Origin of the sequence: Paenibacillus xanthanilyticus, from assembly GCF_042682185.1 — a bacterium.
GTDB classification, from domain to species: domain Bacteria; phylum Bacillota; class Bacilli; order Paenibacillales; family Paenibacillaceae; genus Paenibacillus_Z; species Paenibacillus_Z xanthanilyticus.
On sequence record NZ_JBHUHA010000001.1, the window covers coordinates 3,835,344 to 3,893,014 of the forward strand.

Here is a 57,671-nt window from a genome sequence, read left to right on the forward strand (position 1 = left end):
TGATCGTGTCCTCGATGAACGTGCTCATGCTCCAGTCGCCTTCGCAGCCGCAGATGTTGTACAGGAAGTTGCGGAGCATCTCGTTGCCGTAGACGGAGTGGCGCACTTCCGGGTGGAATTGAACCGCGTACAGCTTGCGTTCCGCGTGCGACATCGCCGCGATCGGCGCGTGCTCCGTGCTCGCGTCCACGCGGAAGCCGGCCGGCGGCTCGACGACGAGGTCGCTGTGGCTCATCCAGACCGTCTGGCGGCTTTCCAGCCCTTGCACCAGGTGGCAGTCCGCGATGAAGTCCACTTCCGCTTTGCCGTATTCGCGTTTGCCCGCGCGCTCTACCTTGCCGTTAAGCTGGTGGGACATCATCTGCATGCCGTAGCAAATACCGAAGATCGGCAGGCCGAGCTCGTACACGCCCGGATCGACGAGCGGCGAGTTCTCTTCGTACACGCTTGCCGGTCCGCCCGAGAAGACGATGCCTTTCGGCTGCAGCTCGCGAATTTTCTCTGCCGACGTGTTGTACGGCAGCAGCTCGCTGTAGACGCCCAAATCCCGAATCCGACGCGCAATCAACTGGTTGTATTGTCCGCCGAAATCGAGGACAACGATCATTTCATTTGGCTTATTCATTCGCTCACCCGAGCCTCCCTCAAATCATTGGGACAATTATACCTTTGCGATTCCGACACAGTCAAGGAAGAAAGGCGGCTAGTGTCGAACGAAGAAAACGGCTCCGGCCCGGGGTTGGAATTCGTCGGCCGGATCACATACAGGGGCATGAAAACTCAGCAACGGCGCGGGTTTAAAGCGAATACGCTGCCCACGACACGCTGATGCGCCAGAACGCAGCGGCGCAAATTACGCGAACGAACGGCGCGGCGGCGGATCGTGAACAATCTGTTACGCGAAGCGTGATGCGGCATGGGGGAGCGTTAAAATGACGAAGAGGCGGCGGCCCCAACTTGGGCCGCCGCCTCGATCTTATCGCCGGCCGATCGCCTGGATCGCGGCGACGAGCCGGCCAAGCTCGTCCGCCGCCGGAAGCCGCGTCCAATCGGCGGCGTACCGCGCCTGCTCGTCGAGCCGGACGAACTCGGCGAGCAGGCCGGCGTCCTCCGGCGGCAGGCGAAGCGCCGCCGCGTACTCGCGCGCGGTCCCCGTAGTTGGCCGGGGGCCGCAGCGCTCGGCCAGCTCGCGCCAGAGCCGGTCCGCAAGCGCGAGGAAGTGCCCGCGGGCCGCGACGTGCCGGCCCGCGCCGAGCGCGCTGCCGTACCGGCGCAGCGCCCCCGCGAACGCCGCGCGTTCGCGGCCGCGCCATGCCGCCGCTGCCGCAACCGCGGCGGCGAGGGCGCCCGCGGCCAGCCCGGCCGCGGCCCATGGCCGCGCCGCGGCTGCGCCGGCGGCTTCCCGCGCGAGCGTGCCCGCCTCGCGCGCCAGCCCTCGGGCGGCGGCCGCCATCGCCGCCCCCCACTGCTCCGCGCGCGCGGCGATGCCCGCGACGCGCGCAGCCCCCTGCGCGGCGGCGCCATCGCCGGCCGCCGCGTCAGGCCCGCGCAGCGCGGCGGCCGTGGCCTCGCCGGCTTCGGCGCGGGCGTCCGCGGCGGCTTCGATGCCCGCCGCCGTAATGCCCGGCGTCGGGTCGAACGCCACCCAGCCGACGCCAGCAAAATAAACCTCCACCCATGCGTGCGCGTCGCTCGCTCGCACGGTGTACAGCCGTCCCGCGGCGCCAAGTCCCGCCGCTTCCGCCGCGCTCTGCGCCTCCGCCGAAGCCGGCTGGCCCGGCGCGAAGCCTTTCACATAGCGGGCCGGTATCCCCTCGGCCCGCAGCAGCACCGTCATCGCGGTGGCGAAATGTACGCAGTACCCCTGTTTTTGGTTGAACAGGAAGTCGTCCACGAAATCGGCGCCGGCCGGCGGCACGTCCGTTTCACGGCGGGTATAGATGTACGTGCTCTTCAAGAACGATTCGATCGCCTTCACCGTGTCGTAGCGGACGCCTCCGCCGCCGCTCGCCGCGTAATCCGCAAGCTCCGTGACCCGCTTCGGGAGCGTCGCCGGCAGCGCCGTGTACACCCGGCGGAGCGCCTCCGGATCGTCGGCCCCGACCTGCGACTCCCGCAGCAATTGCGCATCTTCCTTAGGCACGCGGGATTCGATCGTATACGACGCAATCGCCGCGTCTCCGGCCGGGAACAGCGCGCCAGACTCCGGATCGGCCCGATACGTCCGGGCTTCTTCGCCCGCGCCGTCCGGCGCCATCGCGATGACGGTCGACGACGGCCCTGCGCTCAGCAGCGGCCACCCCGGCTCCGGCCGCAGGGCGCGCACCGCGATTTCCACCATGTCGGCGGCCGCCGCTCCGGAAGTCCTCGCCCCCGTTCCCCCGCCCGCAAGAGCCGAGGCCGCCTCGCTTTCGCCGTCCAACTGTCCGATAACTCTGGTCTCCAGCCGGTCCGGCTCCGCCAGCCAGCCTCGCCCGTCGTAACGGCTCTTGCTCTCGCCGCGCAGATAGAGCGCTTCCTCCGCCCGAACCGTGAATAACGGCTCCTGCTTCGTCCGGATCGGCGCGCCCAGCTCGCCGTCGTCGAAGCCGTAACCCGTCCAGCCGTTCGCCCCGCCTTTGGGCGACGTCAGGAACGCTTCGAGGCTTCGCTCCCGAATCGCGGCCGCGATCGCCTCTTCCGTCAGATGCGTCTGTCCCCACGCGATCGTCTCCTGTGCCCAAGGCGCGGCGACGTTCTCGGACGGACGGCCGTAGGCCGCCGCTCCGCCCGCGGCCAGCAGCAGGACGGTCATCCCGCATGCCCCCAGCCACCAACGGGCGGACCAGCCAAGTACGCCGCCGTGGTCACCCCGGACAGGCGTCGGCGCGCCCATCAGCCGCTCGAGTCGAGGCGCGAGCAGCAGGCCATGCAGCAGCAAGCCTTCTGCCAGCGTGCGGACGACGGCGGCTAGCACGTCCAATCCAAGGAAGCTGTGCAGCAGCATCAGATAGACGAGCGTAATCCCAGTTAAACCAAGGCCCCACTGACGGAGCCAGACCAGCGACTGGATCGCCGCGGCCATCATGCCGAGTCCGCTGACAAGCAGCAGCGTGCGCGTCTCCCCGCTGAACGCGAGCGAGCCTTGCGCAAGCAGCTGCGCGTCCGCCCGCACCGCATCGGCCATGTGCAGCAGCGCGGCAGCCGGCGAACCTGCGTGCTCTGCGTAGATCAGACTGACCGATAGGACCACGACCAGCGCATTAGCCGCGAACGATATCACGACGGGCGGCATGAACAGGCCGACCGCCAGGAAGCCTGCGATCACGGCGGCGACCGGGCCGATCCGGTACAGCTCCGTATAGTTGCTCAGCTGCGCGAGCGGCAGAAGCCATTCCAGGAACAGCCCGAACAGCAGCGCCGTCGTGAGCAAACGACGCGTCACTGGGCCGAAAAATGCGAGCAGCTCGAGCTTCTCTGCGCGAGCGTACGAACGTCTGCCGCGCCCGCTGCCTGAAGCTCTCGAATTCCGCGCATTACGCTCGTCCATTCCCCACCGCTCCTTTCTCGTAACCCGCCGTGATGACGGGTTCGGCCAAATACGAGGCCGTCAGCTTCAGCGGCACGACCTGAATGCCTGCCTCACTCCCGCGCACGATCCACGAATCCGAAGGCCCCGCGGCGCTGCCGATTCCTATCCAGAGGTGGAACGTGCCGCCTCGCGACTGCACCCACTTGGCGGAAGCCGCCACCCGCTCCACACCATCGATAAAGGCGGCAGCAGCCTTCGCATCCCGTCGGCGGTTCGCTTTTCGCCCGGCACGGCTTGCCGAGACCTGTCCGAATTCGCGGCCTTCGCCGCGCGCGAACCTCCCGCCCTGGTTCAACTTGGCCGCCGTCTCGCCCGCGGCTCCCGAGCGTTCGTCCGCTTGCCGCTCCGAGCTGCCGTCTCGCCCCGATGCCAAGCCTGTAATGATGTCCCCGTCACCCGCAAGCCCAGCTCCCCCGTTCGCTTTCGCATCGCGATCAACCGCGTGCCCGCCTCCAGGGTCCGCCTTCGCATCCGCGTCGCTTTCAAGCCCCGCAGCATTCCCCGCCATCGCCGGGTTCCCGTCCGACGCATCATCGCCAGCTCCATCGCTCACCGCTTTCCCGGCCGCTTTCCTGGCCGCTCGCCCGGCCCGCGCGCCATATCCCGCTGCCGGGTTGATCGAGCGCGGGTCGGCGGTCACGCAGACGACGTCCGCCCCGCGCGGCAGACCGGCCAACGCGGCCGGCAGCCACTCGTCCAAGCGGGTCTCTTCGCTTACGCGCAGCTGTCCCAGCGCTTCCTCGGCGGCCAGCAAGGCCGCCCCGTCTCCGGCGCGCACCCGCCACCGCCGGCCGCCGGCCAGCAGCGTCGCGCTGCGCCCCGCGTCGACCGCCTCCCGCAGCGCGGCCGCGGCCCGCCCGGCGGCGGCATCGAACTGACGGTCGCTCCCCGCATAGGACGCCGCCGAAATATCAAGCAGCAGCGCGATCTCGCCTGGCGGCTCGGGGCTGCCCACTCGCGTCTGCATGCCGAGTCCCCGGGCCATCGCCCGCCAGCTGACCAGCCGCAGCGGATCGCCCGGTCGGTACGTGCGCGTCTGCGGGCTCGCGCCCGGCTGAAGCCGCATGCGGCTGTCCCGCTGCCAGGCGGCCGCGCCGGCTGCAGCCCCGGCGCCCCCGGCATCGACGCCGCCAGGCATCGCGCCGCCCGGCGGATTCGCCGCCTCGCCCCGGGGCGGTCGGGGACGGACCGTTACGCTGCCCGCGCAAGACGGGTAGAAGGTTCTCGCCGTCATGCCGAGCAGGTCGCCGCAGGCCACGATCGGCCCGTCGAACGTCAATTCCCCGCGCCGCAAGCCGCTGATCGTATACGTCAACGTCCGGGTACGGCGGAACCAGGGCATATAGACGAATCGGGCTTCCAGGCCGCTCTCGCCGGAAGCCGACACATTCCGAATCTCCTCGCCGACCGCCACCCACATGAGCGGCATCGGCAGGCTGGCGCGTATCGTCAAGCGAACCGTCAGCTGGCCGCCATCCTCCAGCCGGCCCGCTTCCACGCGGCGTTCCGCCGTTAGCCGTCCCACACCCAGGTAAGGAACGATCCAGGCGACAGCCGAAGCGGCGGCAGCGGCCGCGAACAACAGCCATTCCGCCGCGCCTCCCCGCGCCTGCGCCGCCCAGCCGGCGACGGCCGCGAACGCGAGCAGCATGAGCCGCGCGCCGTGCCTGGTGCGCACCGGCCGCTCCCGCCGCCGGTCGCGTCGTCCCTCGGCCGTTATCCGCGCCTCGATTTTATTCCGTGCTCTGCCGCTGCCTGGCGCGCGCCGACCGGCTTCGGCCCCCGCGATGCCCCCGTCTCCGGCACGAAGTGGGGCCGAACCTCGAGCGCCGCCCTTCACCGATCGCCCGCTCATCGGCGCCTTCCGCCTTCCGCGCCGGGCGCCGGCACCGGCACTGCGGCAAGCAGGCGTCCGAGCGTCTCGCCCGCGCTCATCCCGGACGCTGCGGCCTCGTCGCGCAGCACGAGCCGGTGCGCCAGCACCGCTTCGGCCGTCCGCTTGAAATCATCCGGCAGCGCGAACCGCCGTCCCTCCATATAGGCGGTCGCCTGCGCGGCGCGCACCCAATCCCGCGACGCGCGCGGACTCGCGCCAAGCGCCAGCTCCTTGGCGCTTCTCGTCGCGTTCGCGATTTGCACCGCATACCCGAGCAGCGCCGGATGGACGTGCACCGACTGCGCGTCCCGCTGCATGCGCACCCATTCCTGCGGCACAATGACCGGACGCAGCTGCTCGGGCGCAGGACGCGGCGGCGCATTCTCCAGCATTTGCACCTCGTGCTCCGGCGACGGGTAGCCGATCGAGAGGCGCATGAGGAAGCGGTCCAGCTGCGCCTCCGGCAGCGGGTACGTACCGTCGTCGCGCAGCGGATTTTGCGTAGCGATCAGCATGAACGGGTCCGGCAGCGGCATCGTCTCCCCGTCGGCTGTAATGCTGCGCTCCTCCATCGCCTCCAGCAGCGCCGATTGCGTCCGCGGCGGCGTCCGGTTGATTTCGTCGGCCAGCACGATGTTTGCCATGAGCGGGCCTTGGCGGAACACGAGCTCCCCGCGCTTGCCGTCCCAGATCAGTCCGCCGACGACGTCCGCCGGCAGCAAGTCCGCCGTAAACTGAATGCGCCGGAAATCTCCGCCCATCACGCGCGCGATCGCGCGGGCGAGCATCGTTTTGCCGACGCCGGGCACGTCCTCCAGCAGCACGTGGCCGCCGGCCAGCAGCGCCGCGAACGTCTGCGCGACGACCTCGCTTTTGCCCAGCAGCACCGTGTTCACCCGGGCCATCATCAGCCGCAGCAGCTGCCCCGACGCCTCCGGCCAATTGTCCGTCCCCCGTCCGTCATCGACCTGCTGAACTTCCGTCTCGTTCTTCCATGGCTGCGGTATCATCTCTACCCACATCCCTTTCCCTAGTTTCCTTTTCTACCAGTCTCGCCACATCCAGCGCGGTTTACACCTGCTAGAAAGGTAGATTAGGAGGAAAGGCGCCCGCCCTCTCGGCGGCAGCCTATTAACGATAGAATATTCCCGCTTCCGTCCGCGTCACCGTCCTTATCCGCACACGACAAAAAGAGCCGCCTCCCCAGAGACGGCCCTTCCCATTTGAACCTTGTATCTATTCCCCGCGCACCGCCTGCAGGACGTTGTCCACGTGGCCTTTCACGCGCAGGTTGCGCCACTCGCGGACGAGCTTGCCCTTCTCGTCGATCAGGAACGTCGAGCGCACGAGGCCCATATACTCGCGCCCGTACAGCTTCTTCAGCTGCCAGACGCCGTACAGCTCGCACGCCTTATGATCCGTATCGGCCAGCAGCTCGTACGGCAAATCGTATTTGGCGATAAAACGCTCATGCGTCGCGACGTCGTCGATGCTGATGCCGAGCAGCACCGCGCCCTGCTCCGTGAAATCCGGCATCGCGTCGCGGAAGTCGCACGCTTCCGTCGTGCACGCCGTCGTCAAATCCTTCGGGTAGAAGAACAGCACCACCTTCCGCCCGAGGTAATCGCTAAGCGACACGCTCTTGCCGCTTGCGGCCGGCAGCGTGAAATTCGGCGCTTTTTTGCCGAGCACCGCTTTCGCCTTTGTAGCTCCCATACACTCCCAACCTCTTTCTCCTCTTGCCTTTGAAGCCTCGCCCGTTCCTACGAACCCGCGCCCCGGTACCGCTTGATTCCCCGGTTCCAGATGCCAAGGCCGATCAGCAGCACGATCGCCCCGACGAGCGGCGTGTACAGCGCCAGCGTCGCCAAGCCGTCCTCGTTGCGGCCCAGGAAATACGACGCCGGAATGACGCCGACGAACGCGAACGGCAGCAGCCATGTGAGCAGGAAGCGGATCGCTTTATTATAAATATTGATCGGGTACCGCCCGTACCCTTGAATGTTGTACATGAGCGGCAGGATGCCCGTCGGCGCGTCCGAGTAGAACGAGATCGCCGTCAGCGCCGTGTACAGCCCCGCATAGATCATGACCGCGCCGATGATGAACACGAGCATCATGACCAGATCGAGCAGCTCGAATGGAAGGCCCAGCTGCGACCAGCTCAGCCCCATGATGACGAGGCCGACCGCCGAGCCGATCAAGGACGGCGGGTCGATATTTTCGAGCAGGATCTGGTACAAATTGTGCGCCGGGCGCGTCAGCACCCGATCCATCTCGCCCTTGACGATGTACCGCTCGCTGAAGTTCCACAAGTTGAAGAACGTCGTGAAGATGCCGTACGGCACCATGAAGAACCCGTACACGAACACGACCTCGGCCTCCGACCAGCCGCCGAGCGTCGGCGTATGCTGGAACACGATCAGGATGAAAATCAAATTAAGCCCTTGGAACATCAAGTCCGACAACACCTCGAGCCAGAAATCCGCCCGGTAGGTGAGCCGCGTCTTCGCGTAATTCTTCATATATTCCCATAACAGGGTCACATAGAACATAAGCTTCGCTTAACCTCCTTGCACGAACAACCGCGTCCGCGCCTTCCGCCATACCCACAGAATCGGGACGATCAGCACGAGGAACCACACCGCCTGCAGCAGCAGCACGTGCCAGGCGTCCGCGCCGGTCGTCCGACCGGTGAAGACGGAGCTCGGCAAATACGTGATCGCCTGGAACGGCAGCCATTTCATGAGCACCTCCAGCCAGCCCGGGAACAGCGAGATCGGAATGACGACGCCGGTGAACAAGTCGACGAGCACCCGCTTCATCCGCAGCATCCCCTCGTTGTTCTCGACGAAGAACGCGAACAGCCCGGTCAGCATGTTGATCTGCGAGTTGATGAGGAAGCTGAACACCAGCATGACCAGATAAAGCACCCATACGCCCGGATCGGTCGGCAGACTGACCGGGAACAGCAGACACGCGAGCACCATGCCCGGCGCCATGAACAGCAGCAGACGGAAAATCCCTTCGCCGAAGCCTTGCATCATTTTGACCATCAAGTACGAATACGGCCGGATGAACTGGATCGCCACGCTGCCGTCGCGGATTTCGTTCGCGATCTCCCGGTCGAGGTTATTGAAATAGAACGCCCGCGCCATCCACGATACCGCGACGTACGTCGTCATCTGGGCCAGCGAGAACCCGCCGAGCTCGGTCTGGTTATTATAGATCGCCTGCCAGAGGAAATAATACGCCCCGATGTTCAGCGTATAGATAAGAATGCCGCTATAGTAATTGACCCGGTACGCCAGCATCATGATGAACCGGATGCGAATCAGGTCGATGTAGGCGCTAAGCATGGTTCACCGGCTCCTTCTCGCCCTCCGCCGCCTGATCGTCCGGCTTGCCGCCGTTCGAAGCGCCTTCGTCCGAAGCCTGCGCCAGCTTCTCGGTCGCCTCCTTCGACGCGGAGCCCGATTGGTAGATCTCGCGCACGATTTCGTCCGTGTTCGTCTCGACGATCTTAATATCGCGGATGTCCGAGCCTCCGCCGACGACGCGCGCCAGCGCATCCGACACGTTGACCGCGTGCGGCAGCCACATTTTGGCCGTCAGCTCGTTGTCGATCGACCAGACGATGCCGTCCAGATCGTTCGTCCGCTCGCGCAGCTTGGCCAGCTCCGGCTGGTTGCCGAATTGGAAGTGGATCTCCCGTCCTTTGCTCCAGCGCGCCTTCAGCTCGTCGAGCCCGCCGTCGTAGATGATCCGTCCGTCGTCGAGCATGATGACCCGCGAGCAGAGCGCTTCGATATCCTGCAGATCGTGGGTCGTCAGCAAAATAGTCGTGCCGTGCTCCTTGTTCATCTGCTTGAGGAAATCCCGAATCTCCGTCTTCACGACAATGTCGAGGCCGATCGTCGGCTCGTCGAGGAACAGAATCGACGGGTTGTGCAGCAGCGAAGCGACCAGCTCGCAGCGCATCCGCTGGCCAAGGCTCAGCTTGCGCACCGGGCGGTTCAGCAGCTCGGCCAGCTGCAGCCTTTCGACCAGTTCATCCAGCCGCTTGCGGTAATCGGCTTCCGACACGCGGTACACTTTGCGCAGCAGCTGGAACGACTCGATCACGCCGATGTCCCACCACAGCTGGCTGCGCTGTCCGAAGACGACGCCGATGCCGCGCACGAATTTCTCCCGCTCTTTATACGGAACGAAGCCGTTAACCTGAATGCGGCCCGACGTCGGCACCAGAATGCCGGTCAACATTTTAATCGTCGTCGACTTGCCTGCCCCGTTCTCGCCGATATAGCCGCAAATTTCGCCCTGCGGGATTTGGAACGAAATATCTTTGACCGCGCGAATCTGGTTATACTCCCGCTTGAACAAATCCTTGAGCGCCCCGCCGAGACCTTCGCGGTTGCGCTGCACGTTGAACTCCTTGCGTAAATCCTGAACGTCAATCGCAAGCATATGGACTTCATCCCTCTTTTCGCTTTCGACATTTCCTGGGAAATATCTACCGTTTTCGTTGTTAATATATAAAACTTGATTCCATCCGATAAGGCCATCTATAATTTTATGATATGTAATACTACAATAGTTTGGATAGAAGGTAAATGCAGCCGATATCATCCTATCATGATCTATAAGAAACGAATGGAGTGGGAGATACCCTTATGTCTCGCGTTGAAGCTATGAAAGAAAAGAAGGCGAAGGCCAAAAAGAAACGGCCTTGGAAATGGCCTCTTCTGACGATCGGCCTCTTGATTCTCGTGTTCGCCGGCTATATGGGCTACCAAGCTTTCGGCGCTTACCGCGGACTGGACAGCCTCAATAACGACAAGCCGCAAATTCCGATCGGCGACCATATCGAAGACGAAACGCTCAAGCCCGACGAATGGGAAGGCACCGAGCGCGTCAACATTCTGCTCATGGGCGGCGACAATCGCGGCTTGAAGGAGAACGACCAAGCGCGTTCCGACTCCATGCTCGTCGCCTCCATCGATCCGGTCACGAAGAAAGGCCATCTGTTCTCGGTGTTGCGCGACACCTACGTAGAGATCGAAGGCCATGGCGAAGGCCGCATCAATACGGCGCTCGCGCTCGGCGGACCGAACCTGGCGATGAAGACGATCGGCGATCTGCTCGGCCTTAATATTCAATATTATGTCTATACCGATTTCGAAGGATTCAAATCGCTTATCGACGCGATCGACGGCATCGACTTCTACGTTGAGAAGAACATGAACTACGTCGACAACGCGGACGGCAACCGGTACGATATCCACTTGAAGAAAGGCCAGCAGCATCTCGACGGCGACAAAGCGCTGCAGTACGTCCGCTTCCGCCACGACGCGATGAGCGACTTTACCCGTACCGAACGCCAGCGCAATCTGCTCTCGGCCGTAGCCGACAAGCTGAAATCCGGCTGGAGCCTGCTCAAGATGAAGGAGATCGTCGACAGCGTGTCGCCTTACATCAAGTCCAACCTCGGCGTATCCGACATGATCAAGCTCGGCCAGCTCGGCATCGGCATCTCGATGGAAGGCTCCGCTCAGGTGCCGCCGATGGACTTGATCGGCGACCGCAAAGTGAGCGGCGCTTCGGTTCTCTCCGTGCGCGACGAGGACGCCCTGCACCAGTTCATCCAAGATGAGCTGGCGAAGACGAAGACGCCGGCCGTCCCGACTGAGGGCGCGGACGGCGCCGCGGCGACGAGCGGCACGGAAGAGCCGGCCGCGACAGAGGACGCCGCGACCAACTAATCCATTGCGGATACGACACGACAATATTAACAGGTTAAGGGACGGTCCGCCAACGCGGGCCGTCTTCTTTCGTGCGTTAACGGGGTGCGCTTTCCGTTCGGCTTGCGAATGAGGTACACTGATAGATGCCGAAATGTCCCACGGCCACGCGCTTGTCTACCTTCCGTGAGGCGCGGACGTGCTTCCATACTTAACTGGCACGATCGGCGATTCGCCTCGTGATCCGCCCTCACCGTTATTCCGGGTAAGTCTGTACAGGTTAGCTCCGCATCCGGGCGAGGAGCCTCGCAGAGAATGAACTGCGCGCTCAGCTGCGCCAGCCCGAATTGATGGCTAGCTTGTCCCGGCCGGTACCCTACATATATCCAAGGAGGTCACCCAACCTATGACTACTTCACGACCACATTCCGAACAACTGTACGCCGAGGCGCTGCAGCATATCGTCGGCGGCGTTAACAGCCCGTCCCGCTCGTTCAAGGCGGTCGGCGGCGGCGCGCCCGTCTTCATGAAGCGCGCGCAAGGCGCTTACTTCTACGACGTCGACGATAACCGCTACATCGACTACCTGTGCGCGTACGGCCCGATCATTACCGGACATGCCCACCCGCACATCACGGCGGCCATTACGCGCGCGGCCGAGAACGGCGTGCTGTACGGCACGCCGACCGAGCTTGAAATTACGCTCGCCAAGAAGCTGAAGGCGGCAATCCCGTCGCTCGACAAAGTTCGCTTCGTCAACTCCGGCACGGAGGCGGTCATGACGACGATCCGCGTCGCCCGCGCCTACACGAAGCGCAACAAGATCATCAAGTTCGCCGGCTGCTACCACGGCCACTCCGATCTCGTGCTCGTCGCGGCGGGCTCCGGCCCTTCCACGCTCGGCATTCCGGACAGCGCCGGCATCCCGACGAGCATCGCGCACGAAGTCATCACCGTGCCGTTCAACGATCTAGAAGGCTTGAAGCAGGCGCTCGAGCGCTGGGGCGACGACGTCGCGGCCGTCATGGTCGAGCCGATCGTCGGCAACTTCGGCATGGTTATGCCGAAGCCGGGCTTCCTCGAAGGCCTGTGCGCCATGACCCGCGAAGCCGGCGCGCTCGTCATCTACGACGAGGTCATTACGGGCTTCCGCTTCCACTACGGCACATCTCAGACGTTCGACGCGTTCCCGGACCACGCCGCGATCGAGCCGGATCTGACCGCCCTCGGCAAAATCATCGGCGGCGGCCTGCCGATCGGGGCATACGGCGGACGCAGGGAAGTCATGGAGCAGGTGGCGCCGCTCGGACCGGCGTACCAGGCGGGCACGATGGCCGGGAACCCGGCTTCGATCTCCTCGGGCATCGCCTGTCTCGACGTGCTGGAGCAACCCGGCGTCTACGAACGAATGGACGCGCTTGCCGCTAAGCTGGCGAATGCGATCAAGGATTCGGCCGACCGCCACGGCGTACCGCTGACGGTCAATCGCATCCGCGGTTCGTTCTCGACGCACTTCTGCGCGCATCCGGTTACGAACTACGACGAAGCCCAGGATACGGACGGCGAAGCGTTCGCGCAATTCTTCCGGCTCATGCTGGAGCAGGGCATCTGCCTCGCGCCGTCCAAATACGAGGCATGGTTCTTGACGACCGCGCACACGGAAGCCGATATCGCGTTAACGATCGAAGCGGCCGACAACGCGCTGCGTCAGATGGCGCGTTAATCGCTGCCATCGCTTCGTTCGCACGGCGCCAATGCTGTCAGGTTAAGAGGGCTGCGCCCCGTTGACCCCACTTTTGGTGCTCCCTCCTCCCACCTCCTCCGCCGAGGAGGCCCCAAAGGGCTTTGCCCTCTGGACTCCCGTTTTCGTGCTGGCGAGTTGGATCGCGGTTGGCGGGGCGGTTAGTGGTTGGCACGCTTTTGTCCTCTCGGACAAAGCTTCAGTAGGTGTTGAAGTCCGTCCTAACACTAGCGCCTGTAAACTTTAGTCCTGAGTGGCTTTCCTTAACCAGACAGCATTGCCCCCTCCGCTGAGGGGAACCATAGGGCTTCGCCCTATGGACTCCCCTCTTCGTGCGGGCACGTTTGTTCGCTGGCGGCGGGTTGCTTCGAGCGGGGCACGCTTTTGTCCTCTCGGACAAAGCTTCAGTGGGTTTTCAAGGCAGACCTAAGACATAAGCCTGTCAACTGCAAGCCACAAGTGGCTTCATCCGACGTTATTCCTTAACTGACAGCATCTCCCACGGGGATGGGGGAGACTGTCCACCCTCCTAAGAGACGAAAGAGCGCCTGCACCGCCATTATGGGGTGCAGACGCTCTTTTTCTTTTAACCCGCCGCGTCCGCCTTGGCCAAGAGCCCGAGGAACTCCTCGTGAATGTGCCCGTTGGAAGCCACGACGTGGCGCACGCCCAGGTCGTACGCATTGCCCTTCGTATCCGTCACTTGTCCGCCGGATTCGGTCACCAGCAGTGAGCCGGCCGCCAAATCCCAGGCGTTCAGGCCGATTTCCCAGAACCCGCTCAGCCGGCCGGCCGCCACGTAAGCCATATGCAGCGCGGCCGAGCCACCGGAACGGATATTGCGCACTTCCGGCGCCAGCGCCGTAAGTCCGCGCATATTGAGCGGCAGCGCGAACGAAGGGTCGGCCGGGAAGCCGGTTGCGATTAAGCTCTGCTTCATCGTCTCTTCGTTGGCTACCGTCATCCGTTTGCCGTGCACGTACGCCCCTTTGCCCTTCTCAGCGACGAACAGCTCGTCGCGCATCGGATCGTAGACGACGCCGACGATCACTTCACCTTTGTGGGCGAGCGCAATGGACACCGAGAAGAACGGGAAGCCGTGCACGAAATTCGTCGTGCCGTCCACCGGATCGACGATCCATAAGTATTCGGCGTCCCTCACGCTCTGCAGCGCCTTCGCGGACGCTTCCGGCCCCGGCTCGACGCCCTCTTCGCCCAGGAACGAATGCTCCGGGAAATGCGTCTGAATGAGGCTGCGGATCATTCTCTCCGAGCCCTTGTCGACTTCCGTCACCAGATCCTGCGCGGAATATTTCAACGATAAGCTTGTATGATTACCGAGTTTCGTCTTGATCCATTCGCCCGCTTTCGCGGCGCAATTGATAGCCACGGCGGTAAAGCTTTTGCTTCCCACTGCGGGCTGCTGCTGCTGATCACTCACGGGCCTACACCACTTTCCTCAAGGTTCGGCGCTGCTCTCGCAGGCCTGATATGCTTGCAAAGCTTTTACTACTATACGCCCCCCATGGCGCAAAGTTTCGTCCTACCCGGCGGACAACCAGTCCCCCAATCACATCCATAACGGGGCACGATTACAGTTGGACGATTCTTTCGACGAGAAGCGCGATTGCCAGCATCGCTTCCCTTCGCCTCCTTCCTGTTACTTCTGATTTTACTCCAACCGCCTGCCGGTTCGCTACCCCGCGATACGCATGAAAAAAGACATTGCCGCCGCCGGACGTCATCGTCCGGCGATTCGCAATGTCCATCGGCGTCCTTCACACAATCTCGATCGTCGCGCCGTCGAGAATGCGAATGCCTTGGCCCGCCGCCGAGAGCCGCTTCATATCTTCCATGATGGCGATCACCGCGCCATCCTTGTTCTTCGCTTCGAGCATGCAGTCCAGCTGGTCGACCGAGCCTGCCACCTCCTGCAGGAAGCGCAGCACCGGCCCGGCATCGACGTTGTCCGCATGTCCGCGGGGATCGCGCTCGCTCTTGGGGCTCGACAGATGCAGCTTCGGCGCCAAACGTCCTTCGAAGCTGACGGGCGCGCCGCCGGTCTCCCCGGCGGCTGTACGACCCGCGTCTCCGCCGTCTCCGGCTCGGGATGCTCCCGCGGCGACCAGCTCGGGCTCTGGCTGCGACGTCCCGCCCTGCCAATCCCACGAGCGGAGTATGCGAGGCCACAGGTCGCCATACAAAGCCGCCTCGCTCTCGCCGCCGTCGTTAACGGCGTGATGATGCAGGTCGAGCACGACCGGCGTGCGCACCGCTTCACCCGCTTCCAGCGTCTCGCGAAGCGTGAACGTCTTGTCGTCGTTCTCAAGCGTGATCCGGTTGCGAAGACGGTCCGGCAGCGCGCCGAACTGCTCAATGAATCTCGCCTGCGATTTCGCCTTGTCGCCATAGGCGCCGCCAACGTGGATGTTGCATTTGGCCGACTCGTCGAGCCCCATCTCTTCCAGCATCCGCACATGGTACGCCATGTCTTCCTTCGACTTGGCCAGCACCTCGGGCCGCGGCGTGCTGAACACGCAGAAGTGGTCCGGATGGAACGAGACGCGCATTCCCTTCTCCTTCGCGAAGGCGCCGATCGCTTGGAACGACGGGCGCAGATCCGGCCAAGGCGACCAATCCGCGAATTCGTCATGCGTGACGAGCGGAATGAGCTTGGACGAGAAACGGTACATCTTGATATCGTGCGCCACGGCGTGCCGCATGACCTTCAGCGTGTTGTGCAAATTCTCTTCGGCGATCCGCGTAAGCTTGCGGAGGCCGGCCTCCCTATCGGCCAGTTTCGTGAAATTGGCGTACGTCATCGTCTTGGACGGCGACTTGTTCGGCAGCAGCGTGGTCATGGCGACGAAGCCGAAGCGGACGATCATGCGCCCTGTTCTCCGAAGAACATCTCGTAGGCGAGCGCCGTCTGCACGCGCGCTTCCTCCTCCGTCAGCTTGCGGACGAGCTCCATCTCCACTTGAGTGACTTCCTCGCCTTGAAAGTTAATCTCCGCGATGGAGGCCAGAATACGGACGATCGCGATCGCCTCGTTCTCCGGCGTGTAGGCGATGACTTTCTGCCCGGCCGGGAAGACGCGGAAGCCGCTTTTCATCATTTTGCCCTTGCCGTATTCGAGCAGCTCGTACAGCTCCTGTGCGGACTTGAATTTGCAGACCGAATTAAACTCCGTTTGGAATCCCATCGTCCAACCTCCATGTGATCGATTTTGCCATGCCGCCGTCCCTTCCTCCGCCAAGTTAAACCTGGCGAGGCCGGACGGCTTGTCCCGTTGATGCCGTTATGTACAAGGATGCCCCGAAGAGGGACGCATAATGAAACGGCGGCGGAGATTCCGCCGCCTGCATGGTGTACGTAGTATAAGTGCAAATGCCTTAATTGCCGCCGCCGTAATCGATGCGCTGCTTCTCCGCATGGCGGGCGATGGCGAGCTCGATCAACGTGTCGAGCAGCTCCTGGTAGGAGACGCCGGTTTCCTTCCACATCAGCGGGTACATGCTGTACGGCGTAAAGCCCGGCATCGTGTTCACCTCATTAATGAACAGCGCGCCGTCGTCCTTGCGCATGAAGAAGTCGACGCGGGACAACCCGGAGCCGTCGATCGCCTGGAACGCGCGGATCGCCATGTCGCGCACCGCCTGGGCGGTCTCGGCCGGAATGTTGGCCGGAATATGCATCTGCGACTTGCCGTCGATGTACTTCGCCTTGTAATCGTAGAATTCGTTGGAGGACGCGATCTCCCCCGGCACGGACGCCCGCGGCTCGTCGTTGCCGAGCACGCTGACCTCGATCTCGCGGGCGTCGACGAATTCCTCCACGATGACCTTGCGGTCGAAGCGGAACGCGTAATTGACGGCCTCAATCAGCTCTTCGCGGTTGCGCGCCTTCGAGATGCCGACGCTCGACCCGAGGTTGGCCGGCTTGATGAAGCATGGATAACCGAGCGCCACTTCGATCTCCATAATGAAGAATGCGCGGTCCTTCTCCCACTGGGTCCGGTTGAAATACCGGAACACGCATTGCGGCAGTCCTTCCTGCGCGAATACCTTCTTCATGAGAATCTTGTCCATGCCGACGGCCGAAGCCAGAACGCCGGCGCCCACATACGGAATATTAGCCATCTCGAACAGCCCTTGAATCGTGCCGTCTTCTCCGAACGTGCCGTGCAGCAGCGGGAAGACGACGTCCAGCGGCTTCGCGTCCGCGCCGTCCACCACCGCCGGAGCGCTGTCGAATACCGGCATGAGCGCTTCCGTGCCCGATGTGGAGTCTCCGCCCGCGAGGCGAAGGAGTTCAAGATCGGTCGGCGCCGCCAGCAGCGTCTGTCCGGAGCGCCATTCCCCGTTCTTCCCAATATAGAAAGGTTTGATTTCGTACTTGTCGTAGTTAAAGGCTTTCATGACCGCGAGCGCGGTTTGCAGCGAAACTTCATGTTCGCCCGAGCGTCCCCCGTAAACGAGTCCAACGCGCACTTTCTCCCCCATGTGCTAATCCTCCGGTTACGTATAATTTCCCTCTTTCACTGGCTCCATGCAGATCGGCTTATTCCAAGCGCATGCGCATTAAAACTCATCGGCTATATGAAAGAATCGGTACCGCGTCTGTTCTGTCCACGCGTAGGAATCCTTGTAGTCCCAATAGCGGTGCCGGCTTGGAACCGTGTTCGCGTTCACCAGCGGCATGCCGCTCGCGTCGAATGCCGTCACGATCGTCGAATGCTGGAACCGGCCGTCGCCGCTCCAGTCGTACATAATGACGTCGCCGAGCGCCAGCTCCGAAGCCGATTCGACGGCCATCGCCCGCAGGCCGACACGTCTAGGCGCCCCCAAATAGATCTGCAGCGCGTTCGACACCGCCCAGCTGTAGCTCCACGATTCGCGGCCTCCGACGCGGCCCTTGTACCACCAGCCGGAATCCCTTTTACCAGTATAGTTCATCGGCGCTTGGCCTGCAAAGAGGCACTGGGATACATAATTCGTGCAATTCACCTCGAAATTTTCGTACGCGGGATTCGCTTCGTTCCACCACCGGTCGGCATATTCCGCGGCGAGATCACGGCGGTATCGAATGCCGCGCGAGGGTTTGAAGCCCGATAAGACATCATAATTTATGAACGGTTTTGACCCCGTTGCAAATGCCGCTCCGTCGACGTCCTCTTCGAAGAACCCGTCCGCTTCGGTGCCGGACGGGCTGCGCAGCGCGTACCGGGGACGCCGCTCGGACAAGCTCGGCTCGATGCGCGTAATGCGGTATTCACCGCCGTCGCGGGAGAGCCAGATTCGTTCGCGTTCGGCGCGGTATTCGGCATAGGTCCGGCCCAGCTGCTCGACCGTGCGGGAGATGTGCAGCTTGAGCAGCACGACCACTTCCCGCCCGGAGGCCGATTCGCTGACCCGCTCGATCTCCACCTTCGTCTCGCTTTTGCCGGGAATCGCGCCCCGCAGCAGCTCCGCTTCCTTCAATCTGGCCAGCTTGGCGCCATAGCGGGCCATATGGTCGGGATCCTGGAGCAGCGTTTCGAAAGCCGGTGCGTAGCGGTCGATCTCGGCCTGATTATACAGCCGGACGTACTGGCGCAGCGCGCCCTTCCACCCTTCCGGCTCGATGGCCGCCGCGGCTGCGCGGCGGTCCGTCGAACCGATGGACGCTTGCGGCTTGGGTGATGCGGGGCGTTTGACCGTTCTTTTCGTTTTATTTCCTGCGCGCGGCATAACGTCAACCTCCCTGCGACCATTTTTTCTGGCGGGCAAAGTTGGTTCATTATATGAGCTTTCGGGCAAAATCATGAGGAATGGTTGCGGGGGCCCTCATTCTGTCTAGCAAACGGCGGAAATCGGCGGAAATCCAAGGAATCTTCTTTACGAAACGTACGGATTCGCGGTATACTAAGAGCAAGGAAATTTTGAAATCATGTTTCGCGCAGTGAAACTTACTGGATGAAATTGCTGTTGCCTTTCATAGGGTGCACGGCGGTTGTCCGGTTATTCGCGCGCATATCCCCATGCCGCCCATGCTTCCGCCGCCCTAGGGCGCGCGCTTCGGAAGTTGGCCATAGAAGCACTTACATTATTATATTTAGGAGGTCTCACCCAACCATGTCCCAACAAAACGAGTACTCCGTTCGTTCCACGCTGGAAGTTGGCGGCAAGTCGTACGCTTACTATCAGCTGCCCGAGCTTGAGAAGCAAGGTCTCGGCGACATCTCGAAGCTGCCTTTCTCCATTAAAGTCCTGCTCGAGGCTGCCGTTCGCCAGTTCGACGGCCGCGCGATCACGAAGGAACACGTCAAACAACTGGCAACTTGGGCCGATGGCCGCGAAGACAAGGAAATTCCGTTCATTCCTGCCCGCATCGTCCTGCAGGACTTCACCGGCGTACCGGTCGTCGTGGACTTGGCGGCTATGCGCGACACGGTGAAGAAATCGGGCGGCGACCCGAAACAAATCAACCCGCTCGTGCCGGTCGACCTCGTAATCGACCACTCGGTTATGGTTGACGCGTTCGGCAGCCCGGAAGCGCTCGAGTACAACATGAACGTCGAGTTCCAACGCAACGAAGAACGCTACCGTTTCCTGCGCTGGGCGCAAACGGCGTTCGACAACTTCCGCGCGGTTCCACCGGGCACGGGTATCGTTCACCAAGTTAACTTGGAGTACCTGGCTTCCGTAGCGGCAACGAAAACCATCGGCGGCGAGACGGTCGTATATCCGGACTCCCTCGTCGGTACGGACTCCCACACCACGATGATCAACGGTCTTGGCGTTGTAGGCTGGGGCGTAGGCGGCATCGAGGCGGAAGCCGGCATGCTCGGCCAACCGCTGTACTTCGTTATGCCGGAAGTTATCGGCTTCCGTCTGACGGGCAACCTGGCGGAAGGCGCGACGGCAACCGACCTGGCGCTGACGGTTACCCAAATCCTTCGTAAGAAGGGCGTTGTCGGCAAATTCGTCGAGTTCTTCGGCCCTGGTCTCGGAAGCATCGGCCTCGAAGACCGCGCGACGGTTGCCAACATGGCTCCGGAATACGGCGCAACGATCGGTTTCTTCCCGGTCGACGACGAAGCGCTTCGCTTCCTGCGCAACACGGGCCGCACCGAAGAGCAAATCGCGCTCGTTGAAGCGTACTATAAAGCACAAGGCATGTACCGTACGGACGAGACGCCGGATCCGGTCTTCACCGACGTGCTCGAGCTTGACCTGTCGACGGTCGTACCGTCCCTGGCCGGCCCTAAGCGTCCGCAAGACCGCGTCGAGCTGACGAGCATGAAAGATGCGTTCAACGACATCATCCGTACGCCGATCGACAAAGGCGGCTACGGCCTCTCCGACAACAAGATCGAAGAAGTCGTCGAAGTGAAGCACCCGAACGGCGCGCTGAGCAAAATGGGCACGGGCGCGGTCGTCATCGCGGCGATCACGTCTTGCACGAACACGTCCAACCCGAGCGTTATGCTGGGCGCGGGTCTCGTGGCGAAGAAAGCGGTCGAGCGCGGTCTGAAGAAACCGGCTTACGTGAAGAGCTCCCTGACGCCAGGCTCCCTGGTCGTTACGGATTACCTCGAGAAAGCCGGCCTGCTCGATTCGCTCGAAGCACTCGGCTTCCACGTTGCAGGCTACGGCTGCGCGACGTGCATCGGTAACTCCGGTCCATTGCCGGACGAAGTAAGCAAAGCGATTGCCGACAACGACATGACGGTCGCTGCCGTCCTGTCGGGTAACCGTAACTTCGAAGGCCGCGTTCATGCTCAGGTGAAGGCGAACTACCTCGCTTCCCCGCCGCTCGTCGTCGCTTACGCGCTGGCCGGCACCGTGAACATCGACCTGACCAAAGATCCGATCGGCTACGACGCGGACAACGTTCCGGTCTACCTGAAGGACATCTGGCCGACGAACAAAGAAATCGCGGACGCGATCGGCGTCGCGATGAGCCCGGATACATTCCGCGCGAAATACGCGAACGTATTCACGCAGAACGAGCGTTGGAACGCGATCGACGTGCCGCAAGGCGAAAGCTACGAGTGGGACGCGAAATCGACGTACATCCAGAACCCGCCGTTCTTCGAGAACCTGGGTCAAGGCATCAGCGACATGGCCGATATCAAAGGCGCAAGCGTGCTTGCCCTGCTCGGCGATTCCGTAACGACGGACCACATCTCGCCAGCTGGTAACATCAAAGGCGACAGCCCTGCAGGCGAATACCTGCAAGCGAACGGCGTAGCCAAAGTCGACTTCAACTCGTACGGTTCCCGTCGCGGTAACCACGAGGTCATGATGCGCGGTACGTTCGCGAACATCCGTATCCGCAACCAAGTGGCTCCGGGCACGGAAGGCGGCGTTACGACTTACCTGCCGACTGGCGAAGTGATGTCGATCTACGATGCATCGATGAAGTACCAAGCCGAAGGCCAGAACCTCGTCGTGCTCGCAGGCAAAGAATACGGTACAGGCAGCTCCCGCGACTGGGCGGCAAAAGGCACGTACCTGCTCGGCGTCAAAGCGGTTATCGCCGAGAGCTTCGAGCGGATTCACCGTTCCAACCTCGTGGGCATGGGCGTTCTGCCGCTCCAGTTCCAAGAGGGTAACGGCTGGAAGACGCTGAACATCACCGGCCGCGAGAAATTCGACATCGTCGGTCTGACGAACGATGTACAGCCAGGCCAAGCGGTTCAAGTCATCGCCACGCGCGAAGACGGCACGACGTTCGAATTCCCGGTACGCGTTCGCCTCGACTCTATGGTCGACGTCGACTACTACCGGAACGGCGGTATCCTCCAAACGGTACTTCGCCAAATGATCGCGAACAACAACGCGTAATAGCAATTAAGCATAGCAGTGATTAGCGGGATGAACCTTCATCCCGCTAATTTTTTATGCGCTTAAGTCGAAGGCGATTCAGGGAAACCGATTCGACTTGGCTCGCTCAAAAGCAAAGGCTCTCCTACGTCATGGATAGACGACGGGAGAGCCTTCTTTGCATAGGTAGCCAACAGACACCTAAGCAGTGGCCTCAGCGTCGGGCAAAGCCCTTGTTCGAGCTTCGTTCATGACATTTTGCCGAGGTGGTGACTCGTTTGTTCGAGCATTATCCGCCTCCATGCCGACCCTCGCTTATGCCCGCTCCCGCGGACACGCTTTACGTTTTTAGCAATAATAAAAAAACGGCATGCGCTCCTTCCCGCGCATGCCGCTTCCCCTACACCTTAATACCCGTAAACCTCGAAGTTCCAGAGCGAGTAGCCATACTGCGTGGCGCGCTCCGTGCCGAGCATCCGGATGTAACGTCCCGTACCGCTCACCGTCAGATCCTGCTGTCCGCCCGCGCCTGTCGTCGTGCTGTAGACGTCCGTCCAGTTCGTGCCGTCCGCCGACACCTGCAGCTTGAACGACTTGGCATAAGCAGCTTCCCAGTTCAATTTCACGCTCGTAATCGTGCGCGATTGGCCGAGGTCGACGGAGATCCACTGCGGATCGACGCCGGTCGCCGAGCCCCAGCGCGTGCCATTATCGCCGTCGACCGCCGCCGCAGCTGCGAACGCATCCTGTACCGAGGATGCCGCCGCCGGCTTATTCAAGGACAGCAGCGTCGAATTCTGGGCTGCCGCCGGCTTGCCGTATACTTCGGCTTCGAACAGCGAGTAGCCGTAGACCGTGCCGCGCTCCGTGCCGTAGATGCGCAGGTAGCGTCCCGTGCCTGCCGCCGTAATCTCGTCGATGCCGCCGTCTCCGGTCGTCGTGCTGAAGATATCCGTCCAAGCCGTGCTATTGTCGGACACTTGGATTTTGTACGATTTGCCGTACGCCGCTTCCCAATTCAGCTTCACGCGGCTAATTTGCTGCGGGGAACCGAAGTCGATCGCCAGCCACTGCGGGTCTGCTCCGCTTGCCGATGCCCAGCGCGTCTGCGCGTTGCCGTCGACCGCGTTCGCGCCCGCGAACGGCGTCTCGCTTGAAGAGACAGTCACGGTCTTACCCAGCGCGATATTCGTCGTGTCGCCCGTGCCTCCCCCGTTGTTGCCGCCACCCGGATTCGTCCAGTTGTCGCCGGCGTTCGAGTTCGTCATCGGGTTCACCTTAACGAGCGACTTCGCCGCGATGACCGCCGTGCCCGTCGTAGCCCCTGCCGCGTTCTTGAACGTTACGGTTACCGGCGCGGAGGTCGGATTCCACACCAGTGCCGAGTATGTGCTCCCTTTCTTATAGACCGTAGCGCTGCTCCAGCCCGTCGCGTATACGTCTTTCGTGCGCGTGCCGAGCGTCGCCATGTTGTTGACGAACCAATACGTGTTGAAAATTTCGTTCTTCTGCAGCTTTGTCGCGTCCCACTTGGCCAGCGCGCCTTGCGGATCGCTCAGCGCTTGGATCGGCCAGACGATATGCTGCCAATCCGTCTCCGGTCCGCCGTTGTCGGCGACGAAGCCATTATACAGTCCCGCTGCTTTGGCCGGATCGAGGCCATAGCTGGTCAGGTATTCCGCCGTCGGCAGCCAGTGGATGCCGTAGATGTGCACCGGCAGGCCGCTGAAGAACGTGCCGTAGAAGTAGGAAGAACCGTATACTTGACCGACCGACTTGTGCTGCCATTGCGGCAGCCAGTTGTCGCCATCGTAGTTGAACCAGTATTGCTCGATCGCCTTCAGCTCGGTCGTGAAGCCGTAGATCGACGCGTCGCGGTTCGCTTGGTCGCCCGTCAGCAAGCTCCACATGTACTGACCGACCCAGCCGAAGAGCGATTCGCCTGCCGCTTCCTGGTTGTTGCCGCTGTCGTTGTCCGCGTAGCCGCCTGCCCACGAGTGGCCTTGGAACGGATCGAAGCTGCGGAAGAATGGATACATGCTGTCCGTGCGCGACGGATTCGCGTAGTCGCGGATCAGGTTGTCGACCATCGGTCCGTACTGCGTGCGGAACGTATCATCGAACGTGGCAAGCACCGCGGATGCGAATACATAATAGCCGTACGTGAAATGGTGGTCCGTAATGCCGACGTTGGCGCCGAATTCGCTGGCGCGATAGTACGTCGTGCCCCAATCTGAATTGTAATAGAAGAAATAGTCCGGCTCGCCTTCGGTGTACGTGTACCAGTCGGTCAGAATCGTCTTCATTCTCGCGAGGAACTTGTCGCGGTAGGCCGTCTCGCCCATTTCATTGGCCGCCAGGACGCCCATCGCGAGCGGATGAAGCCGTTTGCCCTGCCAGTAAGCGTCGGCCGCCATCAGATTCGTGGCCGTCTCTTCGTCGAGCGTCTGGAGGTACGCCTTCATGTTCGTCTTGCTGTATTCCGGATTCGTCGGCTCCGTGAACTGCGGCACCATGCCGAAGAACCGGTCGACCGTCGTGAAGGCGTTGCCCTCGCGCACTTTGAGCGTGCCGCGGATCGACGGATACGTGTAGGCCGTCAGCGGCGAGTTCGTGATTTTCCATTGATGCGGATAGAGCGCCGTGAGCGTCTGGTTGGAGAACCCGGTGCGCTTCAGCTCCGTCGTGATGTTGAAGTTCGTCGTCACCTGCGCGGTCGCTTCGTTATAGTTGTAGCTGACCTTCGTGTCGGTCACGAACGCGTAGGCGTGCTGGTAGAACTTGTTCAGGTCGGCCGCGGAAGGCAGCGACGCGATCGCGAGGTAGTTCTGGCCGCTTCCGAGCTGGATTTTGATCTTCGCGCCCGCCTTCTTGAATACCGTCCCCGGAGGAGCGAAAATCCCGTAGTACCGCGTCTGCGGCGTCGCGTTCGGCCGATTGTCCACGTTGGCCACCCTCACGCCGAGGCGGTCGGTCGTCAGCGTCGCGCCGTCGCTCGTCAGCACGGCGGTACCCGCGTCATTGAACAGCTGGTTGATGAGCGGCGAGTAGATTTCGACGGCATTCGGATCGCTGAACGTGCTGTACACGTACGGCGAGCCTTTGGAGAGCGTCACCTTCATCTTGTCCGTGGCGTCGTCGCTCAGCACGGTATTGACCGACCAGTCGCCATAGCCGGTGACGCGCGGCTTCATGTTGGCGCTGTTGATGTTGCTCGCCATCACGTACAGATCCGGGTTGCCGTCCGCGCTGACGACGCTGCCGTCGGCGTTGGCCCAGCCCGCGCCCGGATTCAAGATGCCGAGGCCTTGCGGGAAGAATTTCGACTTCAGCGGCAGCGTGATCAAGTAATCGCCGAACGGCTTGATCAGAATCGACTGCCACCAGTCGTTCGAGGCGATCGGCGCGTTCACGCTGCTCGATTTGTTCGCCGGATATTTCGGCTGCGGCATGCGGATGTCGTTGGTCAAATAGCTGCCTGCGCCAAGCGACACCTTCGTCGGCGTCGGGAGCGGCGGGATCGTATACGTCGGCTGCGGCTGACCGGCCACGTAGTCGTACACCTCGAATTCCAACAGCGAGTAGCCGAATGTGGTCGCGCGGCCAATGCCGTTCATGCGGACATAGCGGCCGGTCGTATACAGCGGAATCTCCTGCTTGCCGCCGGCGCCGCGCAGCTCGCGGTACACGGTCGTCCACTGCGTGCCGTTCGCCGACACCTGCAGATCGAACGCGCGGCCCGCCGCCGCTTCCCAGTTCAGCACGACGCGGCCGATCGTCCGGGACGAGCCGAGGTCGACGCTGATCCATTCGTTGTCCGTATGGTTGGATCCCCAGCGCGTGCCTGTGTTGCCGTCCACCGCGTTAGCGGGCAGCGTCGCGCCCGGAGGCAGATAGCCCGACTGCTCATAGGAGGAGACGGTCACCGGCTTGTTCAAGGCGACGTTCGGGCCGTACTGGACCGGCGGCTGGTTCACGCCGCCCGTGCCATACACCTCGAGCTCGAGAATCGAGTAGCCATACGCCGCCATCGCGCGCTGCGTGCCGTAGACGCGGACGTACCGGCCCGAGCCGCTCAGCGTCAGATCGTCGATGCCGCCGTCGCTCGTCGTCGTGCTGTACACGTCGGTCCATGTCATCTCGTCGCTGGACACCTGTACTTTGTAGGCTTTGGCGTAGGCGCCTTCCCATTGAATCTTGACGCGGTCGATCGCAGCTGTTGCGCCGAGGTCAATATAGAGCCACTGCGGATCCGTTCCCCACGTGCTCCCCCAGCGGGTCGCCGTATTGCCGTCCACCGCCAAATTGGCTGCGTTCGCGCCCTCCGACGAAGACGCGTAGGCGGTTCTGCCTTGCGATAAAAGATACGAGCCCGGTGCCGCCTGCGCTTCCCGGATGAGCAGCGAGGACAGCATCGATAGCAGCATGGCTGCGGTGACGGCATAAATGAGCGGTTTCTTCAACCGCTGCGGCGCCGTTTGACTTGCGGTGTTCATCATGTTACCTCCCATATGGTCTGAAATTGGCGGTGCTTCGTAATCGCTGTTGGCCGCGGCCCCTCGCTCTTGCTGACCGTTCGTGATGTCGCTTGCGCGCCGCCTGCCGAAGTCGCGGACTCCCCCCCTTTGGTGAATCGAATAGAGACACTTATCTCGTACGCATGCCAAGTATACCGCCCGCATCCGGCCGGGGAACATGCCGGAAATTAGCGATTGATACCCGGATTTTTACGAAAGTGACGGGGACAAAACGAAAAAACATGCGCCGCCACCACCGCTTCCCGACCTCAGGAAGCGTCGAAAATGGTGGGCTAGCGCATGTTTCTGGCCGTGAATTTGCGATCTGCCGCGTGGCTGAAAAAAGGCTGGCATCTTTCGGGAAACCGTCGTCGTTCGCCGTTAGCGAATGCCGGTTTCGATCCTCTCGGCAGTCGCCGGCATTGCCGATGCCCGGCCTTCGCATGCATGTTCATCCTGCAAAGTGAGCCGAGGCACGTTCTCGAAGCCGGTTCAATATGGATATGATCCGGAACTGACCAGCTTCAAATACTGCCCCTCCGTCCCGATTTTGGCCGCGATTGCTTCCTTCTCGTCGACGCCGTCGATAGCGTACAGTCCCGTACCTTCGGGCAAAAAGTTGGAGAAGACTTCTCCCCGTTTGACCTGCTTCGCTTCATCGTCGCTGAACGTCGTCACCTCTCCCAGCTTCTCTCCGACCTCCCCGACAGTTTCGCCATTCGCTCCTACGCGCTTGTACGTATCGCCCTCCCATATTACGAAAGCCATGCTCCAATCGCCAGACGCTCCGTCAGAGGTCGCCCCCGGACCGCAACCGGTCAAGCCGACCAGCACAAGCGCGAGCACCAACGGCAATAATATGATGCGTATTCTCATCCCTATCTCCCCCTTTGCACTCCTTGACGGCCATAGTCCACCAAATGTTTCCTTAACTAGTGTTTATTAACCTTAGGCTGCGAGGTGAAACGACGGCGACGGGAGATGCGGGTCCGCTTGCGTGTACGGTCGTAAGGCAGGGCATGCAACAAAAAAAACGCCCGGACCAGGTTACCCTGATCCGAACGTCTCTCTCATCCGATTCACGCTATCGAAGCAGCGCGCCGATCCGTCTGGCCGCCTCCATGATCGCCGGGACGTATTCGCCCATGGCGTCCATCGTCAGACGGTTCGATGGTCCCGATACGGACAGCGCGGCGATCAGAATGCCCGAGCGGTTGTACACCGGCGCGGCCACGGCCGCGGCGCCGGCCTCCCGTTCCTCGAAGCTCGTCGCGTAGCCGCTGGCGCGAATTTCCGACATCATGCGACGGAACTGATTCCGGTCGATCGACTCCGGCCATGTCGATTCACGCAGCAGCTCCTCGCGTTTCCCTGGACTCTCGAAGGCAATGAGCACTTTGCTGGACGCGCCCACGTACAGCGGCAGGCGAGCGCCAACGGGAGCCACCCTTCTTACGGCCTGATTGCTCTGCACCGCCTGAATGCGAATCCGCTCGCCTCCGTCCCGGATGTAGAGGCTGACCGTCTCGCCCAATGTATCCCGCAGCCGCTCCATCTCCGGCAGGCTGATAATGCCCGGATCATCCGTCTGCGGCATGTTCGCCGACAGCTCCCATACCCGCAGGCCGAGCCGGTAGCGCTCGGTCAGCCGGTCGCGGGAGACGAATCCTTTATCCTCAAGCGTGGCGAGCATCCGGTGCACCGTGCTTTTGTGCAAACCTGTCTGTTCGGCCAGCTCGCCCATCGCCCACTCGCTTCGAATCGTAAAACAGAGCAGCAGATCCAATGCGCGCTCGACCGCGCGAACGTTCGATTTGCCTTCTTCGCTCATGATGCCGCACCACCCTTCATTTTGTTTCACGTAATGAAACTCTGTTACGCTCAGTATATCAAATGAGAACCATTCTCGTAAAGCATTATGACAGGACGCGCGCGAATATTTCAGCTTCGTTACAAGCCGTTAACATTACGTCGACATACATTGACAGGCTAGCGCAGCCCATCATACGATAGGAGTACAGAACTAGTTTAAGCGCTTACAAGATTGGGTAAAGGGGGAGTCTCCATGAGCACTTCGATCGCACCATTGCTGCCCGCCGGCGGGAGTTTCACTCCCGGTTTGTTTCCGTCCCCCGAGTCTTCGTCCGGGAAGCTCGCTTCCCGTTCGCGCCGCATGCATGCGGCGATCGCGGTATGCTCCGCGCTGATCGCGATGCTGATGTTCGCCGTTCTTGTTTTTCACGGCTATGTCGCATGGGTCATCGCCCATCCGTACGTCGCGCCGCTCACGTCCAATCCGATGGAGGCCAAAGGTCTCGCGTACCAGGACGTCTCGTTCCCGAGCGCCAGCGGACGCACGACCGTGCACGGCTGGTATATTCCGGCCGCGGCCGGAGCCGAGGATGACCCTCAGCTCGCAGGCGCTTCTTCGACCGATCTGGCTCAAGCAACGAGCCGAACCGTCATTTTCAGCCATGGCTACGGGGCGAACCGGGAAGAAACCTGGGTGCCAATGTATGATTTGGCCGCGCTCCTCCACCGTCTGCATTATAACGTCCTTATGTTCGATTACGGATATGCCTCCTCGGTCGACCGCTCGCCGGCGACCGGCGGCTTCGAAGAATCCCAGCAGCTGCTGGCCGCCGTGAACTACGCCCGCTCCCAAGGCACCGACGAGCTCGTCGTCTGGGGATTCTCGATGGGCGCCGGCACGGCGCTCCAAGCCGCCCTGCAGACGGATGGAATCGATGCCATGATTCTCGACAGCCTGTTCCTTCCGACGCCGGAAGCGCTCTACGGCAACGTGCGGCAGTATTTGGACCTGCCGAAGTTCCCGTCGCTGCCGCTCATCCAGTGGATGCTGCCGTTCTTTACCGGAACGAACTTCAACCATATACCTTCCGAGCAGGTGCTGAGCACCTCCTATGAGATGCCGATCTTCGTCATGCACGGTACCCAGGACGTCAAGGCGCCGGTCGCCACGGCCGAGCTGATCGCAGGTACGCAGTCGAACTCGCTCTCCAGAGAGTGGATCGTCGAAGGCGGCAAGCACGAGCTGCTGTTCCAGACCCGGCCCAAAGAATATATTAGTCGCGCCGCCTTGTTCCTCAGCCAAGTCGATACCGCGTTCAAGAACAAGCAGGCCGAGCAGCTGCTCGCGCAATCCGCCTCCTAATGGCATATCCCGGCCAATGACCGAATATGCTGGATACAGGATGCATCGGCACGCCGCAACAAGTACGTTCATCTTAAGCCGTCCGGCTCTCCCGGGCGGCTTTTTCGCATGCGGCGCGAGCCAGCTACATAACGAGGAGGACGATATCGTTGCTGTTTGTTTACGGTCCCTACATGCCCTTAAGGCTGTTGGAAGAGATCCAATTCTGGAAGACGCAGGAGATGGAACATACCGTCGTCATCCGCGAAATCGCGCCGAACCTGGAGGCGCCCTACGTCGCGCTGCTGAAGGCATGGGAGCCCGTCTTCGCGCGCACGGCGCAGACGGCCGACAAGCTGCTCGCGGCGCTCGTCCCGCAGTCGGCCGCCCTCCCTCCCGCTTGCCGGGAGCAAGTCGACGCGCTGCTGCGCGTCTCGGCCGAGCAATCCAAGCGCTTCATCGAACAGCTTCACCGGATGATCAAGGAGAGCGCCGCGATTGCGGCCAGCCCGGTCGCCGTCACGGTCGTGCATCACATCATCCGGGAGTCGGATTATTTCCTATGCGTGCTGGCGACGCTGGTGTCTCCGCGCCCCGACGGCACCGTAGATGAGGCTTTGAACGAACCTCAGGCTGCACGTACGCATCCAGTGACGCCGCCATTCGTCCCTTCATCTTCGGCTGAGTCCGCTGCTGCCGCAGCACGCGAGGCTTCGCCCGCGCGAGCATCACATACCGAGGCAGCCCCCAAGGAGGAGGACAACATGGAACAGCTTCGCGCCCCTGCGGCGCAGGTGCCGATCGGGGAGCACAAGCTCCCCCCGCTCCCTTACGCCTACGACGCGCTGGAGCCCCATATCGATGCAGCCACGATGCGCATCCACCATGACAAGCATCACCAAAGCTATGTCGACGGGTTGAACAAAGCCGAGAAGGAACTGCAGAAAGCGCGGCAGACCGGCGATTTCGCGCTCGTGAAGCACTGGGAACGCGAGCTTGCCTTCAACGGCGCGGGGCACTATCTGCACACCTTGTTCTGGCCGACTCTATCGCCGAAAGGCGGGGGGCAGCCGACGGGCGAGTTGGCGGCGCAGATCGCGCGCGACTTCGGCAGCTACGACGCCTTCAAGCAGCAGTTCAGCCAAGCGGCCGAGAAGGTCGAAGGCGGCGGCTGGGCCATTCTCGTCTGGAGTCCGCGCAGCCGCAGACTCGAAATTCTGACGGCCGAGAAGCACCAGAACCTCTCGCAATGGGACGTCGTTCCGGTGCTGCCGCTCGACGTGTGGGAACACGCCTATTACTTGAAGCACCAGAACAAGCGGGCCGATTACATCAAGAGCTGGTGGAACGTCGTCAATTGGCCGTACGCCAACGAACGGTTCAAGAAAGCGAGCAAGCTGATATGGGATCCGTACTGAGCGGATAGCAGACAAGTACGGGAGATGTATCGGAGAGGCTCAAGCGATGCGATTGCGTAGGGCAACGCGTATGTGGGCCCGACGCGCCTGACGTCCAGCCGCAGAAGCATGCTCTTCCAGCGGCTCTCCGTACGACCAATAAAGCCCTCCGTTATCGTAACGGAGGGCTTTCGTTTGCTATTAGGTCACGGTCTGTGGGCGTACTCGCCTGTGGTCGAGCCGTGAAGCCGCATTCGACGATTCGGCGCCGCCCGAGCGGCACGCTTCACCGCGCGGAACTAACCGGCAGCCGGGATGCCTGCTCGTCTTCCGTCTTCCGCACGGTACGCAGGCGGCCTTTCGCATGAGGCACGATCATCGGCGTGCCGTACAGCGGGTCGGGCATAATCTCGCATTTCAGCTGGAACACCGACTCGATCAGCGCCGCATCCACCACGTCCTCCGGACGTCCCTGTGCTTCCACCTTGCCGCCCCGGATCGCGACGATATGGTCGGCGTACCGGCAGGCCAGATTGATGTCGTGCAGCACCATGACGATCGTATGCCGATGACGCTCGTTCATCTCATAGAGCAAATCCAGCACCTCGATCTGGTGCGTCAAATCGAGGTAGGTCGTCGGCTCGTCGAGCAGAATGACCGGCGTCTCCTGCGCGAGCGTCATCGCGATCCAGGCGCGCTGCCGCTGTCCGCCCGAGAGCGAATCGACGGCGCGATCCGCCAGCTCGCTCATGCCGGTGGCGGCTAGCGCCTCCCGCACGGCCGCCTCGTCCTCGGCGGACCACTGCTTCAGCCAGCTTTGGTACGGATAACGCCCTTGTTTGACGAGCTGGAGCACGGTCAACCCTTCCGGAGCTGTCGGTCCCTGCGGCAGTATTGCCAGCTTCCGCGCCACGTCCTTCGTCGATAAGCCGGCGATGTCGCTCCCCTCGAGAACGACCGTGCCGCGCTGCGGCTTGAGCAGCCTCGCCATCGAGCGGAGCAGCGTCGATTTACCGCAGCCGTTGCTGCCGATGAACACCGTGATTTTCCCTTCGGGCAGCGTCAGGTTCAAATCTTCGAATATATAGGCGCCGCCGTAAGACAAGCCAAGCCCCTTCGCTTCAAGCACGCTCATCGCGCTTTCCCTCCCGTCTTAGAACCGGTTCCGGTTCCGGTATAGCAAATACATGAAGAACGGCGCGCCGATCGCGGCAGTGAACACGCCGGCCGGCACATCCCGCGGCACGAAGGCGGTCCGCGCGATCAAGTCGGCGGCCAGCAGCAGCAGCGCGCCGAGCAAGGCGCTCACCGGCAGCACGCTGCCGAACGAGGAGCCGACCAGCTTGCGGGCCATGTGCGGCGCCATCAGGCCGATGAAGCCGATCGCCCCGCCGATCGCGACCGCCGAACCGGCCAACGCCACGCTCAGAGCCAGCAGCACGAGACGCTGCCGCTCGACCCGCGCCCCCGCGCTGCGGGCGACGTCGTCGCCGAGCGCTTGAATGTTCACGTTGCGCGCCTGCAGCCATGTCAGCGGCAGCAGCACCGCCACCCAGGGCAGCAAGGTCAGGACGTCTTTATCCCACGAAGCCCCGTAGATGCTGCCCGTCATGAACGTCAGCGACCGATCGGCCAGCTGCAAGGGGCCGGCGATAATGAGCATGTACGAGACCGATTTGACCGCGGCGGAGACGCCGATGCCGATAAGCACGAGACGCAGCGGAGAGACGCCGTTCTTCCAAGCCAGCACATAGAGCAGTCCGCTGACGATGAACGCCCCTGCGATCGCCGCGAAGGGCAGCCAGTGAATCGACACCGTATCGGCGAAGAAGAAGATGAAGAGCACCGCCCCGAACGACGCGCCTTCCGTCACGCCCGTGACGTCCGGCGACGCGAGCGGATTGCGGATGACGCCTTGCAAGATCGCGCCTGCCACCGCCAGCGCGGCGCCGACCAGCACCGCGACGACGACCCGCGGCAGCCGCAGATTCAGAATAATGACCTCGTCCATCTTCTCCCCATGGCCGAATATCGTGCTTAGGACGCGCATCGGGGAGATGTATTGACTGCCCATGCCCGTGCTCAGGACCATGGCCGCCGCGACCAGCGCCGCGAGCGCAGCGCCGACCCAGATCGTCCGGCGTTCCAGCAGGATGGACAGTTTGCCTGCCCGTATCGTTTGATGTTGGCTCATAATTAAGTTCGTCTGCCTTTCCGGGCGATATACACGAAGAACGGTACGCCGACGATCGCCGTCATGACGCCGACGGGCACTTCCTTCGGCATCGCGATATACCGCGAGCCGAGGTCTGCCGCCACCAACAGGATCGCGCCAAGCACGGCGCTATACGGCAGGATCCATCGATGGTCCGTGCCGACCAAATACCGAACGATATGCGGAATGATAATCCCGACGAACGCGATCGGCCCCGCGACCGCGACCGATGCGCCGGCCAGCAGAATAACCGCCGCCGCCGAGAACAGCTTGATATGGGCAATCCGCTGGCCGAGCCCGCGCGCCACGTCCTCGCCCATGGCCAGCGCATTCAGATGCCGTCCGAGCAGCAGCGCGATCGCCATGCCCGCGCCCATGTAGGGCCACACCGACTGCAGCTGCGGGAGCTCGCGCCCGGCGACCGAGCCGACGAGCCAGACGAGCACTTGGTCGAACATGCGGCCGTCGGAGAGCATCAGCCCTTGGGTAAGCGAAGCGAAGAAGGCGGCCATCGCCGCGCCGGCGAGCGTGATTTTGACCGGCGTCATGCCGTCGCGTCCGATGCTTCCGAGGAAGAATACGATTCCGCCGCTTGTGGCCGCCCCGACGAGCGCGACCCAGGTCGTCGCCTGCAAGCCGGAGACCCCTAGCCAGCCCGAGGCTAGAATTACGAAGAACGCCGCGCCCGAATTGACGCCGAGCGTGCTGGGCGAGGCGATCGGATTGCGCGTCATCACCTGCATGACGACGCCGGCCACGGCCAGCGACGCGCCGACGGAAGCGGCGATGAGCGCCCGCGGCACCCGGGCCGTCCGGATGATCAGATGCTCCGTCCCGCCGTTATAATGAACGAACGAATCCCAGACGGTGCGCAGCGGAATGTCCGTCACGCCGAGCGCGATGCTCGCCATGACCGCGCATGCCAGGATGACCGTGGAACCGATGAGGCCAACCGTTTTGATTACATTCATGCTTTTCCACCTATGAAGTCAGAGTTGTGCGACTGTAGGAAGCCCGCAAGGTTCATGTAGAATTGTAGTGGAAGGCGCTTCGGAGTGTCAATGATTTTGAGAATCGTTCTCATTTTTTCGTTGACACCGGTATAACGCCCTATTATAGTAGGTTATTGTACTGATAACGGTTCTCACACTACCTAACTAGGAGTTGACTTTCATCATGGTATCCACCACTCAACGCAGCCGCACGCTTCTATTCGCGCTCATGGCGCTCATTCTCGTCGTCGTGCTGGCAGGCTGCGGTTCCAAGAACGACAATAACGGCACGAACGCTGCGACGGCGAATAACGCGTCGTCCAATACGACCGCCGCAAGCGGCGAGAACGCGGATGGCGGAGAAGCGGCGACGAATGCCACCGCGGACAATGCGGAAGCGCGCGTCATTAAGCACGCGATGGGCGAGACGACGATCACGGGCACGCCGGCGAAGGTCGTCATCCTGACGAACGAAGGCACGGAAGCCTTGCTCGCGCTCGGCGTCAAGCCGGTCGGCGCGGTGAAATCGTGGACGGGCTCCCCGTGGTACGAGCACATCAAAGCCGAGATGGAAGGCGTCGCCGAAGTCGGCGAAGAGAGCCAGCCGAACCTCGAGGTCATCGCGGGCTTGCAGCCGGATCTGATCATCGGCAACAAAATGCGCCAAGAGAAGGTCTACGAGCAGCTGAAGGCGATCGCGCCGACGGTCATGTCCGAGGATCTGCGCGGCGAATGGCAGAACAACTTCAAGCTGTACGCTGAAGCGCTGGGCAAGACGGCGGAAGGCGATGCGCTGCTGGCTGAATTCGACGCGCGCGCGGCCGATTTCAAAACGAAAGCCGGCGACAAAGTGAACGAGACGGTCTCCGTCATCCGCTTCATGGACGGCAAAACGCGCGTGTACCACACGAACACGTTCTCCGGCCTGCTGTTCGGCAAGCTGGGTCTTGCCCGCAACGACATGACGAAGAACGCGGCAGCCGATGCGTTCGTCGACGAAATCACGAAAGAGCGTCTGCCCGAAGCCGACGCGACACGCATCTTCTACTTCACGTACGAGACAGGCGACGGCAAGGCGAGCCAGACCGAGACCGAATGGACGAACGATCCGCTCTGGAAGGGCCTCGGCGCCGTGAAGAACGGCCAAGCGTACAAAGTGAGCGACGCGATCTGGAACACGGCGGGCGGCATCAAAGCGGCCAACCTGATGCTGGATGAGCTTTACGACATTTACGGTTTGCAAAAATAAACGAAAAAAGAGCTGCTTCTCCGTCCAAGACGGGTAAGCAGCTCTTCTTGTATGGCCCTCCGGCAGCTGCCGAAGGGCTTATTCTTATTCGCCTCGCCTGGGGGCGTCTCTTGTCCCCCGGTGTCCGGCTGCATGAAGGCGATGGTGATGCAGAGAGCGAGTGTTGGCGAGGTTGCGCCCCGTCATCGCCCTCCCCCCTCCGGCCTCTCGGTCCGAAGCCACCCGGCTAGCCGCCCGCTCCGGCTGCCGTCCAATACAGGTTGCGCGCGGCCTCGATCCCGCAGGTCGCTTCGATCCAGTCCCGATCCTCTTCCAGCACCCGGAACGGCTCGCCGCCAAACCACTCCAGCGACGCGAACAGGTCCGAGTCTCGGATGGCGGCCAAGATCGGCGCGTAATCCAGCGCGCCCTGCGAGAGCGGCACCATGCCTTCACGGCTGCCGCTCGGCGCGTACACCTGATCGGGCGCGAAGACGGTCAAGCGTTCGGCGGAGGCGACGTTTTTCATATGAAAATGGCCGACCTTCGGCTTGAGCGCCGCATAGGAAGCCAGCGGATCGTCGCCCGCCTCCCACAGATGAAGGAAATCGAGATTGACGCCGAAGTTCGGATGATCGACTTCCTCCAGGAGCCGACGCGTCGACGCGAGGTTATCCGACAGCGTGTTCGGATGCGTCTCGGTCAGCAGCTGCAAGCCGTAATCGGCGCAAATGCCGCTGAGCGTACGCAATCTGGCCGCATACGCCTCCCGTTCCCGCTGCGCGACGTCCGCGCTCGGCTTCGAGCCCGCGAACGTGCGGATTCGGTCGGTCCCGTACCAGCGGGCGAGCTGCGCCAGCTCGCGCAGCTTCCGCACGGTCGCTTCGAAGCGCGCGTCGTCCGCGATGTCCAGGTAATCGCTCAGCATCGTCACGCGCAGGCCCCGGCTGTGCATGATCGCCAGCTGGCGGCTCGTGCGTTCGCGTTCGCTCCCTGCCAAGGCGACCGCATGCGCGCCCCACAGCTCGATGCCGTCGAACCGCTGACGGCAGGCGAACTCGACCAGACGCTCGAAGGAGACGAGCTGGTGGCGGAACGTAATCGTGCAGAAGGAGAGTTTCATCGCGCACCCGCCTCTTCGGCCGGGCGGAGCACCGCCGTTTTCCAGAGCCGGTACTGCCGGTCGATCTCCGCCTTGATCGCGAATTCGATCGCGTCGGCTTGATCCAGATACGCCATGATTTGCGGCAGATGCTCCCGGTTGCCGGTCATCGAACATTTAACGGCTAAATATTGCAGCGAGTTAAATACCTGAATGAGGTCGCGAATTTGCTGGCACCACGCCTCGTAGTTTTCCTCCGACAGGCCGAGCTGGTCGCGGAAGAACATGAGCGCGTAGTCGTAGCTGTATTTGCGGATGACGATAATGTTGAGCTGCTTGACCGCCGGCAGCAGCATGGAGATGTCGCGGCCGCCGGCCCCTTCCGCCATGCTGATGACGATATCGCGCAGCCGCGCCGTCAGCTCGTTCGCATCCTTGCGCATCGTCTCCTCGTACAGCGCGGCGATGATCTGCGGGCTTGGCTGCTGGATGCGCGAGGAATCGACGAGATACCCGCCGCCGTCGGCATTGCCCGCGAACGCCTCGATGACCCGGGCTTTGGGCATGACGCCCTCCCAGCGGAAATCCGGATCGAACATGAACCACTCGTCCGGGTTATCCGTCTTGTAGATCATGAGGAAGTGAGGGAACGGCTTCTGCGCGAATTTGTTCTCGCGTTCGGGCATAAGCGACATGTCGATCTGGACGATGACATGCTGATGCTCGCCCAGATTATCCACCAGCTCCGTGAACACCGCCGCATTATCCGCCTTTGGCCGGTCGTAATCGTACCATTCCGTTATTGCGACGCCGAAGAATCTCCGGTACCAGTCGATGAAATGGTCATGGCTCGTACGCGCCGAATAATACGTAATCGCGCCTTGTTCCGTTACGTCGAAAGCCGAGTCCCAGACGCCGAAATAATACGGCCGGTGATCGACGCTTAGCCCTTGCGGCGGCTGATCGACCTTACCGCGGCGCTTAATGATTTCGCACAAGCAGCTGACCAGACAATGCACCTTGATCATGGCTGCGCCGCCTCCTCGGCCGCGGGCGCAAGCCGGCCGATGAAGTCGAGCAGCGAGCCGACCGTCGCGAACGCTTTCGCGTCCACTTCCTCCTCCGGCACCCGCAGCCCGAGCGTCGCTTCGATATGGACGATCAGCTGGAGCAGCGAGATTGAATCGATTCGCAAATCTTCGTTAATGCGCAGCGTATCCTCAAGCGTATGCGGAAGCTGAAGCTCCAGCTTCTCGCGCATGAGCTCGGCCAACCGGCCGCGCAGCTGTTCACGCGCGCTGTTCATGATGGACTCCCCCTTCTGACTGTTCGATAGACCGGCGGCTGATTTTGCCGGCCTTGGTTCGCGGCAGCGCATCGACGAGCTCAATCGCCGACGGCACCTTGTAAGCAGGCAGCCCTTCACGGCACCAGGCGCGGATCTCGTCCGCCAGCCCCGGCGCGCTCGTCTGGCCGCCTGCGTCGGACGGCCTCCAGACGGCCTTCGCCCGCACCGTCTCGCCCATGACGGGATGGACGCCGCGGTAGACGACTGCTTCCTGCACGCCTGGGAACGAAGCGATCCGCTCCTCCACCTCCAGCGGAAACACCTTCAGACCGCCGACGTTAATCACGTCGTCCATGCGCGCGGCGTAGAACAGATGCCCCTCCTGCGCGCAGCCCAAGTCTCCGGTCGCGATTCGATGGCCGTCCGGCTCGCGGACGACGACGATCTCCGCCGGGTCGGCCATGGACGCGCGGTCTGCATCGCCTTCCAGCCGCCAGTAGCCCAGCAGTTCGCCCAGATCCGAGCCCGACCGCATGGAGCGTGCGACCGAGATGCATCCAGCCTCCGTGCAGCCATACTGCTGCATGACGTGCGCCGAGCGCTCGCGCAGCGTCTCGAACAAGGGGCCCGGCAGCGGCGCGCCCGAGCTGATGACGCGGTGGAACCGGCCACCCGGCGCCATAAGTCCGGTCATAACGTGAAACAGCAGCGGCACGCCGTAGACGAGGTGCTTCGGCGTTTCTTCGATGACCTTGAGCGCGAATTTGGGATTCGCGTTCGTCACGACGCTCGGGGCGATCCCGCGACGCATCGCGGCCAGCACCCCGCAGATGAGGCCGTACGAATGGGACACCGGGGCAAGCACAACCGGACGGCATTCGGCTGCCTCGCCGAGCGCCGCGTTGTATGCCTCGATTTCCCGGTCGATGTCCGTCCAGGGGCGTCGAATGAGCTTCGGCCCGCCCGTCGTGCCCGAGCTGTACTGCAGCAGCGACGGCTCGCGCAAGCCGAGCTCCTCGCCGCTCGCTGCCGAATCGTGCGCCATCGGCCGGATTCGCCGCGAATCTTCCAGCGAGCCCCACAGCAGCAGCTCGCAGCCCGCGTTCGCCGCGGCTTGGGATGCCGTCTCGAGCGGCGTATCTCCATGCATAAGCAGCACCGAGACGTCCGCGGCGCGGAGCGACTCGACCGCGGCGAGTACGTCGAGCGGGTCCCGCAGACAGACCGCCGCCCCCCTTCCTTGCATGCCGGCCAGCGGCACGAGCGCTCGGATCGCGTCCATTCGCGCTTCCAGACCGGCCCGGCCCACTTCCTCCCGATTTATGGTTAACATCCGTTGTTCTCTCCTCTTCGCGATTCGCTCGCGATCGTCTCTAAGTTACGCCCGCTCGCGCGCCGTCCCGTACCGCCTGCACGGCCGCATGCAGCGGATTGGACACTTCGTGCATAAGCGTGCCAAGCTCCGCGCGGAACAGCCGTTTCTTCGTCAGCTGCTCCAGCCGGGTCGTCTCGGCGAACGGATCCAATAGCGCCAGCCGCGGCGCGAGCTCCGGATGGCGCCGGATATGGTAATCCAGCGTCTCGGCCGCAAGCGTCCAGAATCGCGCTTCGGTCATGACGCCGTGATCGGCGAGCACCATCGCCAGCTCGCCCAAGTTGATGCCGTACAGCGCGCCGAGCAGCAAATACCGGATCGGCGCGGCCTCGGGCTGCTCGAACCACACGCCCTCTCCGAACGCGGGATGAATCGCCTCGAAATCCGGCGTGTCCTCCGATGAAAGGAGCGGCCGGTAGAACATCGCATCCTCGTGAAAATCCTTCAGCGCCACTCGCGACGGCCAGCCGTCGCGGTGGACGAGCGCCATGTTCTGGGCGTGGGATTCGAGCCCGATGCCGTGCGCCAAAGCCAAGTGGGCCACCGGCAGCACGCACCGCTCGAGCAACGCCCGCAGCCAGCGCTCCGCGCCATGCTGCTCCAGCCACGGCGCGATGAAGAGGCGCCCCGCCACCGGATCGAAGGCGGACAGCGCGTGGAATGGCGCGCCGCTCTCGCCCGCGCGCAGATGAAGCGCCAAGCTCTCCCGCCAGATACAAGCAAGCATGCCTTCGGCCGCGGCGCTCCCGCCGCTCGGCGACGGCCCGCCATCCCTCGCCGCCTCCGGTTCGTAACCGATGCCCGCGAATTCGCGAAGCAGAATGACCTCGGCTTCGTCCCGCAGATACGGGTCGCGATCGACGGTCCGCTGCAGCCACGCCGAGACCGCCGGCGCGACTTTGGCATAATACGGCTCGATATGCCGGTAAGCCGACGTATTGAGCAGCGTCATCGCCAGCTTCACGGACGGCTTCTCCGGGCTCGACGCGTTGTGCAGCGTCCGGATCGACTGCTGCGGTCGGTACAGGTCGCCGCCCGGTCCAAGCGGGATGATCCGTCCGTCGCGCAGCTCCTCCTGCATCCGCGGGATGACGGCGTTGCGCCATTGCCACGGGTGGACCGGCAGCAGCGCGACGTCCGTCAGCGCCAAGCCCTGGCCCGCAAGCGTCGCCTCGACATCGGCTAACCGCTGCGCCCCGAGCTCCGAACGCCACAGCGCCTCGAACGATTCGCCTTCCGCGATCGCGAAGGCCGCGTCCGCCCGGCGAACCGCGATCCATATCGGGCGCAGCAGCGGGCCGAACTCCGGCCCGTAAGCCAGCTGGTCCTCGGGCGAGAAGCCGATGCGGGATTTGTAGCTCGGATGATACGGATGGCCGTCCATCGCCGCCGTCTCCAGCTCGTCGTAGCTGCCCTCCATCGTCTGTCCCGCTCGCCGCCGTTCGTATTGGGCGATCGCGTCATGAAGCAGTGTCCGCTCCAGCTCCTCGGCGAACGCCCCGAGCTTCGCCGGATCGGCGCCCGCCCCGGCCGCAACCTCGCGCAGGAACCGCCGCAGGCAGACCGCTTCCCGCTTGCCTTCCCGGGATATGCGCTGCACCGGCGACGCGTTCAGCCGCACGCGTCCGAACGTCGGGCGGCGCTCGCCCCGGCAGTTGTACGTGACCGGCATCCCCGCCTCATCGCGGCCGTGCAGGATGAACAGCGTCTCCTCGCGCAGCTGAATCGATTCCACCGGCGCGATCCGCTCGAAGATGAAGGATTCGAGCAATTGCCGGAATATCCGCGTCCTCACTTGCGCATAGACCTCCGAGTTTACGGCTTCCGCCAACCGGAGGTCGAATCCCTCCGCGTGTTCCGTCATCCCTCATCCCTCCCGCTTGCGATTCCGAATTGCTGGAAGACATTGCGCTCTCGGACCCGGTAGATGTCCCGACCCGTCAAGCTGTTAATAATAACGCTGCTGCGGTGCGCGCCCAGCCCCAAATCCGGCGCGCCGATGCCGTGCGAATGCAGCTCGCCATTCAGGACGTAAATCCGCCCGCCGCCTTCCCCGTTCAGCCGCAGCCGATAGTCCGGCTCGACCTCGTAGCGGCCCTGGGCATCCCAGCGTACGCGCTCCCGCAGCGGCTCCAAGAAACCCGGCACCGGATGGGCGTAGCCGGTTGCTAGAATGAGCAGCTCCGTCTCGTGCTCGAACGTGCGATCCTGCTCCGCATGGCGGCAGGTCAACCGGTAGCCCCTTTCGGCGTCAGCCAGCGATTCGATCGCCTGCACATCGACGTGGGCGAGCAGCCTCACGTCCGGGCAACCGCCGTCCACGGTCAGCTCGTACAGCCGGTCGTAAATCTCCGCGATCGTGCCCGCGCTGATCCCCTTGTACAGCAGATGCTGCTTGCTTCGCACCTCGTCCCTCCGCTCCGGCGGGAGGTTGTAGAAGTACCGCGTATAGTCCGGCGAGAAATGCTCCAGCCCCAGCTTGGAATATTCCATCGGGAAAAAGCCCGGCGACCGGGTCAGCCAGTCGAGCCGATAGCCGCCATCGGCCTGCCCATTCAGCAGGTGCAGGAACACCTCGGCCGCGCTCTGTCCGGAACCGACGACCGTGATCGAGCGCGCGCGCTGGCACTGCTCCAGCCGCTCGCCGAATTGCGCCGAGTGAAATACATTCCCATCGGGCAAATGACGCTTGAACGCCTCTCCGACGTGGGGCACGCTGCCTACGCCGAGGGCCAGGTTGCGCGCGTAGTATACGCAAGGCCGCCCGTCGCTGCCGACTGCTTCGATGCGGTACAGCTCGCCAGGCGAACGCTGCTCGGCCCGATGCCCGAAGGCCCCGGGGTCCGCATCCGCGCCGACCTGCTCGACGCCTCCGCCGGCGACGGCAAGCGCCGGAATCGAAGCCCGGCTAGCGGCCGATGCGGCTGCGTCGCCCTGACCGCCCATGCGCCCAAGCGCTTCCGCTTCCGTCGCGACGCGCACTTGCGTCACCTCGACGCCGAACCGGCATGAAGCGATCCGCTCCGACGCCCATCGGCAATACGCGTCGTACTCCTTGCGCGGGATGAGGAACCGCTCGAAGAAGTAGAAGGCATACAGCCTGCCCTGCTCCTTCAAGTAGTTCAGGAAGCTGTACGGATTCGTCGGGTCGGCCATCGTAACCAGATCGGCCAGGAACGGCACCTGCAGCGTCGTGCCGTCCAGCAGCATGCCCGGATGCCAGGAGAACGCCGGCTTTCGGTCCAGGAAGAGCGCCTTCACGTCCGGCAGCGGGTCCAGCAGCGCCGCCAGACCGAGGTTGAACGGTCCGATCCCGATGCCCACGATGTCATAAATCTGCGTCTGTTCGTTCATCGGTTCAACCACTCCTCCACCCGTTCTCGCTCCGCGATCATGAGGGCGGCCGTTTTGTCGGGCAGCTCGATATGGCGCTGGAACGCATAGCCGCATTGCTCGAAAATATGAATCATCTTGGCGTTACGCGCGTCCGGCTCCGCGACGAGGCGGCGAGTTGCGCCTTCGCGAAGCTGCAGCCGCATCATCGCCTGCAGGAGAGGCGCAGCATACCCTTTGCCCAAATAAGCAGGAGGTCCGATTAGCAGATGAATGCCCTGATCGCCCGGCTCGGCTTCGTAGGCGCCGGCCAGCACGTCGCGCTCCGCCCAATACGATTCGAAATAGCTCATCGGCTCGCCGTCCAGCAGCCCGATGTACAGCGTCTGGTGAGTATCCGCCAGGAACGCCTCCAGATGGGCGCGATACTTGTCGGCCGGAATCGCCAGCTGCCAGAACGGCACAACATGCGGCTCGCGATGCCAGGCGTGCAGCCGTTCGAAATCCGCCTCCATCGTCGCCCGGCGGAAGCCGATCATCCGGCCGATGCCGGCATGCCATTCCTCGTAGACGACCACGTTCGAACCATCCGTCCGATCAGACGGTGACTTCAGAAGCTGCGCCTCCTTGCTCGGCATGGACGGCCACCTCCTTCACGAGCGGGTTCGGCACGATGACGTAGACGGACTGCGTATCGAGCGAGCCGACCAATTCATCCATGTCGTGCAGGCGCGTCAACAGGTTCGCCTTGCACGGCAGCTGCTCGTCATGGAGCAGCGTGGCCAGGAACACCGACGGCTCCCGGTTCTCCGGCACGAACGCCTCGAGCGCGGCGCGCAGCTTGCCGAGCAGCACCCGCTCGTCGATCAGCCCCGCGGCGCCGAAGCCGTTGATCAGCCCGAACATATGGTTGAAGATCAAATAGTAGCGGAAGCGCTCGTCGGCGATCGCGTCGTCGCACACCGTCTGGCTCGCTTCCCCGATGCCCGGCAGCTGCTGCGCGAGCAGCGATTCCGTCGACTTGCAGAAGTAATAGCCTTGGTTATCCCGGTAGTAGAACCGCTTCGGGTACCCGTCCTCGAGCTGAACGACGCTGTTCTGCTGGTGGGCTTCCAGCGCGATGCCCCACTTCATGTACAGGCGCACCATCGGCTTGAGCGAGAGATCGAGATAGCGGTCGAACCAGTCGGCGCTCACCTCGGCCGCGTCGCGCCCTTCGCGCTGCGCGATGCCCTCGATGATGGCGGCCAGCTTCGAGCGCTCGCCCGGCAGCGGATCCTGCACGAGCGCCGCCACCGGCGATGCGCCGCGCGAAGCCTGCCAGCGGAACGGATTGTCGCGCAGGACAAGCTCGAAGCCCGACTCGTCCTCGCCGTCCGTCAGGCACAGCGTGATGAACGCCGGGTCGGCGATAATATCGAAGCCTTCGTATTCCTCCCGGACGCGGCCAACCTCCGTCTCAAGCAGCCGCTTCACTTCCACGCCGCGCTCCAGCTCTTTGTATTTGTTCACCCGCAGCGAGTTCGTCACCTTGACCGGGATCGACAGCTTATACATGAACCGCGCATCGTTCCGGTAGACCGTGCGCAGCGACGAGGTCGCCTGATACGGACTGCCCGCCGCGCCCAAATACTGAAGCTTGCCTTCGGCGATCGCGTGCTGCACGTTCGGCTGCGCCAGCAGCCAATCCGCCTGCAGCGGATGGACAGGCAGCAGCGCCCACTCATCGGAGGACGCATGCGCGGTTAGCCACTCCCGGCTCACCTGAGCATCGCCCCGCAGCTCGGAGAGAATGAGCTCCGCCGCGGGCGCGACGAGCGCCGAGCCCTGCACGACCAGCGAGCGGTGCGCGCGGAAATAATGCAGCTGGAACGCGCCCCCGAGCTCGGGCGAATACACCGCATTGTCCGCTTCGGGGATGCCTTGGCGGCTCTTCGGCGTCGGATGCAGCAAATGGCCGAAGACGAGCGCTTGCTCCGCGTCGATATAATCAGCGTCCGGCCCATACAGCTTGTCGCGGTCGCCCGAACGGGCTAAGGCGAATTCCTCGACGTTGCGGCAGCTCTGAATAATGCGCAGCATCAGTTCGTCGGCATGGCCCGCTTGGCCGTACTCCAGCGCGATCTCCTTCGCCAGCAGCGCGGACAGCGTCACGTAATCTGCCGGGTACGGCCCCGCGCCGTCCGCCGCGATCCCGACCGGGAACTCGAACAAGTGCCGGGCCGTTGGCGATTTGTACGCCACGCCTGCCCGGATCGTGACCGCTTGACGCGCCAGGCGCAGCACCAGCGTCTCGCGCCGGCCCTCCTCCGCCTGCGACTTCGCGGCTTCCGCCGTTTCGTTGTAGGCGCGGACTTGGAACTCGCCCTGCCCGGTCTCCCGGATATAACAATTCAAGAGCGTCTGCATCGCGGCGTTGCCGGCCGCTTCTTTCGCTTGCAGCTTCGATAATTTCATAAGTCACCTCGTAAGAAACGTATACGTTCTTGTATTCTCGAACCAATAGGATTATCTACGTACGGTATCGATCTGCTCCGCGGGTTCAGCCAACTCGGCCTCAATGCGAATCGCTCTCGAGCCGCTCCCCGGCGAGTACGGCCAACCGAAGCATCCGCGCCGTATGCGCAAGGGTGGTCAGCGGGTTCAGAATCGTCAGCTTCAAGCACAAGCGCCCGTTCACGCGCGTCCGGGCGAGGATGCACGCGCCCTCCTCCAGAAGAGCGTCGCGAATTCCTGCATTCACCGCATCCGACCGCGCGCCTTCCCCGCAGGCCGTCTTATAGCGGAAGACGACGGTGCCAAGCTCCGGCTCGGCCATAAGCTCAAGCGCCGGCTCCCGTTCGATCAATCGGGCGGTGCCGCTGGCGATTCGGATCGTCTGGTCGACCATATCGCCGAATGTCCGGCGCCCATAGTATCGGAGCGAGACGTACAGCTTCAGCGTGTCGAAGCGCCTCGTCGTCTGCACCGATTTGACGACCAGGTTCGGCACGCCGTCCGCCTCGTCTTCCTCGGGATTCAAGTAGTCCGCATGAAGCCGGATCGTTTGCAGCCGCTCCCCCTCGCGAACGAGGAACGCGCCGCAGCTGACCGGCTGATAGAAGCCTTTATGAAAATCGACCGTCACCGAGTCGGCGCGTTCCAGCCCTGCAAGCCGGCCGGCATGCTGATCGCTCAGCGCCAGCGCCCCGCCGTAAGCCGCATCGACGTGCAGCCATAACCCGTGCTCTTTGGCAATCGCCGCGATCTCCGGCAGTGGATCGATGCTTCCGTAATCGGTCGTGCCCGCCGTCGCCACGATCGCGATCGGAATGAGATCGGCGGCTTTCATCTGGGCGAGCCGGCCGAGCAGCGCGTCCGGACTCATCCGGCGCCGCTCGTCGCACGGGACGGTGACAACCGCATGCTCGCCAAGCCCCAGCAGGGCGGCGGACTGCTTCACCGTGAAGTGCGCCGCCTCCGAGCACAGAATGCGCATGCGTCCCGCCGCCAGCGGCAGCCCCCGGTGCTGCACGTTCCATCCCCATCGCGCGCTGGCGAAGTGATTGCGCGCCAGCAGCAGCCCCATGAAATTCGACTGCGTACCTCCGCTCGTGAAGACGCCGTCCGCGCCTTCCGGCAAGCGGAACAGGGTGCACAGCCAAGCGACGACCGCCTCTTCCAGCATCGTCCCCGACATGCTCTGATCCCACGAATCCATGGATTGGTTCGTCGCCGAGATCCAGGCTTCGGCGGCAAGAGACGCCAGCAGCGGCGGACAGTGCAGATGAGCTGCGCACGCCGGGTCGGTGACGACCGCGGAATGGCGGAGCACCTCGGCGCCGATCTCTTCGAACAGCGCCTTCCAGTCCTCGGCCGGCTCTTGCGGTCCGATGTCCCGTCCCTCGAACAGCTCGCGCAGCCGATGCGGCTTCTCGCCGCTATAGGGCTGCCGTCTCGCCGCGAATTCGTGGATCAGCACGTCGCCTGCCTTGCGCATCACATTCCGATACAGCTGCTGACTGTAAGGGGAGTCGTTCAAGAACAGGCCTTCGAACCTTCCCGCCTCGTCCTCCTGCTCCCCGGCATCCAAGCGGTCTTCCGGCTCTGCGCTCATCGCAGCTTCTTCTTGCTCACGGTATGTAGGTTCCCAATCGGCCGAGCCGCGAGTCGCCCCGCCGGCGCGGCTGTCTTCTTGTCCGTGCATTTACGCTTGCACCTCTTCCAATCGTCCGATATAGACGCGCTCCGCTTCCCGCACCGCGTCATGGAATATCTCCGCGATCGTCTCCAGCTCCTCGTCCGTCACGATGAGCGGCGGAAGGAAGCGAACGACGCTGCCGTGACGGCCGCCCAGCTCCAGAATGAGCCCGCGCCGCAGGCAGCCCTGCTGGATCGCTTTGGCGAGCTCCGGATGCGCCGGATAGCTGCCTAGCGAATCCTGGCCGCCGCGTGGATCGACGATCTCGACGCCGATCATGAGTCCTCTTCCGCGCACGTCGCCGATGCAGCCGACATCCGCCTGCACCCGCCGCAGCCGGTCCATCATGCCCGCGCCCAGCGAGGACGCGCGCTCCGCAAGACCATTCTCGCGTACATAGCGGAGAACCGCCGTGCCCGCCGCCATCGCCAGCTGGTTGCCGCGGAACGTGCCGGCATGCGAGCCCGGCTCCCAGACGTCCAGCGCCTCGTCGTACACGACGACCGCAAGGGGCAATCCCCCGCCGATCGCCTTCGAGAGGACGACGACGTCCGGCGCGATGCCCGCGTGCTCGAAAGCGAACATGGCGCCCGTACGGCCAATCCCCGTCTGCACCTCGTCCAGCATGAGCGGCACGCCGTGCTTCGCCGTAATGCGGCGCAGCTCGCGCAACCATTCATCCGGGGACGGGATAACGCCCCCTTCGCCCTGCACCGCTTCCAGGATCATGCCGGCCCCTTCGACGATGCCGCTCTCCGGATCGTCCAGCAGCCGCTCGATGAATTGCGAGCCGATTCGCGCTCCCTCCGCATGCCCGACGCCGAACGGGCACCGGTACGAATACGGGTAAGGGAGAAAATGCACGTCCGCCATCAAGCCCGACACGCGCCGCTTCGGCCCCAGATTGCCGGTCAGCCCGAGCGCGCCGTGCGTCATGCCGTGATAGCCCCCGTGGAAGGAGAACATCGTCCGCCGCCCGGTCGCCGTCTTCACCAGCTTCACGGCCGCTTCCACCGCGTCCGCGCCCGATGGGCCGCAGAACTGAATTTTCGCTCTTCCGGCGAGCGGCGCCGGCAGCAGGCTGAACAGTTCGTCGACGAACTTCTCCTTCACCGGCGTCGTCAGGTCCAGCGTATGCAGCGGCAGACCGCTCGCCAGCACATCCTGCATCGCCTCCAGCACGACCGGGTGATTATGGCCGAGCGCCAGCGTCCCTGCCCCTTGCAGGCAATCCAGGTACGTCTTGCCGTCCGCGTCCTTCACGCGAAGACCGCTCGCCGAGATGAATGCCGCAGGGATTTTGCGCGGGTACGTCCGCGCGTTCGACTCTCTGCGCCGTTGACTATCTAAGTAGGGCCCATTGCCTACGCTCACATGAATTCCCTCCGTGTTCCATTGAGAATAATTATCAGTACTCACTCGAACGATATTGTAAATGATTATCATTCTCATTACAAGAGTCTTTTCGCCTTTTCTTGTAAAACTTTTGAAAGAACTATTTCAATCGACTTTTTTCTTGCATTTTATACAAAAAACTCCGCGGATTTCGGGGGATGCCGAAACCAACGGAGTTTGCGCGCCGATCACCGCGACTTCCGCGTGCGATACAGCAAATAGACGAAGAACGGCGCGCCGATCCCCGACGTTAGTATGCCTGCCGGAATGTCGTGCGGCAGGAACACGGTACGCGCCACCGTATCCGCGATCAGCACGATTAACGCGCCGATCACGCCGGCGACCGGCAGCAAGCGGCCGGACAAGGAGCCGACCAGTCTTCTCGCCATATGCGGGGCCAGCAAGCCGACGAATCCGATCGGGCCCGCCATCGAGATCGCGGAGCCGGCCAGGCCGACGCTGATCAAGAGCAGCGATATTCTGCCGCGCTGCACCGCGCTGCCGATGCCCGCCGCCAGCTCATCGCCCAGCAGCTGGGCGTTCAGATGGCGCACATGCCCTGCCGCCAGCAGCAGGAAGAGCGCCGTCCACGGCAGCAGCGTCAGCACGTTCGTCCAGCTCGTGCCGTATACCGTCCCCGTCAGCCACAAATAAGCCGCGCCGGCCGTATACGTCGAAGGCGCCATCATGATCATGAACGTCGTGAGCGCGTTCATCAGCATCGCCACCCCGATGCCGATGAGCACAAGCCGGAACGTCTGCACGCCGCGCTTCCAGGCAAGCAGGTATACGATCGACGATACGAGCACCGCCCCGATCATCGCGGCAACCGGCAGCAGCTGGATGCTGTAGGCGCCGGGAATCAGCGTCAGGAAGGCCGCCGCGGCCAGCGAGGCGCCCCCGCTGATCCCCACGACGTCCGGCGCGGCCAGCGGATTGCGGACCACACCCTGTAGAATCGCGCCCGCCACGGCCAGCGAAGCGCCGACCAGCATGGAGATCGCGATGCGCGGCAGCCGCAGCGACTGTACGACCAAGACGTGGTCGGCAAGACCCGCTCCGCCCGCTGCGCGGACCACGTCGAGCGGCGGAATACGGATCTCCCCCAGTCCCGCGCTAACCACGGCCGCCGCGAGCAGAAAGACGAACAGCCCGAGGAACCACAAGAGCGAGCGTCTGTGGAAGCGTCCTCCCGCCAGAGGCGCGGCCTGCTCCAATGCCTGCGCGGGATGAACCTTAGGTGCCGCGATCTTCATGCCGCCGCCTCCCCTCTTGCCCGGCGGGCCACGTAGATGAAGAACGGCGTGCCGATCACGGCCGTCAACACCCCAGCTGGTACCTCGAGCGGCATGATGACGAACCGGGCCGCCAGGTCGGCGAGCAGCAGCAGCACCGCGCCCAGCACCGCCGAATAGGGAAGCAGCCAGCGATAATCCATACCCGAGAGATGGCGCGCGACGTGCGGAATGACGATGCCGATGAAGCCGATCGGCCCCGCCACCGCGACGGAGCTTCCCGCAAGCAGCACGATGATGAGGCCGCAGATCAGCCTGATCACCGTCGTGCGCTGGCCGAGTCCGCTGGCTGCGTCATCACCCAAGACGAGGATATTGATCTGGCGGGCGAGCAGGAACGAGCCTAGCAGCCCGAACAGCATGTAGGGGCTTACCGCCTCCAGCATCGCGATCGGACGTCCGGCGATCGAGCCCATGAGCCAATACAGCACGTCGTTCAGCCCGTTCTCGTTCAGCACGAGCAGCCACTGCGTCATCGACGCGAAGAGCGCCGTCATCGCCGAGCCCGCCAGCACGATGCGCATGGGCGACAGCCCGCCCGCGCCGAGCGATCCGAGCGCGTAGACGATCGCCGCGCCGACGGCAGCGCCTGCGAAGCAGACCCAGGCCTGCGCCGTCATCGAGCCGACGCCGACGACCGTAATGGCCAAGACGACGGCGAGCGTCGCCGCCGCGTTAATGCCCAGCACGCCCGGCGACGCCAGCGGATTGCGCGTCATCGCCTGCATGAGGGCGCCGGCAACCGCAAGGCTTGCCCCGATCGCAGCCGCGATGAGCGCGCGGGGAAGCCGGGTCGTGCGGACGATGATTTGTTCGTTGATGCTGCTGTCGTAATCCGTCACCGCCCGCACCGCGTCGGCGATGCGGATCGGCGTCGCGCCGAGGATGACGCTGAGCGCGAGGCACGTCAACATCAGCATGATGCCGGCCGCAAGACCCGCGGTTTTCCAACCGTTGCCGGGTAGTCCCTTGGCAATCAAACGATCCTCTCCTTAATACGCGAAAAGAATGAGCGCGCGGGCGCCCATTCTCTCGCAATGTATGATATTAGTCCAGATCGAAGTAGAAGTACAAGTCGTCGAGCATCATTTTGGCCGCCATTGCGCCGCCGGACATGTTCCAGGATACGACGTCGACTTTGTAGTATTTCTTGTTCTTCACGGCATCGAGGTTCTTCCACAGGTCGCTGCCCGTCCAGTCCTGCTGCACCTTGTAGACGCCTCCGTCGCCGACCCAGTCCGTCGTGAAGTCGAAGATGTAATCGCCGTCCAGCAGATTGATCTGCTCCTTCGTCGTCACGCCGATGAAGCCTTTGCCGGTTGCCTTCTGGGCTGCCGGATGCGCGAAGCCGAGTTCGTCGAGGATGTTGTAGGCAAAGCCCTCCATGTAGGCGCGAGCCGAGCCGTCCGGGTTGAAGCGGATGATCGAAACTTCCGTGTTTCTAGCTTTCGTGCCGATTTTCGATTTGAAATCCGCCACGCGGTTATTCCAGTCTTTGATGAACGCGGTCGAGATCGACTCTTTGTTCAACACTTCCGCGATCGTTTGCAGGTTGGCCTTCCAGGAATAAATATCTTCGGTCATGATCGTAGGCGCGATTGCGGACAGCTGGCTGTAGATTTTCTCGTGGCGCATCTTGGAGCCGATGATGACGTCCGGCTTCAGCGCGACGATCGATTCCACGCTTGGCTGCGTCTCGTCGCCGAGGTTTTTCACGTTGCTCATGCCGGCGCGCAGATATTTGTACCATGGCTGCTCGACGTACGATTCGACCGCGCCGACCGGCTTCACTTTAAGCAGGACGGAGATGTCTACCGCGCCGTTGAACAGCACGACGACGCGCTCTGGAACTTTGTTCAGCGTCGTTTTGCCCATGGCGTGGGAGAACGTCTTCTTCGTCTCGAGCACGACCGTGCTCGTGGAAGCTTTCCACGATACCCATACGCCGAGCGACTCGCCCAGGAAGCGAAGCGGCACGAGCGTGGCGCCGTTCTTCGTCACCGGAGCCGCGTCGAGCGCGACCGACTTGCCGGCGATTTTGGCCGTCTTGCTGCCGATTGTCAGCTCAACGGTTTTTGCGCCTTTCGTAAGGCTGATCTTGCCGCTCTTCTGATCCCATTTGACTTTGGCGCCGAGCTTCTCGGCCAGCGCGCGGTAAGGCACCAGCGTGGAGCCGCCGACGATTTGCGGTTTCGAATCGAAGGAGACCGACTTGCCGTCCAGCGTGACGCTGATCGATTTGCCTGCCGCGATCGCCGTCAGCGGCACCGCCGCCAGGACGATCGTCAAGGCGAGCATGACGATGAAGGCGCGAATACGTGTGAATGATTGCATCTGTTTGTTCCAACCCTTTCCCTTGTATATGTATTTAATTCGCTTGTACGGCTTCTCCCGTCAGTACCTTCCCCAGATCCCGGAACTGCTGGTAGAGTTCGTAGTCCTGCTGAATTAACAAGTCCTTATCGGCCTTGGAGGCAGCCGCGGCAGCGAGAAACTCGTCCACCTTCTGCTCCAATTCCGGATAAACATCGCCGCTCTTGGCTTGCACGTCGCTCTTGATCGCTTCCCAGACGCCCGCGATTTGCCGGCTAAGCTCCTGCCACTTCGCATCGTCCCCGGCCTCGATCGCCTGCTTGAAGTCCTTCGTCAGCGAACCGAGCTGCTTCACGCCGTCGAGCGTATCCGCCACTTCCACCGGCGCCGCTTCGACCTTCGGGCTGTCCGCTTCCTTGCTCTCGTCCCCGGCCTTGCTCTGGCTGATCGCCGCGCTCTCGCTCCCGGCTCCCGCTCCCGCCGGCGTACCTGTCCCGCCGCCGCATGCGCTCAACAGCACCATTGACGCCGCCAGAAGAGCAATCGCGGCTGCTCGCAAACTCATGGATGTTAACCCTCCCGATCGTCTCTATTGATAATGAATCTCATTACGTCCGAGGTATATGATAATCATTCTCAATTAATTTGTCAATCCATTCCATAGAATTTTTTGGACGTTTTCTAGCATTATCCTTGATTTGTCCAAATTGGATAGTTAAATAGTCCCAATCGTTGTCATTGCGCTTACGACGTCGACAAAAAAAGAGACCCTTTCCCTGGTCGGAAAGGATCTCTTTTCTATACAATCATGTTTTTTCGAGCACGCCGATGAATAGACCATTTGCACGTGTAAGATGGCTTAAACGGTCCTATTCGTCGAGCTTTATTAATACTCGCTCATTCCGTAATTAAACTGCCATCCAATGCCGAACTTGTCCTTTAAGCTGCCATAGGATTTGCTCCAAAACGTCTCCTGGAGCTCCATCTCCACTTGACCGCCGTCTTTGAGTCGGTTGAAATATTTGCGCAGTTGTTCTTCATCATCCAGAACAATCGCGAGCGTAATGTTGTTGCCTTGCGTGTACGGCATGCCTGGGAACGTATCGGAGAACATGACGTTGCTGCCGCAGATGTTCAATCGGGTATGCATAACCCAATTTTTCGCTTCTTCAGGCAGCGGATATTCCGGGTTTGGCGGAACTTCGCCGAAGGTCATGATTTTAGGCGTACCCGTCTCGAATACTTCTGCATAGAACTCAACGGCTTCGCGCGTGTTCCCTTGGAAATTCAAATAAGCATCTACAGACATGACATTCGCTCCCTTGTATCCATTGTCCGGATTGTGTCGAACATACATTCCCATCATACAACATATGTGATATAGAATCAAATCTAACCCGATCAGATCCGCGTTATTCGGCATGCGAGCTTCTTCCATCGTTCTGCATCTCCAGCCTGGCTCCATGCAAAAGAAAAAGCCCCTCTCCGCTATCGAAAAAGGGCCTTCCCGTTTATCTTCGTTAACCTAATCCTTCAGCAAGGCTAAAAACTCCGAGCGAAGCGCGGGACTTGTACGGAACTCGCCGCGCACCGCGGAGGTGACCGTCTTGCTGCCCGGCTTTTTCACGCCGCGCGCGCACATGCACAGATGCTCGCCTTCGACGACGACCATGACGCCGTGCGGCTCCAGCGTATCGTCCAATATGTTGGCGATCTGCGTCGTGATCCGTTCTTGCACCTGCAGGCGCCGCGTCACGGCCTCGACCAGACGCGCGAGCTTGGACAGCCCCGCGATCTTGCCGCTCGGCAAATAACCGATGTGCGCCTTGCCGAAGAACGGCGCCATATGGTGCTCGCATTGGCTATAGTAAACGATGTCGCGCACGATCACGAGCTCCTCGTGCTGCTCGTCGAACGTGACGCCGAGCACGTCCCTCGGATTAACCTCGTAACCGGCGAATATCTCCTCGTACATGCGCGTCACGCGCGCCGGCGTCTCGAGCAGCCCTTCGCGTTCGACGTCCTCGCCGATCAACTTCAGAATTTCCCGTACGTGATGCTCGATTTGCTCCCGATTGCGACCAACGCTCGCGTTCACGTAATCTTTCATGCCCGCCATGCGGCGAAGCCCCCTTTCATGCCCTCCGGGCGCTGCCGCGAATTACTTGCGGCCGCCAGGACGGCGCATGCCTTGCTGCTGTTTGCTCATCATCTGTTGGGCTTTATTAAGCTGCTGCTTGTTCATATTGTAACCCATCTGCTTCGCCATCTTCTGCAGCATCTCCGGGTCGCTCTGCATCTTCTCCAGCTGTTTGCGCAAATAGAATACGCCCGCGAAGAAGCCGCCTACGGCGCCCACGATGAGGGTAATGATCGAAATAATGACCGTCCACATGCGTCTATCACCATACCTTATATTTTTGTGAAATGTCTCAACTTTGCACCTTATCATAGCATGTCCGCCCGCCGCGGAGCAAACGTTAAACGCCGCCTCCGGACGGTTCCGGCCGCCCCTTCTCCAGGTCAAGCAAACACCGCTTGATCGGCAGTCCGCCGCCGTAGCCGACCATCTCCCCGGAGGCGCCGATCACCCGGTGGCACGGAACGATGACGGGAATCGGATTGCGGTTGTTCGCGCCGCCCACCGCCCGGACGGCCTTCGGCTGGCCGATCGCCTCCGCGATGTGCTTGTAGGAACAAACCGCGCCGAACGGCACCTCCGTCAGCGCCTGCCATACTTTCCGCTGGAATGGCGTTCCCCATAGGTCCAGCGGCAGGTCGAACAACTGGCGGCCGCCCGCGAAATATTCCGCCAGCTGTTCGGCGGCGGCGCTAACGACGGGATGCCGCGGCGCGTGCATCCATTCGGCTCCCGGACGGTAACGCTTCGTCCACGCCGCGAGCTCTTGTTCATGCTCCTCGTACCCGCCGAAATCGATGCGGCACAGCCCCTCGTCGGTCGCCGCCAGCAGCAGCGGTCCGATGGGCGAGCCGACCTCGGCGTAGTAGATGGTCTGATCGTTCATTCCCCCGCCTCCTCGGCCTGCCGTTCTGTTCGCGGCGAGCCGGTCGCTTCAAGCGCGCGGTCGACGGCGGCGAGCACCTGCTCGTCTTGCTCCTTATCCTTCGCGTCCAGCAGCGCTTGCCGCGACGCCTCCCCGCCGATGCGGCCAAGCGACCAAGCCGCAGTCGCCCGAAGCTCGAATCGCGGATCTTCCCGCAGCACCTCGATCAGCGCGGGGATGGCCGTCTCGTCCTTGAAGTTGCCCAGCGCGATGACCGCGTTGCGTTGGATCGGCTTGCGGCCGCGCCAAGCGGAGGACGACTTCCCGAACGTCTCCTTGAACTCCCGGTTGCCCATCTGCAAGATCGGCAGCAGCAGCGGCTTCGCGATCTCCGGGTCGGGCTGCAGCTCCGGCTGATGCGTCCAATTCTTGCCCTTGTTCACCGGACAGACCACTTGGCACGTATCGCAGCCATACAGCCGGTTGCCGATCTTGCGCATAAACTCATCGGAGACGATGCCCTTCGTCTGCGTGACGAAGGAGATGCAGCGCTGCGCGTCTAGCTCGCCCGGCCCGACGAGCGCCCCTGTCGGACAGGCGTCAATGCAGGCCGTGCAGTCGCCGCAGCCCTCCGTCACCGGCGTATCGGGGGGCAGCGGCAGGTTCGTGATCATCTCCCCGAGATAGACCCACGAGCCCCACTCCGGCGTTAGCGTCGCACAGTTCTTGGCGCTCCAGCCGATGCCTGCCCGCTCGGCGACGGCCCGGTCCACGAGCGCCCCGGTATCGACCATGCTCTCGGCGCGGAAGCCCGGCACCCGCTCTCGCAGCCATGCCTCGAGCTTGGCAAGCCGGTCCCGCAGCACGACGTGATAATCCGTTCCCCAGGCCGAGCGCGACAGAATGCCGCGCCGTGCTCCCGGCTCGGACTTCGGCGCGTCCTGCAGCTTGGACGGATAAGCGATCGCGATCGCGATAATCGATTGCGGCTCCTCGAACAGCAGCGCCGGCTCTGTGCGTTTGTCGAGATCCTTCTCCTCGAAGCCCGACTCCCGTCCAAGCTCCCGGTGACGGAGCAGCCGGCCCTTCAACTCGGTGAACGGGTCTGCCGCGGCTACGCCGATCTTATCGATGCCGAGTTCGGCCGCGGCCGCCTTCATCTCTTCCTTCAGCTTGTCCCATGATGTCGTCTGATTCATCTCGTTATCCTCCGGGGCAGCGCCGTTACAGCCGCTTGATCGCCTCGCGGGCGAGCTCGTCGCAGCGGTTGTTCCATTCGTTGTCGCTGTGGCCTTTAACCTTCACGTAGCTTACCTGATGCCGCTGCATAAGCGACCATAGCGCCTGCCATAAATCTTGGTTCTCCACCGGCTGGCCCTTGCTGTTCTTCCAGCCGTTGCGCAGCCAGCCGCGTATCCAATTGTTCTGAAAACAGTTCACGACGTAAGCCGAATCGCTGTATACAACCGCTTGGCACGGCTCCTTGAGCAGCGCCAGCGCCTCGATGACGGCCCGGATCTCCATCCGGTTGTTCGTCGACATCGGCTCCGCGCCGGAAATTTCCTTCCGATGCTTCCCGTAGAAAAGCACAGCGCCCCAGCCTCCCGGTCCCGGGTTGCCAGAGCACGCGCCATCGGTATAGATCATGACTTCCTTCACTCGTACATTCACTCCGCTCCCGGCACTCGCCCGGCATGCGCCGAAGGCGCGCCGCGCGAAACGCCGATTATAAAGCGTTCAATTTGGCAATCGGCCACAGAATGAAATCGGCGCGACCTTGAATCAGCTTGCGCGGCACCGCTCCGAACGAGCGGCTGTCCAGGCTCGCTCTGGCGTGCCGGTTATCCCCCATGACGAAATACGTATCCGCCTCGACCTGATACGGCCCGTAATCCAAATCTTCGATGGGCGTATCGGTGTAGGCTTCGACGATGAGTTCTCCGTTGCGGTACAGCTGCCCGCCGCGCACTTCGATCGTGTCGCCCGGCAAGCCGATAATTCGTTTGACGAGAAATTCCTTCCGGTCGGGGCGGTCGGACGGGTCCTTCAAAATGACGACGTCTTCGCGCTGCGGATCGCCGACGTAATACGAGAATTTGTTGACGAACAGCCACTCCTTCTCGTAGAGCGTCGGCTCCATCGAATGCCCTTCCACGGTGGAGAGGTTGAACACGAAGAAATGGAGCAGCAGCACCACGATCAGCGCGATCGACAGCGTCCGGCCCCAATCGATCAGCTCGGACGCCCACCTCGGAAGCTCCCTCCCGGATTTGTCCGGTTTGGGCGGCTTCGAGGACGAGGCCCGCTTCTCCTGCGCTCTGCGGCTGCGCGAAAGTCCGACCGTTTCGGTCTGCTGGGGGGTATCCGATAGTTGACTCATCTTTGCCGCTTCCCTCCGCCCGTCTGTTTCTGCCACGCCTCGTAATAATGAGCGACGCCTTCATGATGAAAGGGCGCGATCTTCGCTTCCACCCGTCCGATCAACGCGCGAAGTCCGTCCTGAACCTTGCGCTGCACTTCTGCGGAGTAATGGTAGATCGCCTTATGCTGTTCGTACTCCTCGCGGTCGACGATCTGGGCACGCCCGTCCGTCGTCAAGATCACGTCAAGGTCATAATCAATATACGTGAGCACGCTCTCATTATAGAACGGAGGCGATGCCACGTTGCAGTAGTACCGGACGCCGTGCTCCTCCATGAGCGCCACCACGTTAAACCATTGTCCCGGAATAAAAAAAGAAACCGCCGGCACACGGCTGATCCACTGTTTGCCGTCGGATTCCTGAATCGGGGTCTGCTCGTTGATGAGCACCCGCATCGATTCCGAAGCGTGCTCCGGCAGCAACAGCGTATCCGGAACGAGCCAATTCTCCAGCCACATCCGATGGAGATGGCCGTCGTGCTTGAAGCTCTTGATGATGCAAGGCTGAAATTGTTCCATACGCTAACTCCCAGAGAAGTTCTTACCTATAAGAAAAGCATATCTGCACGCCAAAATCAATGGCCATGCCAGATATGCTTCATAAAGCGCTCCGCCGTCATCCTCTTCTTATCCCGCCACGATGCTGAGCTTCTGGAAGGAACGGAAGAAATCCGTCGTCGCGTAACCGAGCGATTCGTATAAAGAGAGAATGGGCTCGT

Annotated in this window: 48 protein-coding genes (2 of these 48 cut by a window edge); 6 read left to right on the top strand and 42 right to left on the bottom strand. The window is 62.4% G+C overall.

All coding sequences use genetic code 11. The features are described from left to right. The 8 genes from guaA to ACFSKT_RS16530 form a co-directional block, all read right to left on the bottom strand. On the bottom strand, positions 1-625 hold the 5' end (the start) of the coding sequence (gene guaA, locus ACFSKT_RS16495; RefSeq protein WP_377717980.1) for a glutamine-hydrolyzing GMP synthase. 914 nt of this gene lie to the left of the window's left edge; 625 of the gene's 1,539 nt are visible here — the first part of the coding sequence; the start codon lies at positions 623-625; its stop codon lies beyond the left edge, outside the window. Between the two features lie 351 nt (positions 626-976). After that, positions 977-3,529, bottom strand: coding sequence for a DUF4129 domain-containing transglutaminase family protein (locus tag ACFSKT_RS16500; protein WP_377776327.1), 2,553 nt, complete (start codon positions 3,527-3,529; stop codon positions 977-979). Next, entirely contained in the window at positions 3,516-5,426 is a 1,911-nt protein-coding gene (locus tag ACFSKT_RS16505) for a DUF58 domain-containing protein (protein WP_377717175.1), read from the bottom strand. The genes ACFSKT_RS16500 and ACFSKT_RS16505 overlap by 14 nt, the downstream gene beginning before the upstream one ends. Next, positions 5,423-6,457, bottom strand: coding sequence for an AAA family ATPase (locus ACFSKT_RS16510; protein ID WP_377717176.1), 1,035 nt, complete (start codon positions 6,455-6,457; stop codon positions 5,423-5,425). Before ACFSKT_RS16510 ends, ACFSKT_RS16505 begins: the two co-directional genes overlap by 4 nt. A 226-nt stretch (positions 6,458-6,683) precedes the next feature. Beyond that, complete coding sequence (gene bcp, locus ACFSKT_RS16515; RefSeq protein WP_377717177.1) at positions 6,684-7,163, bottom strand: thioredoxin-dependent thiol peroxidase; 480 nt, start codon at positions 7,161-7,163, stop codon at positions 6,684-6,686. Positions 7,164-7,210: 47 nt separating this feature from the next. Next, positions 7,211-8,002 (bottom strand): ABC transporter permease, encoded by a 792-nt coding sequence (locus tag ACFSKT_RS16520; protein WP_377717178.1) that lies wholly within the window; start codon positions 8,000-8,002, stop codon positions 7,211-7,213. Between the two features lie 9 nt (positions 8,003-8,011). Beyond that, positions 8,012-8,806 (bottom strand): ABC transporter permease, encoded by a 795-nt coding sequence (locus tag ACFSKT_RS16525; protein ID WP_377717180.1) that lies wholly within the window; start codon positions 8,804-8,806, stop codon positions 8,012-8,014. Next, positions 8,799-9,914: an ABC transporter ATP-binding protein gene (locus ACFSKT_RS16530; RefSeq protein ID WP_377717181.1), complete on the bottom strand. Its 1,116-nt coding sequence runs from the start codon at positions 9,912-9,914 to the stop codon at positions 8,799-8,801. The genes ACFSKT_RS16525 and ACFSKT_RS16530 overlap by 8 nt, the downstream gene beginning before the upstream one ends. 206 nt (positions 9,915-10,120) lie before the next feature. On the opposite strand from ACFSKT_RS16530, the gene ACFSKT_RS16535 reads away from it, so the two are divergent. Beyond that, positions 10,121-11,209, top strand: coding sequence for an LCP family protein (locus tag ACFSKT_RS16535; RefSeq protein ID WP_377717183.1), 1,089 nt, complete (start codon positions 10,121-10,123; stop codon positions 11,207-11,209). Positions 11,210-11,594: 385 nt separating this feature from the next. After that, on the top strand, positions 11,595-12,911 hold the full coding sequence (locus ACFSKT_RS16540) for a glutamate-1-semialdehyde 2,1-aminomutase (RefSeq protein WP_377717184.1): 1,317 nt from the start codon (positions 11,595-11,597) through the stop codon (positions 12,909-12,911). A gap of 604 nt (positions 12,912-13,515) precedes the next feature. Here ACFSKT_RS16540 and ACFSKT_RS16545 read toward each other — a convergent pair. The 5 genes from ACFSKT_RS16545 to ACFSKT_RS16565 all read right to left on the bottom strand — a co-directional run bounded on the left by ACFSKT_RS16545 (position 13,516) and on the right by ACFSKT_RS16565 (position 18,661). Further along, entirely contained in the window at positions 13,516-14,370 is an 855-nt protein-coding gene (locus ACFSKT_RS16545; protein ID WP_377717185.1) for an inositol monophosphatase family protein, read from the bottom strand. A 337-nt stretch (positions 14,371-14,707) separates the two neighbouring features. Continuing rightward, positions 14,708-15,817, bottom strand: a complete 1,110-nt coding sequence (gene uvsE / locus ACFSKT_RS16550; RefSeq protein WP_377717186.1) for a UV DNA damage repair endonuclease UvsE — start codon at positions 15,815-15,817, stop codon at positions 14,708-14,710. Further along, on the bottom strand, positions 15,814-16,134 hold the full coding sequence (locus ACFSKT_RS16555) for a hypothetical protein (protein WP_148932164.1): 321 nt from the start codon (positions 16,132-16,134) through the stop codon (positions 15,814-15,816). Before ACFSKT_RS16555 ends, uvsE begins: the two co-directional genes overlap by 4 nt. Before the next feature lie 190 nt (positions 16,135-16,324). Beyond that, positions 16,325-17,434: a D-alanine--D-alanine ligase gene (locus ACFSKT_RS16560; RefSeq protein ID WP_377717188.1), complete on the bottom strand. Its 1,110-nt coding sequence runs from the start codon at positions 17,432-17,434 to the stop codon at positions 16,325-16,327. Between the two features lie 78 nt (positions 17,435-17,512). Further along, complete coding sequence (locus tag ACFSKT_RS16565) at positions 17,513-18,661, bottom strand: amidase domain-containing protein (protein WP_377717189.1); 1,149 nt, start codon at positions 18,659-18,661, stop codon at positions 17,513-17,515. A gap of 384 nt (positions 18,662-19,045) precedes the next feature. Here ACFSKT_RS16565 and acnA point away from each other — a divergent pair, with 384 nt between their 5' ends. After that, entirely contained in the window at positions 19,046-21,763 is a 2,718-nt protein-coding gene (gene acnA / locus ACFSKT_RS16570) for an aconitate hydratase AcnA (protein WP_377717190.1), read from the top strand. A gap of 386 nt (positions 21,764-22,149) precedes the next feature. Here acnA and ACFSKT_RS16575 read toward each other — a convergent pair whose 3' ends face one another. From ACFSKT_RS16575 to ACFSKT_RS16585, 3 genes are all read right to left on the bottom strand, one after another. Next, complete coding sequence (locus ACFSKT_RS16575; protein WP_377717191.1) at positions 22,150-26,241, bottom strand: galactose-binding domain-containing protein; 4,092 nt, start codon at positions 26,239-26,241, stop codon at positions 22,150-22,152. A 510-nt stretch (positions 26,242-26,751) separates the two neighbouring features. Beyond that, the gene (locus ACFSKT_RS16580) at positions 26,752-27,135 is read right to left on the bottom strand and encodes a hypothetical protein (protein ID WP_377717192.1); all 384 of its coding nucleotides are present in this window, start codon (positions 27,133-27,135) and stop codon (positions 26,752-26,754) included. Between the two features lie 208 nt (positions 27,136-27,343). Beyond that, positions 27,344-28,090 carry an IclR family transcriptional regulator gene (locus ACFSKT_RS16585; protein WP_377717353.1) on the bottom strand — a complete coding sequence of 249 codons (747 nt, stop codon included), beginning with the start codon at positions 28,088-28,090 and terminating at the stop codon, positions 27,344-27,346. Positions 28,091-28,324: 234 nt separating this feature from the next. Here ACFSKT_RS16585 and ACFSKT_RS16590 point away from each other — a divergent pair, with 234 nt between their 5' ends. Continuing rightward, positions 28,325-29,434: an alpha/beta hydrolase gene (locus ACFSKT_RS16590; protein WP_377717193.1), complete on the top strand. Its 1,110-nt coding sequence runs from the start codon at positions 28,325-28,327 to the stop codon at positions 29,432-29,434. Between the two features lie 149 nt (positions 29,435-29,583). Beyond that, the gene (locus ACFSKT_RS16595; RefSeq protein ID WP_377717194.1) at positions 29,584-30,831 is read left to right on the top strand and encodes a Fe-Mn family superoxide dismutase; all 1,248 of its coding nucleotides are present in this window, start codon (positions 29,584-29,586) and stop codon (positions 30,829-30,831) included. Positions 30,832-31,096: 265 nt separating this feature from the next. Here ACFSKT_RS16595 and ACFSKT_RS16600 read toward each other — a convergent pair whose 3' ends face one another. The 3 genes from ACFSKT_RS16600 to ACFSKT_RS16610 are packed head-to-tail and all read right to left on the bottom strand — an operon-like array spanning position 31,097 to position 33,996. Further along, positions 31,097-31,945, bottom strand: a complete 849-nt coding sequence (locus ACFSKT_RS16600; RefSeq protein WP_377717196.1) for an ABC transporter ATP-binding protein — start codon at positions 31,943-31,945, stop codon at positions 31,097-31,099. Between the two features lie 18 nt (positions 31,946-31,963). Further along, a complete protein-coding gene (locus ACFSKT_RS16605; RefSeq protein ID WP_377717197.1) occupies positions 31,964-33,004 on the bottom strand; it encodes a FecCD family ABC transporter permease in 1,041 nt (346 codons plus the stop codon). 2 nt (positions 33,005-33,006) lie between these two features. Further along, positions 33,007-33,996, bottom strand: a complete 990-nt coding sequence (locus ACFSKT_RS16610; protein ID WP_377717198.1) for a FecCD family ABC transporter permease — start codon at positions 33,994-33,996, stop codon at positions 33,007-33,009. Between the two features lie 205 nt (positions 33,997-34,201). On the opposite strand from ACFSKT_RS16610, the gene ACFSKT_RS16615 reads away from it, so the two are divergent. Continuing rightward, the gene (locus tag ACFSKT_RS16615) at positions 34,202-35,266 is read left to right on the top strand and encodes an ABC transporter substrate-binding protein (protein WP_377717199.1); all 1,065 of its coding nucleotides are present in this window, start codon (positions 34,202-34,204) and stop codon (positions 35,264-35,266) included. A gap of 226 nt (positions 35,267-35,492) precedes the next feature. Here ACFSKT_RS16615 and ACFSKT_RS16620 read toward each other — a convergent pair whose 3' ends face one another. The 23 genes from ACFSKT_RS16620 to ACFSKT_RS16730 form a co-directional block, all read right to left on the bottom strand. Then, complete coding sequence (locus ACFSKT_RS16620) at positions 35,493-36,368, bottom strand: sugar phosphate isomerase/epimerase family protein (RefSeq protein ID WP_377717200.1); 876 nt, start codon at positions 36,366-36,368, stop codon at positions 35,493-35,495. After that, on the bottom strand, positions 36,365-37,375 hold the full coding sequence (locus ACFSKT_RS16625) for a DUF6005 family protein (RefSeq protein ID WP_377717201.1): 1,011 nt from the start codon (positions 37,373-37,375) through the stop codon (positions 36,365-36,367). The genes ACFSKT_RS16620 and ACFSKT_RS16625 overlap by 4 nt, the downstream gene beginning before the upstream one ends. Then, complete coding sequence (locus ACFSKT_RS16630; RefSeq protein ID WP_377717202.1) at positions 37,372-37,653, bottom strand: phosphopantetheine-binding protein; 282 nt, start codon at positions 37,651-37,653, stop codon at positions 37,372-37,374. The genes ACFSKT_RS16625 and ACFSKT_RS16630 overlap by 4 nt, the downstream gene beginning before the upstream one ends. Continuing rightward, the gene (locus ACFSKT_RS16635; RefSeq protein ID WP_377717203.1) at positions 37,637-38,968 is read right to left on the bottom strand and encodes an AMP-binding protein; all 1,332 of its coding nucleotides are present in this window, start codon (positions 38,966-38,968) and stop codon (positions 37,637-37,639) included. The genes ACFSKT_RS16630 and ACFSKT_RS16635 overlap by 17 nt, the downstream gene beginning before the upstream one ends. A 40-nt stretch (positions 38,969-39,008) precedes the next feature. After that, positions 39,009-40,874 carry an IucA/IucC family protein gene (locus ACFSKT_RS16640; RefSeq protein WP_377717204.1) on the bottom strand — a complete coding sequence of 622 codons (1,866 nt, stop codon included), beginning with the start codon at positions 40,872-40,874 and terminating at the stop codon, positions 39,009-39,011. After that, positions 40,871-42,364: a lysine N(6)-hydroxylase/L-ornithine N(5)-oxygenase family protein gene (locus ACFSKT_RS16645; RefSeq protein ID WP_377717205.1), complete on the bottom strand. Its 1,494-nt coding sequence runs from the start codon at positions 42,362-42,364 to the stop codon at positions 40,871-40,873. The genes ACFSKT_RS16640 and ACFSKT_RS16645 overlap by 4 nt, the downstream gene beginning before the upstream one ends. Beyond that, complete coding sequence (locus ACFSKT_RS16650; RefSeq protein ID WP_452472464.1) at positions 42,361-42,882, bottom strand: GNAT family N-acetyltransferase; 522 nt, start codon at positions 42,880-42,882, stop codon at positions 42,361-42,363. The genes ACFSKT_RS16645 and ACFSKT_RS16650 overlap by 4 nt, the downstream gene beginning before the upstream one ends. 58 nt (positions 42,883-42,940) lie before the next feature. Beyond that, positions 42,941-44,800, bottom strand: coding sequence for an IucA/IucC family protein (locus ACFSKT_RS16655; protein WP_377717208.1), 1,860 nt, complete (start codon positions 44,798-44,800; stop codon positions 42,941-42,943). Between the two features lie 100 nt (positions 44,801-44,900). Continuing rightward, positions 44,901-46,529, bottom strand: coding sequence for a pyridoxal phosphate-dependent decarboxylase family protein (locus ACFSKT_RS16660; RefSeq protein ID WP_377717209.1), 1,629 nt, complete (start codon positions 46,527-46,529; stop codon positions 44,901-44,903). After that, positions 46,530-47,903: a diaminobutyrate--2-oxoglutarate transaminase gene (locus tag ACFSKT_RS16665; RefSeq protein WP_377717355.1), complete on the bottom strand. Its 1,374-nt coding sequence runs from the start codon at positions 47,901-47,903 to the stop codon at positions 46,530-46,532. Between the two features lie 203 nt (positions 47,904-48,106). After that, entirely contained in the window at positions 48,107-49,174 is a 1,068-nt protein-coding gene (locus ACFSKT_RS16670; RefSeq protein ID WP_377717210.1) for a FecCD family ABC transporter permease, read from the bottom strand. Continuing rightward, on the bottom strand, positions 49,171-50,193 hold the full coding sequence (locus ACFSKT_RS16675; RefSeq protein WP_377717212.1) for a FecCD family ABC transporter permease: 1,023 nt from the start codon (positions 50,191-50,193) through the stop codon (positions 49,171-49,173). Before ACFSKT_RS16675 ends, ACFSKT_RS16670 begins: the two co-directional genes overlap by 4 nt. Before the next feature lie 67 nt (positions 50,194-50,260). Beyond that, positions 50,261-51,547: a stalk domain-containing protein gene (locus ACFSKT_RS16680; RefSeq protein WP_377717213.1), complete on the bottom strand. Its 1,287-nt coding sequence runs from the start codon at positions 51,545-51,547 to the stop codon at positions 50,261-50,263. A gap of 34 nt (positions 51,548-51,581) precedes the next feature. Next, entirely contained in the window at positions 51,582-52,091 is a 510-nt protein-coding gene (locus ACFSKT_RS16685) for a hypothetical protein (protein WP_377717214.1), read from the bottom strand. Between the two features lie 321 nt (positions 52,092-52,412). Then, the gene (locus tag ACFSKT_RS16690) at positions 52,413-52,835 is read right to left on the bottom strand and encodes a VOC family protein (RefSeq protein ID WP_377717215.1); all 423 of its coding nucleotides are present in this window, start codon (positions 52,833-52,835) and stop codon (positions 52,413-52,415) included. A 216-nt stretch (positions 52,836-53,051) separates the two neighbouring features. After that, positions 53,052-53,645 (bottom strand): GTP cyclohydrolase I FolE, encoded by a 594-nt coding sequence (folE, locus tag ACFSKT_RS16695; RefSeq protein ID WP_377717216.1) that lies wholly within the window; start codon positions 53,643-53,645, stop codon positions 53,052-53,054. A gap of 42 nt (positions 53,646-53,687) precedes the next feature. Further along, positions 53,688-53,921 (bottom strand): YneF family protein, encoded by a 234-nt coding sequence (locus ACFSKT_RS16700; protein ID WP_377717218.1) that lies wholly within the window; start codon positions 53,919-53,921, stop codon positions 53,688-53,690. Between the two features lie 85 nt (positions 53,922-54,006). Next, positions 54,007-54,552: a methylated-DNA--[protein]-cysteine S-methyltransferase gene (locus ACFSKT_RS16705; protein ID WP_377717219.1), complete on the bottom strand. Its 546-nt coding sequence runs from the start codon at positions 54,550-54,552 to the stop codon at positions 54,007-54,009. Then, the gene (queG, locus tag ACFSKT_RS16710) at positions 54,549-55,730 is read right to left on the bottom strand and encodes a tRNA epoxyqueuosine(34) reductase QueG (protein ID WP_377717220.1); all 1,182 of its coding nucleotides are present in this window, start codon (positions 55,728-55,730) and stop codon (positions 54,549-54,551) included. Before queG ends, ACFSKT_RS16705 begins: the two co-directional genes overlap by 4 nt. Before the next feature lie 25 nt (positions 55,731-55,755). Beyond that, positions 55,756-56,190, bottom strand: coding sequence for a ribonuclease HI (gene rnhA / locus ACFSKT_RS16715; RefSeq protein WP_377717221.1), 435 nt, complete (start codon positions 56,188-56,190; stop codon positions 55,756-55,758). A gap of 67 nt (positions 56,191-56,257) precedes the next feature. After that, positions 56,258-56,911, bottom strand: a complete 654-nt coding sequence (gene lepB, locus ACFSKT_RS16720; protein WP_377717222.1) for a signal peptidase I — start codon at positions 56,909-56,911, stop codon at positions 56,258-56,260. Further along, complete coding sequence (locus ACFSKT_RS16725; RefSeq protein ID WP_377717224.1) at positions 56,908-57,471, bottom strand: DUF402 domain-containing protein; 564 nt, start codon at positions 57,469-57,471, stop codon at positions 56,908-56,910. The genes lepB and ACFSKT_RS16725 overlap by 4 nt, the downstream gene beginning before the upstream one ends. A gap of 108 nt (positions 57,472-57,579) precedes the next feature. Continuing rightward, a protein-coding gene (locus ACFSKT_RS16730) for a GNAT family N-acetyltransferase (RefSeq protein WP_377717225.1) crosses the window boundary here: on the bottom strand, positions 57,580-57,671 show its 3' portion. Its footprint extends 331 nt past the window's final position; 92 of the gene's 423 nt are visible here — the last part of the coding sequence; its start codon lies off the right edge, out of view; its stop codon occupies positions 57,580-57,582.

Excerpts from the sequence above, each read along its gene's own strand:
- ACFSKT_RS16500 (WP_377776327.1), bottom strand. The coding sequence starts at position 3,529 with ATGGACGAGCGTAATGCGCGGAATTCGAGAGCTTCAGGCAGCGGGCGC.
- ACFSKT_RS16505 (WP_377717175.1), bottom strand. The coding sequence starts at position 5,426 with ATGAGCGGGCGATCGGTGAAGGGCGGCGCTCGAGGTTCGGCCCCACTT.
- ACFSKT_RS16510 (WP_377717176.1), bottom strand. The coding sequence starts at position 6,457 with ATGATACCGCAGCCATGGAAGAACGAGACGGAAGTTCAGCAGGTCGAT.
- bcp (WP_377717177.1), bottom strand. The coding sequence starts at position 7,163 with ATGGGAGCTACAAAGGCGAAAGCGGTGCTCGGCAAAAAAGCGCCGAAT.
- ACFSKT_RS16520 (WP_377717178.1), bottom strand. The coding sequence starts at position 8,002 with ATGTTCTATGTGACCCTGTTATGGGAATATATGAAGAATTACGCGAAG.
- ACFSKT_RS16525 (WP_377717180.1), bottom strand. The coding sequence starts at position 8,806 with ATGCTTAGCGCCTACATCGACCTGATTCGCATCCGGTTCATCATGATG.
- ACFSKT_RS16530 (WP_377717181.1), bottom strand. The coding sequence starts at position 9,914 with ATGCTTGCGATTGACGTTCAGGATTTACGCAAGGAGTTCAACGTGCAG.
- ACFSKT_RS16535 (WP_377717183.1), top strand. The coding sequence starts at position 10,121 with ATGTCTCGCGTTGAAGCTATGAAAGAAAAGAAGGCGAAGGCCAAAAAG.
- ACFSKT_RS16540 (WP_377717184.1), top strand. The coding sequence starts at position 11,595 with ATGACTACTTCACGACCACATTCCGAACAACTGTACGCCGAGGCGCTG.
- uvsE (WP_377717186.1), bottom strand. The coding sequence starts at position 15,817 with ATGATCGTCCGCTTCGGCTTCGTCGCCATGACCACGCTGCTGCCGAAC.
- ACFSKT_RS16555 (WP_148932164.1), bottom strand. The coding sequence starts at position 16,134 with ATGGGATTCCAAACGGAGTTTAATTCGGTCTGCAAATTCAAGTCCGCA.
- ACFSKT_RS16560 (WP_377717188.1), bottom strand. The coding sequence starts at position 17,434 with ATGGGGGAGAAAGTGCGCGTTGGACTCGTTTACGGGGGACGCTCGGGC.
- ACFSKT_RS16565 (WP_377717189.1), bottom strand. The coding sequence starts at position 18,661 with ATGCCGCGCGCAGGAAATAAAACGAAAAGAACGGTCAAACGCCCCGCA.
- acnA (WP_377717190.1), top strand. The coding sequence starts at position 19,046 with ATGTCCCAACAAAACGAGTACTCCGTTCGTTCCACGCTGGAAGTTGGC.
- ACFSKT_RS16575 (WP_377717191.1), bottom strand. The coding sequence starts at position 26,241 with ATGATGAACACCGCAAGTCAAACGGCGCCGCAGCGGTTGAAGAAACCG.
- ACFSKT_RS16580 (WP_377717192.1), bottom strand. The coding sequence starts at position 27,135 with ATGAGAATACGCATCATATTATTGCCGTTGGTGCTCGCGCTTGTGCTG.
- ACFSKT_RS16585 (WP_377717353.1), bottom strand. The coding sequence starts at position 28,090 with ATGAGCGAAGAAGGCAAATCGAACGTTCGCGCGGTCGAGCGCGCATTG.
- ACFSKT_RS16590 (WP_377717193.1), top strand. The coding sequence starts at position 28,325 with ATGAGCACTTCGATCGCACCATTGCTGCCCGCCGGCGGGAGTTTCACT.
- ACFSKT_RS16600 (WP_377717196.1), bottom strand. The coding sequence starts at position 31,945 with ATGAGCGTGCTTGAAGCGAAGGGGCTTGGCTTGTCTTACGGCGGCGCC.
- ACFSKT_RS16605 (WP_377717197.1), bottom strand. The coding sequence starts at position 33,004 with ATGAGCCAACATCAAACGATACGGGCAGGCAAACTGTCCATCCTGCTG.
- ACFSKT_RS16610 (WP_377717198.1), bottom strand. The coding sequence starts at position 33,996 with ATGAATGTAATCAAAACGGTTGGCCTCATCGGTTCCACGGTCATCCTG.
- ACFSKT_RS16615 (WP_377717199.1), top strand. The coding sequence starts at position 34,202 with ATGGTATCCACCACTCAACGCAGCCGCACGCTTCTATTCGCGCTCATG.
- ACFSKT_RS16620 (WP_377717200.1), bottom strand. The coding sequence starts at position 36,368 with ATGAAACTCTCCTTCTGCACGATTACGTTCCGCCACCAGCTCGTCTCC.
- ACFSKT_RS16625 (WP_377717201.1), bottom strand. The coding sequence starts at position 37,375 with ATGATCAAGGTGCATTGTCTGGTCAGCTGCTTGTGCGAAATCATTAAG.
- ACFSKT_RS16630 (WP_377717202.1), bottom strand. The coding sequence starts at position 37,653 with ATGAACAGCGCGCGTGAACAGCTGCGCGGCCGGTTGGCCGAGCTCATG.
- ACFSKT_RS16635 (WP_377717203.1), bottom strand. The coding sequence starts at position 38,968 with ATGTTAACCATAAATCGGGAGGAAGTGGGCCGGGCCGGTCTGGAAGCG.
- ACFSKT_RS16640 (WP_377717204.1), bottom strand. The coding sequence starts at position 40,874 with ATGACGGAACACGCGGAGGGATTCGACCTCCGGTTGGCGGAAGCCGTA.
- ACFSKT_RS16645 (WP_377717205.1), bottom strand. The coding sequence starts at position 42,364 with ATGAACGAACAGACGCAGATTTATGACATCGTGGGCATCGGGATCGGA.
- ACFSKT_RS16650 (WP_452472464.1), bottom strand. The coding sequence starts at position 42,882 with ATGATCGGCTTCCGCCGGGCGACGATGGAGGCGGATTTCGAACGGCTG.
- ACFSKT_RS16655 (WP_377717208.1), bottom strand. The coding sequence starts at position 44,800 with ATGAAATTATCGAAGCTGCAAGCGAAAGAAGCGGCCGGCAACGCCGCG.
- ACFSKT_RS16660 (WP_377717209.1), bottom strand. The coding sequence starts at position 46,529 with ATGCACGGACAAGAAGACAGCCGCGCCGGCGGGGCGACTCGCGGCTCG.
- ACFSKT_RS16670 (WP_377717210.1), bottom strand. The coding sequence starts at position 49,174 with ATGAAGATCGCGGCACCTAAGGTTCATCCCGCGCAGGCATTGGAGCAG.
- ACFSKT_RS16680 (WP_377717213.1), bottom strand. The coding sequence starts at position 51,547 with ATGCAATCATTCACACGTATTCGCGCCTTCATCGTCATGCTCGCCTTG.
- ACFSKT_RS16685 (WP_377717214.1), bottom strand. The coding sequence starts at position 52,091 with ATGAGTTTGCGAGCAGCCGCGATTGCTCTTCTGGCGGCGTCAATGGTG.
- ACFSKT_RS16690 (WP_377717215.1), bottom strand. The coding sequence starts at position 52,835 with ATGTCTGTAGATGCTTATTTGAATTTCCAAGGGAACACGCGCGAAGCC.
- folE (WP_377717216.1), bottom strand. The coding sequence starts at position 53,645 with ATGGCGGGCATGAAAGATTACGTGAACGCGAGCGTTGGTCGCAATCGG.
- ACFSKT_RS16700 (WP_377717218.1), bottom strand. The coding sequence starts at position 53,921 with ATGTGGACGGTCATTATTTCGATCATTACCCTCATCGTGGGCGCCGTA.
- ACFSKT_RS16705 (WP_377717219.1), bottom strand. The coding sequence starts at position 54,552 with ATGAACGATCAGACCATCTACTACGCCGAGGTCGGCTCGCCCATCGGA.
- queG (WP_377717220.1), bottom strand. The coding sequence starts at position 55,730 with ATGAATCAGACGACATCATGGGACAAGCTGAAGGAAGAGATGAAGGCG.
- lepB (WP_377717222.1), bottom strand. The coding sequence starts at position 56,911 with ATGAGTCAACTATCGGATACCCCCCAGCAGACCGAAACGGTCGGACTT.
- ACFSKT_RS16725 (WP_377717224.1), bottom strand. The coding sequence starts at position 57,471 with ATGGAACAATTTCAGCCTTGCATCATCAAGAGCTTCAAGCACGACGGC.